58 protein-coding genes (1 of these 58 cut by a window edge) are annotated in these 55,924 nt (G+C 59.9%); 26 read left to right on the top strand and 32 right to left on the bottom strand.

Features of this window, described 5'->3' with window-relative positions:
- Window positions 1–221, bottom strand: the beginning of a protein-coding gene (locus BM225_RS05590) for a lytic murein transglycosylase (protein WP_072708465.1). 1,111 nt of this gene lie to the left of the window's left edge; only the first 221 of its 1,332 coding nucleotides appear in the window; its start codon is at window positions 219–221; its stop codon lies beyond the left edge, outside the window.
- A gap of 211 nt (window positions 222–432) precedes the next feature.
- Here BM225_RS05590 and BM225_RS05585 point away from each other — a divergent pair, with 211 nt between their 5' ends.
- Complete coding sequence (locus tag BM225_RS05585) at window positions 433–1,137, top strand: glutathione S-transferase family protein (protein ID WP_072708467.1); 705 nt, start codon at window positions 433–435, stop codon at window positions 1,135–1,137.
- On the opposite strand, the gene rnr is transcribed toward BM225_RS05585, so the two are convergent.
- The 7 genes from rnr to dapD all read right to left on the bottom strand — a co-directional run bounded on the left by rnr (window position 1,118) and on the right by dapD (window position 7,772).
- Window positions 1,118–3,373, bottom strand: a complete 2,256-nt coding sequence (gene rnr / locus BM225_RS05580) for a ribonuclease R (RefSeq protein WP_072708468.1) — start codon at window positions 3,371–3,373, stop codon at window positions 1,118–1,120. The two genes, BM225_RS05585 and rnr, sit on opposite strands and share 20 nt — an antisense overlap.
- A 53-nt stretch (window positions 3,374–3,426) precedes the next feature.
- Window positions 3,427–3,852, bottom strand: a complete 426-nt coding sequence (locus BM225_RS05575) for a GNAT family N-acetyltransferase (RefSeq protein ID WP_072708470.1) — start codon at window positions 3,850–3,852, stop codon at window positions 3,427–3,429.
- Complete coding sequence (gene dapE / locus BM225_RS05570) at window positions 3,849–4,994, bottom strand: succinyl-diaminopimelate desuccinylase (RefSeq protein WP_072708472.1); 1,146 nt, start codon at window positions 4,992–4,994, stop codon at window positions 3,849–3,851. Before dapE ends, BM225_RS05575 begins: the two co-directional genes overlap by 4 nt.
- A gap of 57 nt (window positions 4,995–5,051) precedes the next feature.
- Window positions 5,052–5,387 (bottom strand): hypothetical protein, encoded by a 336-nt coding sequence (locus tag BM225_RS05565; protein ID WP_072708474.1) that lies wholly within the window; start codon window positions 5,385–5,387, stop codon window positions 5,052–5,054.
- A 60-nt stretch (window positions 5,388–5,447) separates the two neighbouring features.
- Window positions 5,448–6,479, bottom strand: a complete 1,032-nt coding sequence (locus BM225_RS05560; protein WP_072708476.1) for a sodium:calcium antiporter — start codon at window positions 6,477–6,479, stop codon at window positions 5,448–5,450.
- A gap of 78 nt (window positions 6,480–6,557) precedes the next feature.
- Complete coding sequence (locus BM225_RS05555; protein WP_072708478.1) at window positions 6,558–6,812, bottom strand: GlsB/YeaQ/YmgE family stress response membrane protein; 255 nt, start codon at window positions 6,810–6,812, stop codon at window positions 6,558–6,560.
- 132 nt (window positions 6,813–6,944) lie between these two features.
- Window positions 6,945–7,772: a 2,3,4,5-tetrahydropyridine-2,6-dicarboxylate N-succinyltransferase gene (dapD, locus tag BM225_RS05550; RefSeq protein ID WP_072708480.1), complete on the bottom strand. Its 828-nt coding sequence runs from the start codon at window positions 7,770–7,772 to the stop codon at window positions 6,945–6,947.
- 162 nt (window positions 7,773–7,934) lie between these two features.
- On the opposite strand from dapD, the gene BM225_RS05545 reads away from it, so the two are divergent.
- Window positions 7,935–8,747 carry an LOG family protein gene (locus BM225_RS05545; RefSeq protein ID WP_072708482.1) on the top strand — a complete coding sequence of 271 codons (813 nt, stop codon included), beginning with the start codon at window positions 7,935–7,937 and terminating at the stop codon, window positions 8,745–8,747.
- 31 nt (window positions 8,748–8,778) lie between these two features.
- Here the strand turns inward: BM225_RS05545 and lpxK are convergent, their stop codons facing one another.
- The 5 genes from lpxK to BM225_RS05520 form a co-directional block, all read right to left on the bottom strand.
- Complete coding sequence (lpxK, locus tag BM225_RS05540; protein ID WP_072708484.1) at window positions 8,779–9,780, bottom strand: tetraacyldisaccharide 4'-kinase; 1,002 nt, start codon at window positions 9,778–9,780, stop codon at window positions 8,779–8,781.
- Window positions 9,781–9,783: 3 nt separating this feature from the next.
- Window positions 9,784–10,998, bottom strand: a complete 1,215-nt coding sequence (locus tag BM225_RS05535; RefSeq protein WP_072708486.1) for a 3-deoxy-D-manno-octulosonic acid transferase — start codon at window positions 10,996–10,998, stop codon at window positions 9,784–9,786.
- Window positions 10,999–11,105: 107 nt separating this feature from the next.
- Window positions 11,106–11,882: a 3'(2'),5'-bisphosphate nucleotidase CysQ gene (locus tag BM225_RS05530; protein ID WP_072708488.1), complete on the bottom strand. Its 777-nt coding sequence runs from the start codon at window positions 11,880–11,882 to the stop codon at window positions 11,106–11,108.
- Window positions 11,869–13,215, bottom strand: coding sequence for a TldD/PmbA family protein (locus tag BM225_RS05525; protein WP_072708490.1), 1,347 nt, complete (start codon window positions 13,213–13,215; stop codon window positions 11,869–11,871). Before BM225_RS05525 ends, BM225_RS05530 begins: the two co-directional genes overlap by 14 nt.
- Before the next feature lie 100 nt (window positions 13,216–13,315).
- A complete protein-coding gene (locus BM225_RS05520) occupies window positions 13,316–14,818 on the bottom strand; it encodes a hypothetical protein (protein ID WP_072708492.1) in 1,503 nt (500 codons plus the stop codon).
- 127 nt (window positions 14,819–14,945) lie between these two features.
- Between BM225_RS05520 and BM225_RS05515 the strand changes: the two genes are divergently transcribed.
- Together BM225_RS05515 and BM225_RS05510 are read left to right on the top strand one after the other, a co-directional pair.
- A complete protein-coding gene (locus BM225_RS05515) occupies window positions 14,946–15,698 on the top strand; it encodes an SDR family oxidoreductase (RefSeq protein ID WP_072708494.1) in 753 nt (250 codons plus the stop codon).
- Window positions 15,695–16,306 carry an enoyl-CoA hydratase/isomerase family protein gene (locus tag BM225_RS05510; RefSeq protein WP_072708495.1) on the top strand — a complete coding sequence of 204 codons (612 nt, stop codon included), beginning with the start codon at window positions 15,695–15,697 and terminating at the stop codon, window positions 16,304–16,306. The genes BM225_RS05515 and BM225_RS05510 overlap by 4 nt, the downstream gene beginning before the upstream one ends.
- Window positions 16,307–16,376: 70 nt before the next feature.
- Here BM225_RS05510 and hemN read toward each other — a convergent pair whose 3' ends face one another.
- Window positions 16,377–17,732, bottom strand: a complete 1,356-nt coding sequence (gene hemN, locus BM225_RS05505) for an oxygen-independent coproporphyrinogen III oxidase (protein WP_072708496.1) — start codon at window positions 17,730–17,732, stop codon at window positions 16,377–16,379.
- Window positions 17,733–17,793: 61 nt separating this feature from the next.
- Between hemN and fnrL the strand changes: the two genes are divergently transcribed.
- Window positions 17,794–18,540 carry a transcriptional regulator FnrL gene (gene fnrL, locus BM225_RS05500; protein ID WP_072708500.1) on the top strand — a complete coding sequence of 249 codons (747 nt, stop codon included), beginning with the start codon at window positions 17,794–17,796 and terminating at the stop codon, window positions 18,538–18,540.
- A gap of 58 nt (window positions 18,541–18,598) precedes the next feature.
- Here the strand turns inward: fnrL and BM225_RS05495 are convergent, their stop codons facing one another.
- Window positions 18,599–19,438 (bottom strand): universal stress protein, encoded by an 840-nt coding sequence (locus tag BM225_RS05495; RefSeq protein ID WP_072708502.1) that lies wholly within the window; start codon window positions 19,436–19,438, stop codon window positions 18,599–18,601.
- Between the two features lie 210 nt (window positions 19,439–19,648).
- Between BM225_RS05495 and ccoN the strand changes: the two genes are divergently transcribed.
- From ccoN to BM225_RS05435, 11 genes are all read left to right on the top strand, one after another.
- Window positions 19,649–21,253, top strand: coding sequence for a cytochrome-c oxidase, cbb3-type subunit I (gene ccoN, locus BM225_RS05490; protein WP_072708504.1), 1,605 nt, complete (start codon window positions 19,649–19,651; stop codon window positions 21,251–21,253).
- A gap of 13 nt (window positions 21,254–21,266) precedes the next feature.
- Entirely contained in the window at window positions 21,267–21,992 is a 726-nt protein-coding gene (gene ccoO, locus BM225_RS05485) for a cytochrome-c oxidase, cbb3-type subunit II (RefSeq protein WP_072708506.1), read from the top strand.
- An 11-nt stretch (window positions 21,993–22,003) separates the two neighbouring features.
- Entirely contained in the window at window positions 22,004–22,192 is a 189-nt protein-coding gene (locus tag BM225_RS05480; protein ID WP_072708508.1) for a cbb3-type cytochrome c oxidase subunit 3, read from the top strand.
- Window positions 22,189–23,052 (top strand): cytochrome-c oxidase, cbb3-type subunit III, encoded by an 864-nt coding sequence (ccoP, locus tag BM225_RS05475; protein WP_072708510.1) that lies wholly within the window; start codon window positions 22,189–22,191, stop codon window positions 23,050–23,052. Before BM225_RS05480 ends, ccoP begins: the two co-directional genes overlap by 4 nt.
- Window positions 23,053–23,513: 461 nt before the next feature.
- Complete coding sequence (locus BM225_RS05470; protein WP_177218574.1) at window positions 23,514–24,374, top strand: LysR family transcriptional regulator; 861 nt, start codon at window positions 23,514–23,516, stop codon at window positions 24,372–24,374.
- A gap of 101 nt (window positions 24,375–24,475) precedes the next feature.
- Window positions 24,476–25,909, top strand: coding sequence for a cytochrome c oxidase accessory protein CcoG (gene ccoG, locus BM225_RS05465; RefSeq protein ID WP_245780428.1), 1,434 nt, complete (start codon window positions 24,476–24,478; stop codon window positions 25,907–25,909).
- Window positions 25,909–26,382: a FixH family protein gene (locus BM225_RS05460; RefSeq protein ID WP_072708517.1), complete on the top strand. Its 474-nt coding sequence runs from the start codon at window positions 25,909–25,911 to the stop codon at window positions 26,380–26,382. The genes ccoG and BM225_RS05460 overlap by 1 nt, the downstream gene beginning before the upstream one ends.
- Window positions 26,383–26,386: 4 nt before the next feature.
- Window positions 26,387–28,579, top strand: a complete 2,193-nt coding sequence (locus tag BM225_RS05455) for a heavy metal translocating P-type ATPase (RefSeq protein ID WP_072708519.1) — start codon at window positions 26,387–26,389, stop codon at window positions 28,577–28,579.
- Between the two features lie 3 nt (window positions 28,580–28,582).
- Window positions 28,583–28,741: a cbb3-type cytochrome oxidase assembly protein CcoS gene (gene ccoS / locus BM225_RS05450; RefSeq protein ID WP_072708521.1), complete on the top strand. Its 159-nt coding sequence runs from the start codon at window positions 28,583–28,585 to the stop codon at window positions 28,739–28,741.
- A 164-nt stretch (window positions 28,742–28,905) separates the two neighbouring features.
- A complete protein-coding gene (locus tag BM225_RS22085; protein ID WP_245780427.1) occupies window positions 28,906–30,477 on the top strand; it encodes a class I SAM-dependent methyltransferase in 1,572 nt (523 codons plus the stop codon).
- Between the two features lie 12 nt (window positions 30,478–30,489).
- A complete protein-coding gene (locus BM225_RS05435; RefSeq protein ID WP_072708523.1) occupies window positions 30,490–31,386 on the top strand; it encodes a hypothetical protein in 897 nt (298 codons plus the stop codon).
- Here the strand turns inward: BM225_RS05435 and BM225_RS22080 are convergent.
- The 3 genes from BM225_RS22080 to BM225_RS05420 form a co-directional block, all read right to left on the bottom strand.
- Window positions 31,383–33,620 (bottom strand): glycosyltransferase family 2 protein, encoded by a 2,238-nt coding sequence (locus BM225_RS22080; RefSeq protein ID WP_072708525.1) that lies wholly within the window; start codon window positions 33,618–33,620, stop codon window positions 31,383–31,385. The two genes, BM225_RS05435 and BM225_RS22080, sit on opposite strands and share 4 nt — an antisense overlap.
- Window positions 33,621–33,739: 119 nt before the next feature.
- Window positions 33,740–35,185, bottom strand: coding sequence for a D-alanyl-D-alanine carboxypeptidase family protein (locus BM225_RS05425; protein WP_072708526.1), 1,446 nt, complete (start codon window positions 35,183–35,185; stop codon window positions 33,740–33,742).
- A gap of 209 nt (window positions 35,186–35,394) precedes the next feature.
- Window positions 35,395–36,096, bottom strand: a complete 702-nt coding sequence (locus BM225_RS05420; protein ID WP_177218573.1) for an HAD family hydrolase — start codon at window positions 36,094–36,096, stop codon at window positions 35,395–35,397.
- 88 nt (window positions 36,097–36,184) lie between these two features.
- Between BM225_RS05420 and clpS the strand changes: the two genes are divergently transcribed.
- The 3 genes from clpS to BM225_RS05405 are packed head-to-tail and all read left to right on the top strand — an operon-like array spanning window position 36,185 to window position 38,366.
- Window positions 36,185–36,523, top strand: a complete 339-nt coding sequence (gene clpS / locus BM225_RS05415) for an ATP-dependent Clp protease adapter ClpS (RefSeq protein WP_072708530.1) — start codon at window positions 36,185–36,187, stop codon at window positions 36,521–36,523.
- Window positions 36,524–36,542: 19 nt separating this feature from the next.
- Window positions 36,543–37,526, top strand: coding sequence for a class I SAM-dependent methyltransferase (locus tag BM225_RS05410; RefSeq protein ID WP_072708532.1), 984 nt, complete (start codon window positions 36,543–36,545; stop codon window positions 37,524–37,526).
- A 30-nt stretch (window positions 37,527–37,556) separates the two neighbouring features.
- On the top strand, window positions 37,557–38,366 hold the full coding sequence (locus BM225_RS05405; RefSeq protein ID WP_072708534.1) for an SDR family NAD(P)-dependent oxidoreductase: 810 nt from the start codon (window positions 37,557–37,559) through the stop codon (window positions 38,364–38,366).
- A 7-nt stretch (window positions 38,367–38,373) separates the two neighbouring features.
- Here BM225_RS05405 and BM225_RS05400 read toward each other — a convergent pair whose 3' ends face one another.
- The 3 genes from BM225_RS05400 to BM225_RS05390 all read right to left on the bottom strand — a co-directional run bounded on the left by BM225_RS05400 (window position 38,374) and on the right by BM225_RS05390 (window position 39,854).
- Window positions 38,374–38,742 carry a hypothetical protein gene (locus BM225_RS05400; RefSeq protein WP_072708536.1) on the bottom strand — a complete coding sequence of 123 codons (369 nt, stop codon included), beginning with the start codon at window positions 38,740–38,742 and terminating at the stop codon, window positions 38,374–38,376.
- Between the two features lie 63 nt (window positions 38,743–38,805).
- Entirely contained in the window at window positions 38,806–39,039 is a 234-nt protein-coding gene (locus BM225_RS05395; protein ID WP_072708538.1) for a DUF2798 domain-containing protein, read from the bottom strand.
- 188 nt (window positions 39,040–39,227) lie between these two features.
- Window positions 39,228–39,854: a DUF3047 domain-containing protein gene (locus BM225_RS05390; protein WP_245780426.1), complete on the bottom strand. Its 627-nt coding sequence runs from the start codon at window positions 39,852–39,854 to the stop codon at window positions 39,228–39,230.
- 171 nt (window positions 39,855–40,025) lie between these two features.
- Here BM225_RS05390 and hemF point away from each other — a divergent pair, with 171 nt between their 5' ends.
- The gene (hemF, locus tag BM225_RS05385) at window positions 40,026–40,919 is read left to right on the top strand and encodes an oxygen-dependent coproporphyrinogen oxidase (protein WP_072708542.1); all 894 of its coding nucleotides are present in this window, start codon (window positions 40,026–40,028) and stop codon (window positions 40,917–40,919) included.
- Window positions 40,920–40,997: 78 nt separating this feature from the next.
- Here the strand turns inward: hemF and nagA are convergent, their stop codons facing one another.
- The 3 genes from nagA to hemE are packed head-to-tail and all read right to left on the bottom strand — an operon-like array spanning window position 40,998 to window position 43,982.
- Window positions 40,998–42,107, bottom strand: coding sequence for an N-acetylglucosamine-6-phosphate deacetylase (gene nagA / locus BM225_RS05380; RefSeq protein ID WP_072708544.1), 1,110 nt, complete (start codon window positions 42,105–42,107; stop codon window positions 40,998–41,000).
- Window positions 42,104–42,943 carry a glucosamine kinase nucleotide-binding domain-containing protein gene (locus tag BM225_RS05375; RefSeq protein ID WP_083595752.1) on the bottom strand — a complete coding sequence of 280 codons (840 nt, stop codon included), beginning with the start codon at window positions 42,941–42,943 and terminating at the stop codon, window positions 42,104–42,106. Before BM225_RS05375 ends, nagA begins: the two co-directional genes overlap by 4 nt.
- A gap of 4 nt (window positions 42,944–42,947) precedes the next feature.
- Window positions 42,948–43,982, bottom strand: coding sequence for a uroporphyrinogen decarboxylase (hemE, locus tag BM225_RS05370; RefSeq protein ID WP_092463978.1), 1,035 nt, complete (start codon window positions 43,980–43,982; stop codon window positions 42,948–42,950).
- A gap of 122 nt (window positions 43,983–44,104) precedes the next feature.
- Between hemE and hemC the strand changes: the two genes are divergently transcribed.
- Complete coding sequence (gene hemC / locus BM225_RS05365; protein ID WP_092463975.1) at window positions 44,105–45,064, top strand: hydroxymethylbilane synthase; 960 nt, start codon at window positions 44,105–44,107, stop codon at window positions 45,062–45,064.
- Window positions 45,065–45,080: 16 nt separating this feature from the next.
- Here hemC and BM225_RS05360 read toward each other — a convergent pair whose 3' ends face one another.
- The 3 genes from BM225_RS05360 to BM225_RS05350 are packed head-to-tail and all read right to left on the bottom strand — an operon-like array spanning window position 45,081 to window position 47,409.
- Window positions 45,081–46,196, bottom strand: a complete 1,116-nt coding sequence (locus tag BM225_RS05360) for a CaiB/BaiF CoA transferase family protein (RefSeq protein ID WP_092463972.1) — start codon at window positions 46,194–46,196, stop codon at window positions 45,081–45,083.
- Window positions 46,193–46,888, bottom strand: a complete 696-nt coding sequence (locus BM225_RS05355; RefSeq protein WP_092463969.1) for a DsbA family protein — start codon at window positions 46,886–46,888, stop codon at window positions 46,193–46,195. The genes BM225_RS05360 and BM225_RS05355 overlap by 4 nt, the downstream gene beginning before the upstream one ends.
- A complete protein-coding gene (locus BM225_RS05350) occupies window positions 46,885–47,409 on the bottom strand; it encodes a DUF721 domain-containing protein (RefSeq protein WP_092463966.1) in 525 nt (174 codons plus the stop codon). Before BM225_RS05350 ends, BM225_RS05355 begins: the two co-directional genes overlap by 4 nt.
- Before the next feature lie 82 nt (window positions 47,410–47,491).
- On the opposite strand from BM225_RS05350, the gene mutY reads away from it, so the two are divergent.
- On the top strand, window positions 47,492–48,562 hold the full coding sequence (gene mutY, locus BM225_RS05345) for an A/G-specific adenine glycosylase (protein WP_092463963.1): 1,071 nt from the start codon (window positions 47,492–47,494) through the stop codon (window positions 48,560–48,562).
- A 56-nt stretch (window positions 48,563–48,618) separates the two neighbouring features.
- Complete coding sequence (locus BM225_RS05340) at window positions 48,619–49,752, top strand: alkane 1-monooxygenase (protein ID WP_092463960.1); 1,134 nt, start codon at window positions 48,619–48,621, stop codon at window positions 49,750–49,752.
- Here BM225_RS05340 and BM225_RS05335 read toward each other — a convergent pair.
- The 4 genes from BM225_RS05335 to BM225_RS05320 all read right to left on the bottom strand — a co-directional run bounded on the left by BM225_RS05335 (window position 49,749) and on the right by BM225_RS05320 (window position 52,702).
- Complete coding sequence (locus BM225_RS05335) at window positions 49,749–50,078, bottom strand: potassium channel family protein (protein ID WP_072708560.1); 330 nt, start codon at window positions 50,076–50,078, stop codon at window positions 49,749–49,751. The genes BM225_RS05340 and BM225_RS05335 overlap by 4 nt on opposite strands.
- Before the next feature lie 111 nt (window positions 50,079–50,189).
- A complete protein-coding gene (locus BM225_RS05330) occupies window positions 50,190–51,305 on the bottom strand; it encodes a site-specific DNA-methyltransferase (protein ID WP_072708562.1) in 1,116 nt (371 codons plus the stop codon).
- A gap of 91 nt (window positions 51,306–51,396) precedes the next feature.
- On the bottom strand, window positions 51,397–52,038 hold the full coding sequence (locus BM225_RS05325; protein ID WP_092463957.1) for a ribonuclease HII: 642 nt from the start codon (window positions 52,036–52,038) through the stop codon (window positions 51,397–51,399).
- 94 nt (window positions 52,039–52,132) lie between these two features.
- Window positions 52,133–52,702, bottom strand: a complete 570-nt coding sequence (locus BM225_RS05320) for a hypothetical protein (protein WP_092463954.1) — start codon at window positions 52,700–52,702, stop codon at window positions 52,133–52,135.
- A gap of 115 nt (window positions 52,703–52,817) precedes the next feature.
- On the opposite strand from BM225_RS05320, the gene BM225_RS05315 reads away from it, so the two are divergent.
- Window positions 52,818–53,138 carry a hypothetical protein gene (locus BM225_RS05315; RefSeq protein WP_420809848.1) on the top strand — a complete coding sequence of 107 codons (321 nt, stop codon included), beginning with the start codon at window positions 52,818–52,820 and terminating at the stop codon, window positions 53,136–53,138.
- Complete coding sequence (locus BM225_RS05310; RefSeq protein WP_245780425.1) at window positions 53,116–53,802, top strand: winged helix-turn-helix domain-containing protein; 687 nt, start codon at window positions 53,116–53,118, stop codon at window positions 53,800–53,802. Before BM225_RS05315 ends, BM225_RS05310 begins: the two co-directional genes overlap by 23 nt.
- A 45-nt stretch (window positions 53,803–53,847) precedes the next feature.
- Here BM225_RS05310 and BM225_RS05305 read toward each other — a convergent pair whose 3' ends face one another.
- Window positions 53,848–55,068 carry an acyl-CoA dehydrogenase gene (locus BM225_RS05305; RefSeq protein WP_092463951.1) on the bottom strand — a complete coding sequence of 407 codons (1,221 nt, stop codon included), beginning with the start codon at window positions 55,066–55,068 and terminating at the stop codon, window positions 53,848–53,850.
- A 265-nt stretch (window positions 55,069–55,333) separates the two neighbouring features.
- Between BM225_RS05305 and BM225_RS05300 the strand changes: the two genes are divergently transcribed.
- A complete protein-coding gene (locus BM225_RS05300; protein WP_092463948.1) occupies window positions 55,334–55,864 on the top strand; it encodes a hypothetical protein in 531 nt (176 codons plus the stop codon).
- Window positions 55,865–55,924: the final 60 nt, after the last annotated feature.

The following is a 55,924-nucleotide window of genomic DNA, read 5'->3' as shown; positions in this document are numbered from 1 at the left end:
CCTGGATTTGCGGATATCTCGGTCACAGGCGGCACCTCTGCAGTTCGGGCCAGCGCAGGGCGCGCTTGGGGGCGTATTACGTCTGCAGAATAACCAGCGCTTTGCGAAAGTGCCACCGGCGTTGCGGGCCGCACCACAGGACGCAACGCCAGATCTGTTGCCGCCACCTGCGTCGCAAAGAGCGCCAAAACTCCTGTCGAAACTCTCAACCAGAGGGACATTTTCGATACCTGCTCTTATTATTCAAGCGTGAAAGGCTAACGCACACACGGCAACTGGCAAACGGACCGCCCTGAATTCCCAAGGAAATGGCAGTGTTTTGCGCATTGCAAGGAAATAGCGCAGCAATCCGCCCACATACCCGACCGCGCACAACGGGATTTTCCAAACCCATGCTAGGCTGGCGCAACTCCGATTTTACCAACATTGCGCATGATCACCTTACTGACGTTCCCAGCGGGTCTGCACGAACCTTCGCTCAGTCCCTTTTGCTCGAAAACGATCCATCTTCTGAACATGTCGGGGCAACCTTGGCAGCGCAAAGACGTGTCCAACCCGTCCCGCATGCCCCATGGCAAACTGCCCGTCTTGCAATGGAACAACGAAACCATCGCCGACAGTCACCTGATCCAAGCCGCTCTCGAGCGGGCCGGCACAGATTTCTACGCGACCTGCGCCTTTGAAGATCGCGCAAAAGGTCAGGCAATCATGCGGTTGATCGAAGATTGGCCCTACCACGCGCTAGTCCACGACCGCTGGGTCCACGATGACGGATGGGCGATTTTCAGAGCGGCCTTTTTCGGGGAGATGCCCGCAGTGATGCGGGCGCCCGTGGGCGAAATGATCCGCAAAAGCGTGCGGCGCGGTCTGGAACGACACGGAATTGCCCGCTGCACCGAGGCCGAGCGCCTGGCTCTGGTCGAACGCGACCTGTCGGCGCTGGCCGAATTTCTGGGGGATCGGCCCTATGTACTGGGGGATACCCCCACCGCAGCTGACGCAGCCTGTCTGGCAGTCCTAGGGGCGATCCGCAATTTACCGATGGAAACGCCCCTGCGCCACCGCATCCGGTCCGACAAACGAATCATGCTCTATCTGGACCGGTGCGGTCAGGCGTTTACTTCCGCTTACGCTTGACCTTGCGCTCGATCCGGTCGCGCTTGCGCTTTTCCTTGACCATCTTGCGCTTGGCCGGACCCCTTGCAGGGCGCTGCTTGCCGCGGGGCAAGGCTTTGCCTTCGATCTCCAAGAGTTCCAGCGTCAGACCACCGGTCACGGCAACCGCTTCGGCAATGCGAACTGTCACGCGCTGCCCCAAGCCGATCAGAAGGCCGGTTTCCGAGCCCATCAGGGTCTGACTCTCTGCGTCGTGGTGGAAGAATTCACGCCCCAGCGTACGGATCGGCAAGAGCCCGTCTGCACCGGTTTCGTCCAGCTTCACAAAGGCCCCGAACCGCGCAATCCCGCTGATCCGGCCGGTCATCTCTGCACCCACCCGTTCTGACAGATAGGCCGCCAGATAGCGGTCAGTCGTGTCCCGCTCGGCCATCATGGACCGGCGCTCGGTGTCCGAGATATGCTTGGCTGTGGTTTCCAGACGCTCGATATCCTCGGGCGACAGGCCATCATCCCCCCACTTGTGCGCCGAGATCAGGCCGCGGTGCACGATCAGGTCCGCATAACGGCGAATGGGCGAGGTAAAGTGCGCGTATCGCATCAACGCCAAACCAAAATGCCCGAAGTTATCCGCGCAATAATACGCCTGTGTCATCGCACGCAGAGTGGAGAGGTTAATCAGTTCAGCCTCGTCACTACCCGCCGCATCGTTCAGCAGTTTATTCAGGTGACGAGTCTGCAGCACCTGCCCTTTGGCCAACGTGTAACCTGACTCGCTCGCGACCTCGCGCAGAGACTCCAGTTTGTCTGCCGGCGGCTCTTCGTGAACGCGGTACAGCAGCGGCGTGCGCTTCTTTTCCAGCGTTTCGGCGGCGCAGACGTTGGCCAGCACCATCATCTCTTCGATCAGCTTGTGAGCATCCAGACGCTCTTTCATCGTGATCGAGGCGACTTTGCCATCTTCCCCCAGCTCCACTCGACGCTCTGGCAGGTCCAGCTCCAACGGCTGACGATCCTTGCGAGCCTCGACCAGCGCGGCATAGGCATCAAACAAGGGATGAATCACATCATCCATCAACGGCGCGGTCTTGTCGTCCGGATTGCCATCGCGGCCAGCCTGCGCCTGCTCATATGTGAGAGAGGCCGCCGACTGCATCATCCCCCGTACGAAGCGATGACCGATCTTCTTGCCGTGGGCATCGATACGAATTTCGCAGGCAATCACAGCGCGCGGCACCCCTTCGTGCAGCGAACACAGGTCACCCGACAGACGGTCTGGTAGCATTGGCACCACGCGATCGGGGAAGTAGCTGGAATTGCCACGCTTGCGCGCTTCGTTATCCAGATAAGACCCGGGCTGCACGTAATGGGACACATCCGCAATCGCGACCCAAAGGACGAAACCGCCCTCGTTATTTGGGTCTTCGTCACGGTACGCCCAAACGGCGTCATCGTGGTCGCGTGCATCCGCAGGGTCGATCGTGACCAAGGGCATGTCGCGCATGTCCTCGCGACCCTTCATGCCAGCGGGCTTCATCGCGTCAGCTTCGGCGATCACCTTGTCAGGAAAGGCGTCGGGAATCCCGTGATGGTGGATCGCGATCAGGGACACGGCGCGCGGCGCGCTTGGGTCGCCAAGGCGTTCTACAATCCGCGCTTTGGGCAAGCCCATCCGGTGCTTGGGTCCAGCGGTTTCCGCCTCGACCAACTCGCCGTCTTTGGCGCCGCCAGTCAGACCTGCTGGCACGATCCATTCCTTGTCCGACCCCTTGTCGATCGGCACGATCCGGCCACCTTCGGAGCCCTCGCGGTAGACCCCTAGCATCCGCTGCGGGTTTGCACCAATCTTGCGGATCAGGCGCGCCTCATACTGGTAGTCCTGATCCTTGACAGCCTGCAGCTTGCCCAGAATGCGATCCCCTTCGCCAAGCGCCGGATCGGTCTGACGTTTGATATACAGGATGCGCGGCTCCACCCCTTCGCCATGCCATTCCAAAGGCTTGGCAAACTGATCACCATCAATATCGGGCGCGTGCATCATCAACACGCTGACGGGCGGCAGGGTGTCAGGGTCACGATAAGATTTCTTGCGCTTTTCCAGATGCCCCTCGTCCTCAAGTTCTCGCAAGAGAAGCTTTAATTCAATGCGCGCAGCCCCTTTGATGCCAAAGGCTTTGGCAATGTCACGCTTGTTGGCTTGGGTCGGGTTCGCTTCGATCCAGTTCAGGATGTCAGCTTTTGTGGGCAACTGCTTCATACCTTCGCCCCTATCACAGGCAAAAGGCGCCGTCATTCACAAAGCGAGAGCCCTTATCGAAGGGGCCTGCGCATCAAGAGGTGCGGAATTCCTGCGTCCTCGAATTCATCGCCTTCGGCAACATAGCCCAGTTTTTCGTAGAACCCGAGCGCACTGGTCTGCGCGGTCAGGATGGTTTCCTTGACCTCGGGCAGCTTCTTCATTTCCTTCTCGCATGCCCGAACAAGCGCCGCGCCAAGGCCTTTGCCCCGAGCCTCTTTCAGCACTGCAACACGCCCGATTTTACCCGCGCTCCCCTGCATAACGATACGCGCAGTGCCGACGGGACGGCCGTTCTTGGTCGCCAGAAGGTGCCGCGCGACCATGTCATAATCGTCATGCTCAATCTCGGCGGGGACGCCCTGTTCGTCAACGAACACGGTGAACCGGATAGCCATGCAGGCATCCAGATCATCGGTCGGGGTAATCTTGTAACTCATGCAAAATAGTCCGTCAGGATACGGGTGTAGATGTCCTTGAGCTGGCGGATTTGCTCGACCACAACGTATTCATCCACTTGGTGCATCGAGGTGCCCACCAGCCCGCATTCCACCACAGGGCAGTGGTTTTTGACAAACCGCGCGTCCGATGTTCCGCCAGAGGTCGACAGCTCCGGTGTTTTGCCTGTTACGGCCTGCACCGCGCTGACGATCATCTGGCTGAACGCACCGGGCTCAGTGACAAAGCTGTCGCCCGAGATGTTGGTGGTCATTTGGACCTCGACCCCAAATTCCTTGGCAACTTTGTCCGCTTCGGCGCGCATCCATGCAATCAGACTGTCGCCTGTGTGTGCGTCGTTAAAGCGGATGTTGACCGTGGATTTCACCTGATTTGGGATCACGTTCGTCGCAGCATTGCCCGTGTCGATCGTCGTGATCTGCAGGGTCGAAGGATCGAAGTGATCGGTCCCCTCGTCCAGCGTGTGACTGGCAAGGCGATCCATCAGACGCACCATAGGCGCCATCGGCGTTTTCGCGCGGTGGGGATAGGCGACGTGCCCCTGCTGGCCAATGATGGTGAACTTGGCGGTCAGCGACCCACGGCGACCGATCTTGATCATCTCGCCCATTTCATTCGGGCAAGTCGGCTCGCCTACCAGACAGTCGGTCATGCGTTCGCCCTGCGCATCCATCCAGTCCAGCAAGGCGACGGTGCCGTCCCGCGCCGGACCTTCTTCGTCTCCGGTGATTGTCAGGATCACTGCGCCGTCGGGCTTTTGCGTCTGAACGAAATCCACTGCAGCAGCGGCAAAGGCCGCCACGCCCGATTTCATGTCGCAAGCGCCGCGGCCGTACATGTTCGGGCCTTTGATTTCGGCACCAAAAGGATCGACGGTCCAGTCGGCCACATCGCCCACGGGCACCACATCCGTGTGCCCGTTGAACCCCAGCGACTTCGCCGCGCCTTTGGCCCCCCAACGGGCAAAGAGGTTCGGCGTACCGTTCCGGTCCACCCGCGTGCACTCAAAGCCCGCATCTCCCAGAACACCAGCCAGCAGTTCCAGCGCACCACCTTCTTCTGGGGTAACCGAGGGGCAGCGGATCAGGTTGGCGGTGAGATCGACAGGGCAGGTGTCAGTCATGGGTGGCTCCTTTGCTTCGGGGCCACTTTTATCGAAATCCGGACGGGATGACAGGGGTCAGTCGTAATAGGGGTCCATCTGCGCGATGATCACAGAGTTCTCTGCCAACGCGCGTTCCATCAACTCGCGCTCTTCGTCGCCAATCTCGTGGCCCTGCTTCTCTCGCTCTTCCAGCGTGCCGTATCCCGTCACATCCAGCGGGGCCATATCGGCCTGCTTCAGGATGGCAACGGTTTCACGAACCGCCTCAGCCTCGTCTACGCCGCTGGCATAGCACATAAGGCCCGCGCCGGTGGCGTTCTTGGGCAGGCCGTCGCCCTTCTTGCGGCCAAGCTCGATCACCAGCGTGTAGACCTGCTGTTTCTTGCGGGGTTTTTCGCTTTTCTCGGACATATTGGCCTCTGGATAACTGGACGGCCTGTCGATGGGGCGCAGCGGGCGCGAAGTCAAGCCTTAGCGGGCTGTGACCTCGACCGCGACGGCGGTGGCGTAGACCGCCATCATGAGCACACTCTCGATCCCGATCTTGGCGGGACCCTTGCGCTGACGCAGGATCAGCCCCCCGAGCAGAACCGCAGTCATCAGCATGCCTGTGGCCAACCAGTACAGATCGCTCATCCCCACCGCGTGGTAAAGCGAACCGTCGCGATAGGCCACGTCGGAGAACACAAGGAACAGCGTATCGAATGTGTTGCCGCCGATGATCCCACCCACCGCAAGCTGGAGCGCCCCGCGGCGCACGGCGACCAACGTCGTCACAAATTCGGGCAGAGACGTCACGACTGCCGTCACAAGTGAACCAACCAAGGATGACGACAGGCCAAAGCGTTCGATGAATTCACCGCCCACCTGCGAAATCACGAAGCCGCACGCGCCCATGATCGCCACCAGCACAACGAATACAGCGATGGGTTTAGATGCGGACTTGCCTGCCTCGTGGTCATCTTCAGGCTCGTCATGGCGGGTCTCGCGGGTTTCTACAGGTTTCCACATCGGGTTGTCGCTGACATCCCCTGCGATACGGACACCCCACACATACGCTAGGAACAGCGCGATAGAAGCCGGATGCACGCCGAAATAAGCGATGTCCGGTCCCGACATGGCCGCGATGGGCAGGGACAGCAGGATCAGAAGCAGCACAGCTTGGAACAGGTTCGCGGGCTCTGCGGCAGCGTGCTCTAGATTGGCGCGCTTGTGTAGTAGGTCCGCGATCGCCAAGAAGAGCGTCTGCGCCGCGATTCCCCCAACCGCGTTCGAAAACGCGAAACTGGCATCCCCGCTATAAGCCCCTGTTACGGAAACAACGACTCCCGATAGGGACGTCGCCCCGCCAAGGATCAGCGCACCTACCATCGCCTCGCCCAAGGCGGTGCGGTCGGCAATAATATCGGCCAATTCGGTGGCTTTGATCGAGACGACCACAACGACAAACGCAGCAATCGCAAAGACAGTAAACAATAGCGGGGTGGACAGGTCTGCGAACATGGATCCTCAACGCAAGCAAAAGGCCGGCAGTTCCACGTGGAACAACCGGCCCTTGGTTATCCGGTAAAAGGTCCAGAATTATGCAGGTTTACGAACCGCACGAGCGATGGCGATTAGAATACACGCACCAATAATACCAACGATCAGCTGACCGATCACACCACCCAGAGTGCCACCGAACACAACCATCAGAACCGCGTTCAGAACGATCGCACCTAGAATACCCAGAACAATATTCAGCAACAAACCCATGCGTGCGTGCATCAGCTTTTCAGCAATCCAACCCGCTAGGGCACCAACGATAATAGCAAGAAGCCAACCAAGACCGGCCATAATTATTCTCCTCAAAGACGAAACAGTTACTGTCCACTCAAGTCCGAACGTCCGAGGATTGTTCCCAATAAAAAAGGGCGCCCCGCGATGGGACGCCCACAATCCGTTCACAAAACTGAACAGAATTCCTGATCAGTCACGCAGCAGTTCGTTGATGCCGGTCTTGCTGCGGGTCTTTTCGTCCACACGCTTCACGATGACCGCGCAGTACAGGTTGATGCCGTTCTTCGAAGGCATCGAACCCGAAACGACGACCGAGTACGGGGGAACTTCGCCGTACATGACTTCGCCTGTTTCGCGGTCAACGATCTTGGTCGATTTGCCGATGTAGACGCCCATACCCAGAACCGAACCTTCGCGGATGATGCAGCCTTCGACGACCTCGGAACGCGCGCCGATAAAGCAGTTGTCCTCAATGATGGTCGGGCCAGCCTGCATGGGCTCCAGCACGCCGCCGATGCCGACGCCGCCGGACAGGTGCACGCCCTTGCCGATCTGAGCACAAGACCCGACGGTCGCCCAAGTGTCGACCATGGTGCCTTCGTCAACATAGGCGCCAAGGTTCACAAACGACGGCATCAGAACAACGCCGGGCGCGATGTAGGCCGACTTGCGCACGACGCAGTTGGGCACGGCGCGGAAGCCAGCGGCCTTCCACTGGTTCTCGCCCCAGCCTTTGAACTTGCTGTCGACTTTGTCCCACCAGCCACTGTCCTGCGGACCACCGGTCTGGATTTCCATGTCCTTGATGCGGAAGCCAAGCAGAACGGCCTTTTTCGCCCACTGGTTCACGTGCCAATCGCCGCTCTCCAGCTTTTCGGCGACGCGCAAGCTACCGCTGTCCAGAGCGTTCAGCGTGTCTTCGATCGCTTCGCGGGTCTCGCCAGTGGTGGCGGGGGTGATCTGGTCGCGGTTTTCCCACGCTGCCTCGATGGCGGCTTCCAGCTGCGCGTTGGACATTGGCAGGCTCCTTAGCAAGTGTTTGGCTGTTTCAAAACTTGCGGGCTTTTAGCCTGATAATCGGTCACTGTGAACGGGAAATACACATGTTTGATACGCCCGACTGGCAAAGCTGTTGGGAAACACTTAGCTCTTAAAGAACAGATCCCTATCGGAGCCATTATGAAAGACCATCGACAGAACCCGCTACCCGACGCCGAACGCGACATTCGCCTGGCCGAAGGCGTGCCCCGCACACCGCAAACTCTGTCCCCCTCGTACCAGTTGGCCTTCCACGATCTGGACTTCCTGAAGCAGGACGAACTGCGCCCCGTGCGGTTGCAGCTGGAATTGCTGAAGCCCGAGCTGATCCTGAATGAACAGAACGTGCAGTCGACCGTCGTGATGTTCGGCGGCGCACGCATTCCCAGCCCAGAGCGCCGCGATATGGCCCGCAGCCCTGCCATGGCAGAGCTGTCGCACTACTACGACGAGGCACGTGAATTTGCCCGCCTGATGACCGAAGAGTCGCTAAAGACCGGCGGCACCGAGAACGTCGTTGCCACAGGTGGCGGCCCCGGTGTGATGGAGGCAGGCAACCTAGGTGCCATTGATGCGGGTGGCCGGTCCATCGGCTTCAACATCGTCCTACCCCACGAGCAGGCGCCTAACCCCTATGTGACGCCCGAGCTCAGCTTCAACTTCCACTACTTTGCCATCCGCAAGATGCATTTCCTGATGCGCGCCCGCGCGATCACGATCTTCCCCGGTGGGTTTGGCACATTGGACGAATTGTTCGAGACCTTGACCCTGATCCAGACCAAGCGGATGAACCCAGTGCCAATCCTGCTCTTTGGTCGCGAGTTCTGGGAAACCATCGTGAACTGGGACGCCCTGAAGAACGCGGGCACCATCGCGCCCGAAGATCTGGACCTGTTCCATTATGTCGAAACCGCGCAAGAGGCGATCGACTTGATCAAAGCTTCCGAAGCCTAAGACCTCTGGGGGCGTGCATAGCGCCCCCGTTTCACAAGATCGGCAGCCCGATTTCTGCCAGCTTCGCATCCAAGGGCGACCAATCCGCAATTTCCAGCCGCACGGGCAGCGTCAGCACTTTGCGGCGGAAGCTATCGGGCAAGCGCACGGCATCCTTTTCCGTTGTCACCAACTGCGCCCCTGCCCCGCGCGCATCGGACTCGAGCCGCTGCATTAGGGCGGGCGTCAGCTCTTGGTGATCCGACAGGGCTTCGGCACGGACCAAAGGCGCACCCAGACTGCGCAGCGTGGCGAAAAACTTCTCGGGGTGACCGATCCCCGCAAAGGCCAGCAAAGGCATCATCGACCAGTCCATGCCCGTCCGAAGAGGCTTGAGCTGCCCCGTCATATACGGCGTGGTGACGGCATCGCCCCATTGGGCCGCGAACCGTTCTTGCGCCTCGGGCAGGCCGATCGACAGGGTGATATCCGCGCGCGCTTGCCCGACGCTCACAGGTTCGCGCAAGGGCCCCGCAGGCAGACAGCGCCCGTTCCCGAACCCTTTGTCCGCGTCGACAACAACGATAGCGATGTCCTTGTGGAGGGCGGGGTTCTGAAAGCCATCATCCAGCAGGATCACATCCGCACCTTCGGCAATTGCCAAGGCCGCGCCCGCCGCACGATCCTTCGCCACATGCACAGGCATGAAGGCAGCCAGCAGCAGCGGCTCATCCCCGACCTGTTGGGCCGTGTGCACCTGCTCTTTGACCGTCGTCGGTTCCGTAACAGCCCCACCATATCCACGGCTGACGGCGTGCGGTTTGTACCCAGCCTCAATCAGCCGCTGCGCAATTGCGATGGTGGTCGGCGTTTTGCCCGTGCCGCCCGCGTTGATGTTGCCAATGCAGATCACAGGGACACCCGGTTTTTCCCACGCGCCTTTGGCCAGCCGCCGCGCGGTCGCCGCCGCGTACAGCGCACCAACAGGGGCCAGAAGTCGGGCCCGCCAGTTCGGACGCTCCGGCGTAGTGTACCAGAAAGACGGTGCTTGCATGGATCAGAAAGCCTTTTCGTCGAGCTGCTCTTGCAGAATTTCGAGCACTCTATCAGTCACTTCAGCCCCGCGCGAGGCCACTTCCCACGCAGCATGGGCCTGCGCAGCCGCCTTGTCCGGCGCGAGCAGCAGTTGCAGCCCCTGCGCCAAGGAACTGGCATCCTTGACAATCCGCGCACCGCCCGCGTTCACCAAACGGCTGTAGCTGTCCAGGTAATTGCCCACGTTGGGCCCATAAAGTAACGCGGACCCGAGCGCAGCAGGGGCAAAGGGGTCTTGCCCACCGAAGCCAGGCACAAGCGAACTGCCGACAAACGTGATCGGCGCAAGTCGGTACCACAGCCCCAACTCCCCGCAGACATCCACAACGACAACCTGCACATCCTCGGTGATGGGGTCGTCTTTGCTACGAAGAGCCACGTGCCAGCCTTGGGCGCGCAGTGTTTCGGCCAAACCTATGCCTCTGCTCGGATCATCGGGCGCAATCACGCTCAGGAGCCTGTGGGAGAAGCGTGTCATCTGCCGTTGGGCCTCGGCCACCATCGGCTCTTCGCCGGGGCGGGTTTCAGCCGCCAGCCAGACGGGGCGGCCAGCCAGCGCGGGGCGCAAGGCCTCTAGCTTGATCGGGTCGGCGGATGGCGCAACACTGCCTTCCTCCAACCGGCCTAGCGGGATGGCCGGCGCTTTGGCCCCTCGCAGCTTGTTAATCCGGCGCGCCGCCAAATCGTCCTTGCAAATGATATGGTCAAAGCACTGGGCCAAGGCCTGCTGCGCCGCGCGGTCAAACCGAAATCCCGGCGGGTCCAGCTCTGACGCGCTGGCGTTCGTCAGGGTCAACGGCACCTTTTGACGTTCCATCGCCCACAGCAGCGTCTGCCGCAGCGGCGCGCCGCAATACAGCCCCATGTCCGGTTTGAAATGCTGCACAAAGGCCGTGGTCTGCGCCAGCGTATCCTGCGGCGGATGTTCGACCATTACATGATCAGGCAATGCACCGGGGCAGCCCAACCCCTCTTGCATGGTGAGCAAGACCGACGGAATCGGCTCGAGAGTTTCGAGCCGTGGGATCAAATGCAGCAATGCCGCCAAGTCGGGCGCACTGGCGGCATGGAGCCACACCAACATACCTTCGGGGCGCGGTGCCCAGAGGGCGTCTGCGTCCACACGGCGACCGGGTTTCAGGCCGACAGCAATAGAAAGGGCAAGTTGGCGATACATGAGCGGATGTTAAGAAAGCCGAAATGGCGCAAAAAGCCTGCGCAGCCTACGGGTCTGGTCCAATCGGTCAAGCAAGTGTTGATCAGAGCAGCGTTTCGCAGCCAGTTCTAGCGCAAAGCAGCGTAGATTTCCTGATGAAGCGCCGGATTCGCAGCGATCACGCCCTCGCTTGCGGGGTCAGGGCGGTTAAAGATCAGTGGCACATTCTTACGATCCGTCACGCTCACGCCAGCCTCGGCCGCAATCAACGTGCCAGCAGCAATGTCCCACTCCCACGCATCGCGCAGGGTCAGCATAGCATCGAACCGTCCCTCAGCCACCAGACACAAGCGATAAGCCAGCGACGGGCGATGATGCCGCGTGATCTGGGGCAAGGATCGCCAGTTCTGCGCCTCCATGTTTGGGCGCGTGGCCAGAATGTCTGCACCGGCGAGCGTGTCGCGCTGCGCTGCCTGCAGGGTCGCACCGTTGCAGGTCGCACCCTGGCCAAGGGCTGCGGTGTAGTGCAAATCCTTGACCGGCAGATAGACGTGACCCGCAGTGATCTGTCCCTTGTCCGCAATAGCCAAGGAATGGGACCAACTGTTCTCGCCTTGGATAAAGGACCGCGTGCCATCAATCGGATCAACGATAAACACGCGATCCGTGTCCAAACGGGCAGCGTCATCCTCTGTCTCTTCGGACAACCAACCGTAATCTGGGCGCGCCTGCGTCAGGAACCCGCGCAAGAAGGCATCAACCTCTAGATCAGCTTCGGTGACGGGGCCCGCGTCCCCTGGTTTATTCCAGACCTGCGGCGCATTTCGAAAATGGCGCAAGGCGATTTCACCGGCCTTCTGCGCCGCTTCTGCCAACAAGGCCCGATCTGCATCAAGCTCCGGCAATGGTGAGCCCTTCGACAAGCAAAGACGGCACAACGCGGCTCAGGTAGTCGCGGGCGTCGTTTGCGGGGGTGATCTGCATCAGCATATCGCGCAGATTTCCGGCAAGCGTACATTCGTTGACCGGATACGCGATCTCGCCATTTTCGACCCAGAAGCCCGAGGCACCGCGCGAATAGTCGCCCGTGGTCGGGTTGATGCTGCTGCCAATCAGCGATGTGACCAATAGGCCAGTGCCCATCTCGCGCAGCAACTCATCGCGAGTCTTGTCCCCTTGGGTAAGAGCAACGTTTGAAACAACCGGCGACGGCGACGATCCCGTGCTGCGGCCTGCGTTCGCTGTAGACGGCATGCGCAGCTTGCGGCCCGTCGACAGATCCAGCGTCCAGCCCATCAGAACACCGTCTTGCACAATGGTGCGCGGCGCGGTGGGCAGACCTTCGGCGTCAAAGGGACGCGAGCCGGTTTGGCGCAGACGGTGGGGGTTCTCCAAGATCGACAGAGCCTTGGGCAGCACCTGACGCCCCAAGTCTTCGCGCAGGAAGCTGGAGCCTCGTGCCACCATCGCGCCGTTCACGGCAGACAGCAGATGCCCGATCAATCCGGACGAAATACGCTCGTCATACATCACTGGATAGGCGCCGGTCGGGGGCTTGCGCGCGCCTTGACGCTCCACCGCCCGCTGGCCAGCCGTTGCGCCAATCTCTTCGGCGCTGCGCAGGTCCTCTTGGAAGGTGCGGGAGTCGCCGTCGTAGTCACGCTCCATCTTCAGGCCTTCGCCCGCGATAGCAACGCAAGACAGACTGCGTCCAGTGCGCCCGTACCCACCCGAAAACCCATTGGTGGTTGCGATCCAGATTTCGCGTGCGCCATAGCTCGCGCCAGCGGATTGCACTTGAGTTACACCCTCTTGGGCAAGCGCTGCAGCCTCGGCGCGGCGCGCGTCCTCTTGAAGCTCTGCCGCCGAAGGTTCCGCCGAAGAATCAGCGAGTTCCAGCGCCTCTGCATCGTAGTCAGTCGCGAACTGACCTGCTTCTGCCAGACACAGATAGGGGTCTTCGGGGGCTTCTTTGGCCATCGCGACAGCGCGCGCAGCCAGTGTTTCGATGGTCGCGCTGCTGGTGTCAGAGGCCGAAACGTTGGCCTGGCGCTGGCCAACCATGACACGCAAGCCAATATCGACCCCTTCGGAGCGCTCCGCCTGTTCCAGCTGCCCCTGACGCACATCGATTTCCACCGAAGTGCCGTGCATCGCCATCGCGTCGGCGCTGTCTGCGCCCGCGCGCTTGGCGGCCTCGAGCAATTGCTGGGTGAGGGTTTGTAGCCGTTCCGTCATGCGGTACCTCCGATCTTAGGGTCCTGAGGTAGCCTTTGAGAGGCCCGCTTGCAAGGTTGGCCCCAACCGCAAAGGGACCAACCAATCTCTGTACGCACAATTAGCGGATGCGCTGGCCGTTGGCCTTGATCTGGCCACCGCTCAGGAACTCGATGGTCGAGGTCAGGGTATCTTGGGCCTCAACCACGGTGAACATCGACAGCATCATGCGCGGGCCCATCAACTGTTCGGCAGGCAGGATGCCCATCTGGCCCAGATTATCAAGCAGACCGTTCAGACCGACCGCGCGCAGGCTGACTTCGCCCTCGGGACGGGGGAAGCCGTTAAAGGTCTCCAGATCCTCGTTATCAAAGGTCAGATCGCCGGTGCCGGTGATCATCGCGCCAGCGGCCGTAACTTCCAGTTCGCTCAGGCGCAGATTATCCAGCGTGACGGGCGGATTGCCCTCTTCGAACATTTCGGCGATTTTCTCGGACTGTGCAGGATCAAACAGCGCCTCGCGGATGATCGCATCCCCTTCGAGGCCCAGCGCGATGGTGGCCGGAATGCGGGGCAGGATTTTCGCGGGATCAAAAATATCCCACAGCGCATCCGACATGGTGAAATCACGCAGCGCAACGCCGATCGCCGCAGGCGCAGGCTCTTCAGACGGCAGAACTGGGATCGTCGCGTTGGTGCCATATTCGGCGATCGCAAGCTCGATCGGCTGCGGGAAGGCATTTACTTCGATGGTGGCCGTGACGTCTTTGGTCAGCGAGTCATAGACAAGCCCCGCGTCGCTCAGACCTGACGAAACCGATCCGGCACCAGATGCGAGTGCGACCGCAAAGGGGCTGCCCTCTGCCACGCCGCTTACCGTGATGTCAGTGCCAGCAATGCCGCCGTCGAACGAGAAGGTGCCGCCTTCGCTTGCCATCTGGTGCAGGTCGGCCATCGCCGCCATGTTGCCCTCAGATTTCGAGGTAACCTCAACCGCATTCAGCAGAGCATCCAGCTTGACGGTGTCGTCGGTGTCGGGGTTCTTCATCGATACATCCATGTGGATGTTTTCGACCTGATAGGCTTGTTCCGTCGACGTCTCCTGCAGGTTTGACGTCCCCGACATGCCGTTCAGGGTGATATCGACCAGAGCATTCGGGATGGTTTGGCCGTCGGCCTTCAACTCATCCAGTCCAACCGACACAGACTCAGCGCTGTAAGTAGAAGTTAGGTCTTCGGGCGACCCGCTGACGATCATCGACGCACCGATCTGGCGGACATACAGATCCATATCCATGGTCTGGCCGTCTTCTTCGATGCTGACCATGCCGTCATACTCATTCGCGGTGGTCACGGTCACAGTCCCGTCGCCGTTATCCTTCAGCTCGATGCTGGGAACGGTGAAAGACATTGTACCTTCGGGAAAATCTGTCGAAACCTTCAGGTCCGTGATGACGAGCGTGTCGCCATTCATTTCTTCGCTGGCAGCCGTGTAGCCGCCATAGATGCTTTCCATCGCGGTCTGCCAACCGGCCCACACCTCTTCGGGGGTGACATCAGCGGCCGCTGCCGTGGCCAGTGCGCCCCACGCGACAGAGGCGCCTAGTAATAAACGGGTCGTCATAACGTACCTTTCAGAAAATAGCATTTGGCCAGACCTTCGGCGTTTCCTCGCAAAATCGTCAAGGCTGAATTTCTGGACCTCAACTTAGGGGTTTATTACGAATGTGCAAAGATCACAGGAGGACCAGATGGCAGACTTCGCGGGAAAATGTGTATTTGTGACCGGTGCGAGCCGCGGGATCGGTGCCGCCGCAGCACGGGAATTTGCGGCCGCCGGTGCCAACGTGGTTCTGGCCGCCCGCAAGGGAGACGAGATCGCAGAGTTGGCAGGTGAAATCGGGGCGCAGGCCTTGGCTGTTCCCTGCGACGTCAGCCGCTATTGGGAGGTTGAGGCCGCCATTCAGGCCGCGGTCGGGACGTTTGGCAGCCTTGATGTTTTGGTAGGCAATGCAGGGGTCATCGACCCCATTGGCCACCTACAGGACAACGATCCCGACGCGTGGGGCCACCTGATCGACATCAATGTCAAAGGTGTCTTTCACGGCATGCGCGCAGCCCTCCCCGTCATGAAGGCCCAAGGCGGCGGGTCTATCCTGACCATCAGCTCCGGCGCAGCCTCGCGCCCCGTCGAGGGGTGGAGCGCATACTGCGCGTCCAAAGCTGCAGCCCAGATGCTGACCCGTTCGCTCGATCTTGAGGAGCGCGCCAACGGCATCCGCGCCATTGGCCTGTCACCGGGAACTGTGGCCACTGATATGCAGCGCGACATCAAGGCCAGTGGTATTAACGAAGTCAGTCAGCTTGATTGGTCCGAGCATATTCCCGCCGAGTGGCCCGCGAAGGCGCTGGTCTGGATGTGCAGCGCCGAAGCCGATGACTGGCTCGGCGGGGAAATCTCTCTGCGGGATGAGGACATCCGGCGCAAGGTAGGACTGATATGATCGACGTAACCCGCGATGGGGACCTTTGGACCATCCGCATCAACCGCCCTGACAAAGCGAACTCTTTGACCAAAGAGATGCTGACGACGCTGGCCGATACCTTTGAGGCCGCCAAAGACGCCCGCGCCGTTATCCTCACGGGCGAGGGCAAAGTGTTCAGTGCTGGTGCCGATCTCGAAGAGGCACGCGCGGGACTCGCCGTTGATACGGTGTGGGAACGTCTGTCCTCTGCGGTGGCGGCAGTTCAGGGTCTAACTGTCGCGGCGCTGAACGGCACACTTGCGGGCGGTGCGATGGGTATGGCGCTGGCTTGCGACCTGCGGATCGCGGTGCCGACAGCAAAATTCTTTTATCCAGTGATGAAGCTGGGATTCATGCCCCAGCCCAGCGATCCCGTCCGCATGGCCAAACTGATCGGTCCGTCGCGGACGAAGCTCATCCTCATGGGCGGGCAAAAAATCACCGCAGACGAGGCCTTTGCCTTTGGCCTTGTGGACCGGCTGATCGCACCCGAGGCCCTGATGGACGAAGCTAGCGCCATCGTTCAGGACACTTTGGCAGCGAAACCCGAGATCGCCATGGGCATCAAGGAATTATGCCGCCGCTGAGCGCGCCAAAGACGAACGCCCGAAGGATGTCTCCTTCGGGCGCTTTTTATATGTGGGCTTTGCTGCGATGTCAGATCGCGGAACTGTGGCCAGCTTTACTCAGGTCATAGGCGTCGAAATCACGCGCAATAATGCGGGTCATCGCGCGGGCCTCGGGTTTGATCGTCAACTGCGTCCCCACAACCTCGATCATGCCTTCGTATTTCGTGGCGACCTCTTCGTAGTATGCCCGCAGCGTCGCGGTGCCCAACCCATAGTCGCGCTGGAGCTCATCCCCGTCTATCCCGAAGGTGCACATCAGCATCTCGATGATCCGGCCGCGCATCAGGTCCCCACCCTTGAAGGTGTGCCCGCGCGCTGTCGCGAACTGCCCCGCGCGCACAGCCGAGGTGTAGGCCGAAGTCGAGGACGCATTCTGCGCGTAGCCCTGCGGGAACCGCGAAATCGACGATGCCCCCAGACCGATCAGCACATCTGCCGTGTCATCGGTGTAGCCTTGGAAGTTCCGGCGCAGTTTGCCCGTGCGCAACGCAACATCCAGACCGTCGCCTTTCAGCGCAAAGTGGTCGATGCCGATCTCGGTGTATCCGTCCCACATGAACAGCTGGCGGGCGGTTTCGAACAGATCCAGCCGCTCTTCGGGCGTTGGCAGAGCGTCCGACGGGATCATCTGCTGACGCTTCGCCATCCACGGCACATGCGCGTAGCCATACAGAGCCACCCGATCCGGCGACAAAGACAGCAGCTTTTGCACCGACTCATTAATCCGCTCTTTGGACTGGTGCGGCAGGCCGTACAGAATGTCCGCATTCAGGGACTGGATGCCCCGTTCGCGGATCATGTCGACCGCCTTCTTGGTCACATCAAAGCTTTGGATGCGGCCGATCGTCTCTTGAATCTCGTCGTCGAAATCCTGAACCCCGATCGACGCGCGGTTCATCCCCGCTGCGGCCAACGCATCAAGACGTGCCTCGTCAATCTCGTTGGGATCAATCTCGACCGAGAATTCATAATCCTCGGCGAAGGGCGCAATCGCAGCGATAGACTGCGCCAGATCGGTCATCATGGGTGCCGACAGCAAAGTCGGCGTGCCGCCGCCCCAATGCAGACGCGACAGAGTGACGCCCTTGGGCAGAATTTGACCAAGCGATGCAATTTCTGCCTTGAGTGTCTGTAGATATACCCGTACCGGATCATCGCTCTGCGTGCCCTGTGTGCGGCATGCGCAAAACCAGCAGAGCCTACGACAGAAGGGCACATGGATATACAGCGAGATACTGTTCCCGGCCGGAATAGCCTTCACCCACCCTTCGAAATCTGTCGGCGAGACGTCGTTCGAAAAGTGCGGTGCGGTGGGGTAGCTGGTGTAACGCGGCACTTTTGCGTCAAACAGACCCAATTTGGCGAATTGTGTTTTCGTGTCCATACGCCTAACGTTAAAGGTGACTCTTCGGGTCATCCTTGACCCAGATCAAGCGCGAACGATCATGTTGAACGATACTTTGAAATTTGATGCCCATAATTGCGATGGGTGCCCGATCCGGCATCGTGCCGTCTGTGCGCGATGCGAGACAGACGAGCTAGAGCTGCTCGAATCGATCAAGTACTATCGCAGCTTCGAAGCGGGCCAGACCGTGATCTGGTCCGGTGACCAGATGGATTTTGTGGGCTCTGTCGTTTCTGGCATCTCGACCCTGACCCAAACCATGGAAGACGGCCGCACCCAGATGGTCGGTCTGCTGCTGCCCAGTGACTTTGTCGGTCGGCCTGGTCGCGATCGTGCGGCCTATGATGTGGTTGCGATCACTGACATGGTCATGTGCTGCTTCCGCCGCAAACCGTTTGAACAGATGATGGCTAAGACGCCCCACATCGCCGAACGCCTGCTGGAAATGACGCTGGACGAACTGGATGCCGCCCGCGAATGGATGCTGGTTCTGGGTCGCAAGACTGCTCGGGAAAAGATTGCGTCCCTTTTGGCGATCATCGCCCGCCGCGACGCCACGCTCAAGATGCAAGCGACCCAAGGGCGTCTGGTCTTTGACCTGCCCCTGACCCGCGAGGCTATGGCCGACTATTTGGGCCTGACGCTGGAAACCGTGAGCCGCCAGATCAGTGCCCTGAAGCGCGAAGGGGTGATCGAGCTGGAAGGCAAACGCCACGTGACGATTCCCGACATGGGGCGCCTGCTGGAAGAGGCCGGGGATGACTCAGACGGCGGGATGCTCGCCTGACACCGGAAGATAGAAAAGGCGCGGACCCCCACGCCTTTTGTCATTCTAGCGTCCTGTTTTAGTGAGACAGGAACACGGGCAGCTTGGCGTTCTCTAGAATGCCGCGGGTTGCTCCACCCAGAATCGCCTCGCGGAATCGGGAATGACCGTAGCCCCCCATCACCACCAGATCGGCGCCGCTGTCTTCGGCGTGGCGCGCCAGAACGTCGGAAATCCGCGGCATGGTTTTCGCCAGAACCGAGATTTCCACGTGTACGCCATGACGCGACAGGAATTCCGACAAACGGCCGCCGGGATCAGACCGTTCGGGCCCATGCGTCGGAGGATTGATGATCGCGATCGAGACGAACTCTGCCGCCTTGAGCAGCGGCAGTGCGCGGCGCACGGCATTCAGCGCCTCGGCGCTCTCGTTCCAGCCAATCACAATGCGTTTGAAGGCGGTCGGCCCGTCATAACCCGTGGGCACCATGAGCACCGAAGTGTCCCCATCAAAGAGTGCAGCCTCCAGCACAGGCTCCAGCTCAACGCCGGTCGAATCCCCATAAGGTTGGGCCATCACAGCAAGGTCAGAGAATCGCGCGCGTGCGGCCACGTGGCGGCCCAGATCGGCGATCGCGGCGACCGCTGTTTCCACGTTCCAGCGCAGATCTTCGGGTTCCAGCTTGGCGCGAATCTGCGCCTCTAGATCGTTTGCTTCGGCTTGGGCGCGTTGCAGAGTTTCCTGCAAAACCATCGCATTGGCACCGGCATAGTAATAACCGGTCTGCGTGCGGTCGATGCCCATGGTCAGCACATCCAGATGCGCATCCCAAGTCCGGCACAGCGCCTTGGCCACATTGAGCGGGGCCTCGGCCGCCGCAGGATCAGTCACAGTAGTGAATAGTGTTTTGTAAGCCATCTCGTCCTCCTGAGTTGGACATCTGAGAGAGACTCTACCTTCGGACAAAACGCTCCACTTTGAGATGCATCAACAATTCGGATGCGACCTTGGTGACGCGATTGACTCAGATCAAAGAATTGTGAGCCTCAGACACGCCATATGACCCCAGTCAATGGAGCCCGTGTGTCCATTTCACTTCGGATTCGCGGGAAGACAAAGGGACGTGGTATGATAAACTATCTTAAGCTAGCCGCGCTGGGGGTGATTACGCTGTTCGCAGCCATCGCCGCCAACTACGCGCGCGACCTGGCCTACATGGTACACGCCATTATTATTATGGTTGTGGCCGGTGGCCTTTTTCTCTGGACCCTGCGCAACACCGATGAACCCGTCAAAAAAGTCGCCGTAGAAACCGGCTACATGGACGGTGTTGTTCGCTATGGCGTCGTCGCCACCGCCTTCTGGGGCGTTGTCGGCTTTCTCGCCGGGACCTTTATTGCATTTCAGCTGGCCTTTCCGGCACTGAACTTTGAATGGGCAGAAGGCTACGCCAACTTTGGCCGTCTGCGTCCCTTGCACACCAGCGCGGTGATTTTCGCATTCGGCGGCAACGCCCTGATCGCGACATCGTTCTATGTGGTACAGCGTACCTCGGCGGCGCGCCTTTTTGGCGGCAACGCTGCATGGTTTGTGTTCTGGGGCTATAACCTGTTCATCGTTCTAGCGGCGACCGGCTACCTTCTGGGCGCAACCCAGTCCAAGGAATACGCCGAGCCCGAGTGGTACGTTGACTGGTGGCTGACCATCGTTTGGGTCGTCTATCTGGTCGTCTTCATGGGCACCATCTTCAAACGCAAAGAGAAGCACATCTACGTGGCGAACTGGTTCTTCCTGAGCTTCATCGTCACCGTTGCTATGCTGCACATCGTGAACAACCTGTCGGTGCCCGTCAGCATCTGGGGTTCGAAGTCGGTGCAGGTCTTCTCTGGCGTGCAGGATGCGATGACCCAGTGGTGGTACGGCCACAACGCGGTGGGCTTCTTCCTGACTGCGGGCTTCTTGGGCATGATGTACTACTTCATCCCCAAGCAGGCCGAGCGTCCCGTCTACAGCTATAAACTGTCGATCATCCACTTCTGGGCCCTGATTTTCATCTACATCTGGGCGGGTCCCCACCACCTGCACTACACCGCGCTGCCTGACTGGGCCTCGACCCTTGGCATGGTGTTCTCGATCGTCCTCTGGATGCCTTCTTGGGGTGGTATGATCAACGGTCTGATGACCCTGTCGGGAGCATGGGACAAGCTGCGCACAGACCCTGTAATCCGCATGATGGTGATCTCGGTTGGCTTCTACGGCATGTCGACCTTCGAAGGCCCGATGATGTCGATCCGAGCTGTGAACTCGCTGTCGCACTACACTGACTGGACCATCGGACACGTACACTCTGGCGCCCTTGGCTGGAACGGCATGATCACCTTCGGTGCTCTGTACTACCTCGTTCCCAAGCTCTGGAACAAAGAGCGTCTGTACAGCCTGAGCCTTGTGAGCTGGCACTTCTGGCTCGCGACCATCGGCATCATCCTTTACGCGGCATCCATGTGGGTGACCGGTATCATGGAAGGCCTGATGTGGCGTGAAGTGGACGCAAACGGCTTCCTCGTGAACAGCTTTGCCGACACCGTTGCTGCGAAGTTCCCGATGTACGTTGCCCGTGGCCTTGGTGGTGTGATGTTCCTCAGCGGTTCGATCATCATGTGCTATAACCTCTGGATGACTGTGGCCAAAGCGCCGGCGAAAGCCGAAGCCAGTGCCGCTGTCCCGGCTGAATAAGGAGTGCCGGAGCATGTCTATTCTCGATAAGCACAAAATCCTCGAGACCAACGGCTCGCTGCTGTTCGTGTTCGCCTTCCTCGTTGTCACCATCGGTGGCATCGTGGAGATCGCCCCGCTGTTCTGGCTGGAAAACACCATCGAAGAAGTAGAGGGCGTCCGCCCCTACTCTCCGCTGGAGCTCGAAGGCCGCAACATCTACATCCGCGAAGGTTGCTACGTCTGCCACAGCCAGATGATCCGCCCGATGCGCGACGAGGTCGAGCGCTACGGTCACTACAGCCTGGCGGCAGAGTCGATGTACGACCACCCGTTCCAGTGGGGCTCCAAGCGCACAGGTCCCGACCTGGCGCGTGTGGGTGGCCGCTACTCGGACGAATGGCACGTAGATCACCTGCGCAACCCGCAGTCGGTCGTTCCTGAATCGGTGATGCCGAAATACGGCTTCCTCGAGGACACCCTGATCGAAGCGGAGCATGTCCGCGACCTGATGGAAACCAACGCCTTTGTTGGTGTCCCCTACACCGAAGAAATGCTGGAAAACGCTGTGGCAGACTTCAACGTCCAGATCGACCCTTGGGGCGACTACGACGGTCTGCTGGAACGCTACCCCGGCGCGCAGGTGCGTAACTTTGACGGTCAGCCCGGCATTTCCGAAATGGATGCTCTGATCGCATATCTCCAGATGCTGGGTACGCTGGTCGACTTCTCGACCTTCAACCCGGATGCCAGCCGCTAAGAGGTGATGTGATGGATATGTACACCATTACCCGCCAGTTTGCGGACAGCTGGATGTTGTTGTTCCTCTTCGGGTTCTTCGTCTCCGCGATTGTTTGGGTGTTCCGTCCCGGTTCGACCAAAGAATACCGGAAGCCAGCGGAAAGCATCTTCCGCAACGAAGATCGCCCGGCAAATGACCACGAGGAGGCTCGGACATGAGCAAGAAACCTGAAAAGAAAGAGGTCGAAACCACCGGTCACAGCTGGGACGGTATCGAAGAGTATAACAACCCTCTTCCCCGCTGGTGGCTGTGGACCTTCTACGCCTGTATTGTTTGGGCCGTTCTCTACACCATCGCCTATCCGGCATGGCCTCTGCTGAACGGCGCAACCCCGGGTATTCTGGGCTTCTCGACCCGCCAGAACGTTGCAGAAGAAATCGCATCTGTCGAAGAAGCGAACGCAGCGATCAACGACCGTCTGGCAAGTGCCGAGCTGACCCAGATCAGCGCGGACGCTGACCTGCAGAGCTACGCCAACAACGCTGGCGCTGCTGTGTTCCGCACTTGGTGCGCACAGTGTCACGGTTCGGGCGCAGCGGGGGCCACTGGTTACCCCAACCTGCTGGACGACGACTGGCTCTGGGGTGGTTCGATCGAAGAGATCCACACCACCATCAGCCACGGCATCCGCAACGAAACCGATCCGGATGCTCGCTACAGCCAGATGCCGTCCTTTGGCACTGACGAACTTCTCTCAAAAGCAGAGATCCGTCAGGTCGTGAACTACGTCATGTCCCTGAGCACAGAGCCTAATGATCCGGCTGTGGTCGAAGACGGCGCTGTCGTATTCGCAGACAACTGCGCCAGCTGCCACGCTGACGACGGCACAGGCGATCGCACCCAAGGTGCGCCCAACCTGACCGACGCCATCTGGCTCTATGGTGGGGATTACGACACCCTGATCACCAGTGTCTCTGAGGCCCGCTTTGGCGTCATGCCTAACTGGAACGAGCGTCTCTCCGATGCGGAAATCGCTGCAGTTGCAACTTATGTCCACGGTCTGGGTGGCGGTGAATAACCGCCCCTAACCACAGAATACCCCGTTTTTTCCTGCGGGGTTGCGCCGACGTTCTGTCCTGTTCGCGCGTTTCCTAGAACGTCGGCGCTTTTTTCTCAGACCGAAATTTACCAACGGGTCTGCTTTTAGAAACGCCCCAATATCCCCCCAAAAGCCTCAAGTGTAAGCGTTGATCCCCGGTGATCGTGCGCAAACTGGACAAAATTTGGCCTTAATTAGACAATTAGGGTCGCTTGGTTCACCTTATACGTGTATACCCGTTAAGAGCACTGATGAGTTCTCTATGTTTTTGCAACCTCTTAACGATCATTATTATACTTCAGCGTAGGAAAAATAGAAATTTCAACTGTTTTGCTGCTTGAGTAAGTATGTAATGGTCATATTAACTTTGTATGAGTGTGTTTTTTCCACGCTGCTTTTTTAAAAATGTTAGTCGAGATTAATAAATGGATTGGCTTCGCATGCCTTCTTTGCCCGCGCTGCGGGCATTCGCTGCCCTAGCGCAGTCGGGGAGTGTCTCTCGCGCAGGGGCACTTTTAAACGTAACGCACGCTGCAATCAGCCAGCAGATCCGGCAGCTCGAGGGGCATTTGGGGACGCCTCTCGTCGCACGTCAGGGTCGCGGTGTCATGCTGACACCAGAAGGCACGCAGCTGGCTCAGGTTCTGCTTCCAGCGCTTGAGACGATCTACCAGAAGGTCGAAGAAATGACCGATGGGGATGAGACCCGACCACTGCAGGTTGCAGCGGCGCCTCTATTCACCATCAACTGGCTCATGCCCCGTCTGGACGCGTTCCGCCAACTGCATCCCGAGGTCGAGGTCCTACTCAACCCGACATCCGAGATCGTTGACCTGCGTCCCGCTGGCATCGACATGGCAGTGCGCTACGGCGCCGGCGTCTGGCCTGCACTCGAGGCCACCCTACTGCTGCCCTCAGATCTGGTTCTTGTTGGCAGCCCTGAACTGGTTGGGGACCGAGAAATCTCTGGCCCCGCTGATCTGATGGATCAGAAGTGGCTGCAGGAAACCGGCTCGAACGAAACCGGTGTCTGGCTCGAAGCGCATGGTATTACCGCAGCCAAGGGTCCGCAGGTCACTCCCCTGTCGAACGCACAGCTGATGGACGCCCTGCTGGATGGCGAGGGCATCGCTCTGGTCAGCCGCGCCATGGTCCGCCGCCCACTCAAGGACGGATCACTCAAGGTTCTGTTCGAATCGCCGAACGAAGCACTTGGCTATTACTTCGTGACCCGTCCCGGTGTTCAGAGGAAATCTTTGTCGACATTTGCCGAATGGCTGAAGGGCCAATTGTCGCAATAGCTATGGCACAGACTCGGGTTTGACCTGCATCAAAGCCCGAGATCGGCGCTCCTGCAAAAAGGGCAACAGCTAATGCCCTTTTTTCATACCGGAGCGATTCCGTGAACCAAGCCGATCAGCAAGAAGACCAACTTTACGCCGCACGCGAACCTATATTTCCCAGACGCGTCAGCGGTAAATTCCGGAACCTGAAGTGGGTGATCATGGCGATCACTCTGGGCATCTACTACATCACGCCCTGGATCCGCTGGGATCGCGGCCCCAACCTACCCGACCAGGCCGTTCTGGTCGATCTGGCGAACCGCCGCTTCTTTTTCTTCTTTATCGAGATTTGGCCACACGAATTCTACTTCATCGCGGGCCTTCTCATTATGGCGGGCCTTGGCCTGTTCCTGTTCACATCGGCGCTCGGGCGTGTCTGGTGCGGCTATACCTGCCCACAGACGGTCTGGACCGACCTCTTTATTCTGGTCGAACGCTGGGTCGAGGGCGACCGCAACGCGCGTTTGCGCCTGCACCGACAGAAGAAGATGGACCTGCGCAAAGCGCGACTCAGGGCAACCAAATGGGCGTTGTGGTTCCTGATCGGCCTCGCGACCGGTGGCGCATGGGTGTTCTATTTCACCGACGCGCCGACCCTGCTCAATGATCTGCTGCATTTCCGGGCGCACCCCGTCGCCTACACCACGATGGGCGTTCTGACCCTGACCACCTTTGTGTTCGGTGGCTTTATGCGCGAACAGATCTGCATCTACGCTTGCCCTTGGCCCCGTATTCAGGCGGCCATGATGGACGAAGACACCATTACCGTGGGCTACCGCGAATGGCGCGGTGAACCCCGCGGCAAGCATCGTAAGGCCGAAGGCGCCGAGAACCTAGGCGATTGCATCGACTGCATGGCCTGCGTGAACGTGTGCCCCGTGGGCATCGACATCCGTAACGGCCAGCAGTTGGAATGCATCACCTGTGCACTCTGCATCGACGCTTGCGACGACATTATGGCCAAGGTGGGCAAGCCCCGCGGCCTGATCGACTACATCGCGCTCTCGGACGAGAAGCTCGAACGCGAGGGCAACGCCCCCCGCCCGATCATGAAACATATCTTCCGCCCACGCGTCCTGCTCTACACTGCACTGTGGTCGCTGGTCGGCGTTGGGCTGATCATCGCGCTTCTCAGCCGTCAGGATATCGACATGACCGTCGCGCCTGTCCGCAACCCGACTTTTGTGACCTTGTCCGATGGCTCGATCCGCAACACCTATGACGTACGCCTGCGGAACAAACATGGCGAGGATCGCGGATTTGTCGTGACCGTCGCGCCGTCGGATGTGTTCGAACTGAAGCTTGAAGGCTATGATGAGAACGTGACCGACGTTCCGGCAGACAGCACCAAGCTGCAGCGCGTCTATATCGTCGCCGCACCAGACACCGACGCTGCCCAAGCGGAACGGACCGAAATGACCATCACGGTCACCGATCCGGTCGCCGAAGAGCAAGTGAGCAAAGACACCGTCTTTAACGGAAGGGATAATTGATGGCCCAAGCAGCGAAACAGGAATTCCGCCTCAAGGGATGGCACGTGTTTGCCGGATTTGTCGCGGCCTTCGGTGTGATCATCACTGTAAACCTTGTGATGGCGTACAACGCCATCCACACCTTTCCCGGGCTGGAGACCAAGAACTCTTATGTCGCCAGCCAGAAGTTCAACGAAGCTCAAAAGGCGCAGCTTGCCTTGGGCTGGGATGCCCAAATCCGGCTAGAGCGTGGCAATCTGATCCTGTCGATCCGCGATGAAAACGGCCGCCCCGTAAACCCCGTGATCGAAGAAGCAATTCTGGGCCGCGCGACCGAAGCGCGGGACGACACCACACCCGTTTTTGCGTGGACCGGCAGCGACCTGTCGGCCCCCGTCACTCTGGGCCGTGGCAACTGGAACCTGCGCCTCAAGGCGCGGTCCGAAGACGGAACTCTGTTCCAGCAGCGCCTTGTGCTGCACGTGAAAGGCTAATCCAATGACAGTCGCGATCAGTCGTCAGGCCCCTTCGGCGTGTCCGGCCTGTGTTGCTGCCCCCTCGGCCGAGGCGATCGCCGCCCGCGCCGAGGCGCTCAAAGACACACGGATCGCGCTGTCTTTGCCCACAATTCACTGCTCGGCCTGCATCAGCGCGGTCGAGTCTGCCCTCAACGCCTATCCGGGCGTCAAGGATGCGCGGGTCAACCTGACCCTGAAGCGCGCCAATGTAGACGCCGAGATGTCCGTCGATCCTGCCGATCTGGTGAACCTGCTCGAAGGGATCGGCTACGAGGCGCATGAACTCGACGTTGCCACGATCCAGTCCACCGCCACGGACAAGGCGGGCCGCGATCTGCTGATGCGCCTGGCGGTCGCGGGCTTTGCTTCGATGAACGTGATGCTGCTGTCGGTGTCGGTCTGGGCCGGTGCCGCCGACGCCACCCGTGACATGTTCCACTGGATTTCAGCGGCGATCACCCTGCCCGCCATCGGGTTCTCGGGCCAACCCTTCTTCCGCAACGCGTGGAAGGCTTTGTCCGCTGGCCGCCTGAACATGGATGTGCCGATCACGCTGGCGATCCTGCTCGCCGTGGTGATGTCGGTCTGGGAAACCGCCCTGTCCGGCCACCATGCCTATTTCGACGCCGCGCTCACCCTGACCTTCTTCCTGCTGGCTGGCCGCTATCTGGATCATCGCACCCGCGCCGTGGCCCGCTCTGCCGCCGAAGAACTCGCGGCATTGGAAGTCCCCCGCGCCATCCGCCTCACCGACGGAACAGAGCAAACCGTCGCCGCCGCAGACCTGCGCATCGGGGACATAGTTCTTGTCCGCCCCGGCTCGCGCTGCCCCGTGGACGGCGAGATTGTCACCGGCACCTCGGAACTGGACCGTTCGCTCCTGACCGGGGAAACCGTGCCCGTGGCCGCCGCACCGGGCCAAGCGATCAGCGCAGGCGAGGTTAATTTGACCGGCCCCCTGACCATCCGCGCCAATGCAGTGGGCCAAGACACCTCCTTGCACCGTATGGCTGATCTGGTCGCCATCGCGGAATCTGGCCGCTCGCGCTATACCTCGCTGGCAGACCGCGCCGCGAAACTCTATGCGCCCGGCGTGCACATCCTGTCGGCGCTCAGCTTTGTCGGCTGGTTCATCTATTCGCAGGACCTGCGCACCTCTCTGAACATCGCGGCAGCTGTTTTGATCATCACTTGCCCCTGTGCTCTGGGTCTAGCGGTTCCGGCAGTGACCACCGCCGCCTCTGGTCGCCTGTTCCGCAAAGGGATGCTGATCAAGCACGAAACCGCGCTAGAGCGTCTGGCCACCGTGGACACCGTCGTATTCGACAAAACCGGCACCCTGACCGAAGGCACCCCCGTGCTGTCCAACCTTGGCGATCACAGCACCGCCGATCTGGAAATCGCGCTGGCGCTGGCCGAAGGGTCCAGCCACCCCCTGTCCCGCGCCATTACCACCGCCGCTCGCGCCGCTGGCATCAAGCCCGCGCAGATCACCGACATCACCGAACGCCCCGGCCAAGGCACCGAGGCCACATGGCGCGGTCAGACCGTCCGCTTGGGCCGTAACGACTGGATCGGGGCAGAGGCAGGCGACGTGACCTCGGCGTGGCTGCGCGTGGGCAACAACGCGCCCGTGCAGTTCCGCTTTGCCGACGACCTGCGCGCTGGCGCGGCAGAGACGATCACCGCACTGAAAGCCGCTGGCAAAGGAGTGATCCTGCTGTCCGGCGACAGTGACGTCCCGGTCACAGACCTCGCCAACCGCCTTGGCATCGACGAATTCCAAGCGAACTGCCTACCCCAAACCAAGCTCGCCACCATCGAATCCCTGTCCGCCAGCGGCGCGCATGTGCTGATGGTCGGCGACGGCCTGAACGATACCGCTGCGCTCGCTGCCGCCGATGTCTCGATCAGCCCCGCCACAGCTCTGGACGCGGCCCGCGTGGCGTCGGATATCGTGCTCTTGGGCCGCGACTTGTCCCCCGTGGCGGACTCGCTCGTGACCGCCCGAAAAGCCACCAGCCGTATCAAAGAAAACTTCCGCATCGCGACCGCCTATAACGTGATCGCCGTTCCCCTCGCGATTATCGGTCTGGCGACTCCCCTGATTGCCGCGCTGGCCATGTCTTCCAGCTCGATCATTGTGTCGCTCAATGCGCTCCGCCTGAGGTAAATCATGCAAGTCCTGACTCTGTTGATCCCGATCTCTCTGATACTTGGCGGCCTCGGCCTTGTCGGGTTCGTCTACACCCTGCGCTCCAGTCAGTACGAGGACCCTGATGGTGATAGCCAGCGTATCCTAAGCGACCAGTGGGACGATCACCCCAAACCGTAAATATCAAAGGCGTAAAATAACTAAGGATTGTTTCCGCTTCGCACACGACACAACCCAAATTTTTCAACGTTTTGCACCAAGAAGTACTGGAAAAAGTCCGGCCACCCCAAGTAACCTGCACCCATGCATGCACCTTGTAGCACGAAGGTAGAGACAGGTTTCCGATGGCTAAACAAAAGTACACGATCGCGGCTTTGTGGATGGAAGGCCCGCTAAGCTATCTGGAACAGCTCTGCATGAAATCCTTTGTGGATGCGGGGCACCACACCGTTCTCTACCATTACGGCCCGCTGGCCAATGTCCCCGACGGGATCGAGCTAGCAGATGCCAATGAAATCCTGCCGCAGACTAATTTCCTGCAGCACGAACGCACCGGCAGCCCCGCGCTGCACTCGGACCTCTTCCGCTACAAGATGCTGAAGAAGATGCGCAATACCATCTGGGCCGATACGGATGCCTACTGCATGAAGCCGTTCGAAACCCCGAACGGGCACTTCTATGGCTGGGAGTCGTCCAAACATATTAACGGCGGCGTTTTGGGGCTGCCCCATGACAGCGACACTCTGAATGCGCTTTTGGACTTCACCAGCGACGAATTCGCGATCCCTAGCTACTATGGCCCAGAATACGAGGCCGAGTTGATCGCCAAACGCGATGCAGGCGATCCGGTCCACGCCAGCGAACAGCCTTGGGGCGTCTGGGGCCCCCATGCGGTCACGCACTTCTTGCTGGAAACAGGCGAGTCGCGCTTTGCCCTCCCCCAAGAGGGGCTCTATCCCTTCACGTTCAAAGACCGCCGTTTCATGCTGAAGCGCAACTTTGACACCACGCCCTACATCACCGAAAACACCTTTTCGGTGCACCTCTATGGTCGACGCATGCGCGCCCGCTTGGGCGAGGCGGGTGAACCTCCGCACCCCAAGAGCCTGATCGGCAAGCTTCTGACCAAGCACGGCATCGATCCGGCCAAGGCCCCGATCCCCCGCAAACCCAAGAAGGCAGAGGATGGCACGATCATCACGCCGGTAACGGCTGTGCGCCCCGCGGACAAAGTCGGGCGCGGCAAGCTGAACCTGACCGATCTGGCCGACAAGTACGGCACCGACAAGGGCGGCAACAAATTCCGGTATTCCGAAGCCTACCAGATGATCATGCAGCCCCACCGGAACCGCGCGATCAGCCTGCTGGAACTGGGCTTGCAGGACGGCGGACCAGAGCGCGGCGCAGAACCCGATCGCGAAACCACCGACGCACCGTCCATCCGCATGTGGCTCGACTACTTTCAAAAGGGCGAAATCACCGGCATCGACGTATCCGATTTCAGCTGGTTCAAAGAGGACCGCTTTACCTTCCACCAGTGTGATCTGGCGGACGAAGCCGCGCTGGACAAAACCGTCGATCAGTTGGGCGAGTTTGATTTCATTATCGATGATGCCAGCCACGCCTCGCCGCACCAGCAGATGGCGTTCCTCAAGCTGTTTCCCAAGGTGAAATCCGGCGGTTTTTACATCATCGAGGGCCTGCGCGGGCAGCCCCGCCGCTTTGAACCGGCCAAGTTCACCAAAACCGCCGATCTGTTCGAAAGCTACCTCAAGGATGGCATCTTCCGCCATGCGGACACCAAGATCAGCGATCAGTTCAACGATCTGCGGCTGGATATCTCGGGGGTCATGCTGCTGCCCGCCTTCTTCATGAAGGTGAAGCAGACCAACCTGATGATCCTGCAAAAACGCTAAGGGGCCGCAATTTTGGCCAGCTTTGACTTTTCCTTGATGCAAAGCCTCGCTGCCGAGGAAAAGGGCGAGTACCACGAAACGCCCAAGCATGTGGTCGTCCACATTCCGGGCAAGGACCGCCTGCTGGTTGGCTTCGATAACCTGTCTTGGAACCGCGAAGAAGGGCCGCGCAAGCCGTGGGCCTTTGACGTCGCACGGAAAAACGGCTGGGGCGTCGTGGGCGTGATGTGCAAAAAATCCGACTGGTTCCGCGATCTGGCCCTGTTCCGCATCCTAGAGGGGATGCGCGATTGCGGGGTCTTTTCGTCCTATCCTGCCGTGAGCATGTATGGCTCCAGCATGGGGGCCTACGGGGCCTGTGCTTTTGCCGATCTCGCGCCCGGGTGTACCGTCGTCGCCTTCAGTCCCCAGTCCACACTGGCCAAGGACCTTGCCCCCTTTGAGAACCGCTACGACCGCGCGGCAAACCGCGCCGACTGGAGCCAAGGCCCCTATCGCGACGCTGCCACTGGTCTGGCCGCTGCGGGCAAGGCATATCTGGTCTACGATCCCCTCGTGCCAGAAGATCAGGCCCATATCGACCGCCTGACCCAACCCAACTGCGAAGTTCTGGGCTGGAACCATCTGACGCACAAGGTCCCGCCCAGCCTCAAACGGATGGAAATCCTGAAACCCGTTTCGACAGAGATGCTCGACGGCTCCATGACGCGCCAGCGGTTCTACGAACTGCTCCGCAACCGCCGGAACGCCATCCCCTATACCCTGCGTTTGCTGGAACAAGCGGCCGCAAAGGGACACATGAAGCTGGCCCTATCGGCCACCGCCTATGCCCGCAGCCAGAAGGACAACTGGAAACTGCGCCAATTCCAGAAACACCTGAAAGCGCAGGCCAAAGAGCGGGGGCTCTAGAACTCCTGCTCGCCTTCCATTTCTTCGACAGTGAAAAAGAAATCCGCAGGCTGGTCTTTGAACACCACCTCGTCGGGCACGCAGTCAGGGCCGGTGTGGAACACCGCTGATCCGAAATGCAGGTGCATCCGGCTCAGCCGCTCCATCCGTTCGCCCGTGATATCACCGTAGAATTTGCGGTAGTTCTCGGTCGCCATCAGGCGATCGATATGCGCGCGGTGTTCAGCGATGCAATGCTCATGGGCCGCCCGAATCTCCGGATCTTCGAGCAAGCGCGCCATCTCGGCCTCAACCCGTGGGATCATCCGCATGATGCTGCGGTTTTCCTCGTAATTGTTGTTCATCCGGAACCAATACGCCAACCCCTGATCGCGATCCACGTGGTTCACACGCCCACGGTCCCGCTTCACGAGGAAGCTCTCGGCCGAGCGCACCGCATAGTGGTTCAGCGACACCATATCGTAGCCCACAGTTGACGCGGTCGATCGCCACGCCGTCCGGTATTCCTTTTCCGGCATCGGCTTGCCAGAGCCATTCACCCAGTTGATCTGGTCCACCAGCTGAGGCTTCAGCCCCTTGGGTCGGTGCACACCCATTTTCTTGAACAGGCCAATGTTGCGGAACAGCGTCTTGAAGCCCCACGCCTGATGCGGCTTGCGCGCCATCTCGGGCGCGCAGCGGTCAAACTGGCCAATGATCGGGCTCGGATCGAATTCATGCACATCCGCATTGCCATAGAGCCGCCACGTCAGGCTGATCATGTTCGCATCGGGCAGCGCTTTGAACAGCGCGCCCAGCGTGCCGTCGCCCACATGGACGTTGATGTATTCATCCACGTCCATACAGATGCACCATGCCGCGTTCTTCATGATCGGCTCTTTTTCCGCCGCGGCCAGCGCCGCGTGCTGCGGCTTCAGATCCATCTCGCGGAAGGGGTTCTCGCGGTGCTCCACGATCCCCTTGCGCTGCAGCAGGTCAAAGAACGTGTCCGTCCCGTCCGTGCAATCGTTGGTAAAGACCAAAAACTTCTCGACCCCGATGACGCGGTGATAGGCCAGCCACTCCAGAATAAAGGGGCCTTCGTTTTTCATCGTGGTGACGATAGCCACATCATTGCGGCGCTGGTTGTCCTTGCGGGTCTGCGCATCAGGCAAACGGCGCGGCTTGTGACCCGCCGCTTCGGCAATGTTCAGCAGGAAATCACTCTCGACCAAGCTGGACTTGGGCACCAACCGCGACACTTGCTGGCCGCCGCCAGTCTCTTCGCCATAGCGCAGGGCCATGCAGCGATAGAACCGGATCAAGTCCTGACGCGCGGGCACGCCGACCACACGGCGCCACCGCCACACCGCAGCCTGATCCGGCTGGGGCGCATAGCACCACCGGCCATGCCCTGCCCCTTCGTCAAAGCGCAGGCAAATATGGTCCGCAAACTCGGGCAGCGCATTCGGGCGGATTGCCCAAGGATAGGCCCGATGCCCGACCAGTTGCACATAGGTGCCCGGCTGCGCCTCTGCGGCGTCAAAAACATTCGGGTGCCGACCATCCGGCGCAGGCAGCAAATCCAGCGGGTCCAAGGCCAGCACACACCGCGCCCGCTCCAAATACATCTGGCGGGCAAACTCGTAGAACGATCCAAACAGGATGGGCGAATGCCACGGGTCCGCCTCGGGGTGATCCATCCGGTCTTTGCCCGGCGCATCCGGCGCATTCATCGGGTGCGCCTCGTGGCCCAACTCGGGATGCCCCAAGGGCACATCCGCCGACAGCATCATGACCTTCAGATCGCGCAACCTCTTTGAACCTGCGATCTCGGCTTCGATCTGCAAGGAATCCCTGTCCGCCTTGGCCGGCTCTGCCCGATCCAGAATCAGCGCCGCCTCAAGCCCATGGTGCTGCACCAAGTGCTCCAGCCACTCGCGCAGGATCGCGGGCCGTTCGTCGTTGCGGATCGCTACGACGCAGCGCTTGCCCGCAAAGAACTCTGTCTCGGGCGCATCGCCCACCACCCCATCGACGGCGGGGCACTGAATGGTCATGCTGTCCTTGAACCCGCCGACCTGCACCGGCACCTTGAACATTGCCTGCGGATCACGGCCACGCAGCAATTCGGGCCGCAAGTAAGCCGTCATCTGGTCGCCATCTATCAGACAGCACAAGGCATCGGGGGCGTCGGGGGTGGCCAGAACCTCTGGCAAAGAGGCGGCCTGTAGGCGTCGGCGTTCGAATTGCACAAGCAACTCCGTCTAGGTTCAAACAGCTTAACTCAATAAAACAATATGCTGCGATGGCAGCACTTTATACACGTATTGTGTCCAGTGTTTGCCCAATACCCCGAAAAAGGAAAGGGCCCTTACGAGGGCCCCACCATGAAACAGTTCATATTGCGCGCTTGCAGGCGTCTGCAGGCCAAATCTGCCGTGTCTCGCGTCAGCCCCATAAAGTTGGCGTCGTATCCGGTGGACCGGACCGCCACTTGGCGCTCTGCCCCTTGTAGGGTCTCGATCTCCTTGAGCGCGGTGGTCACCAGCGCCCGCTCAGCCAGATGTCGGTTTCCAAACCGTCCCACATTGATACCCCACAGCTTGTCGTCGCTCAGGTTGCGCGACACAACACGTGGTTCTTTGGGTTTGACCGGCGCGACCGCCGCCAGACTCGCCGCGACCGCAGGACTGGTGTCCACCGCCTCGAGCAGTGGACGAGCCCGCGGGGTCAGCGGGCTCATATCGATGGTCGGCTCTTCGGTGTCCCCTTCGGCCAACGGCCCTTCTTGGGCGGCGAGGGCGAGCGCCGTCGCGATATCGTTGTTCAGACCCGCCAACTGGATCGGGTCCTGAGGCAGGGGCCGCAGCACGGGCCGCAAACTCTTGGTCATGCTGGTGCTGGCGTAGTTCTGACCGCCGCTGATGCCCGCATTCCCTTGGTATGGCGGACGCGAGGTCCGGCGCACAGCCACGCGGCTCGGTGCCTTTTTGAAGCCCAGATCCATCAGGGCGGCGACCTTCTTGTTACGGGCAGCGGTGGATGTTCCGCCAAATACCGTAACAATGATCCGTTCTTTACCGCGCAAAGCGGACGCTGTCAGGTTGAAACCCGCCGCCGAAGTGTAGCCGGTCTTGATCCCGTCCGCGCCCGCATAGTCCCGCAGGAACCGGCGGTTGGTGTGATACAGGGTCCGCCCCCCCACATCCACGGTGGTCCGTTTGAACAGCGAATAGTAGGCGGGGTAATCATACAGCAAGTGACGGCCCAGAATGCTCATGTCGCGCGCGGTGCTCAGGTGGCCCTTGGCCGTCAAACCGTGTGCGTTCTGGAAGGTGGTGCGCGTCATGCCCAGCGCTTTGGCCGTGCGGTTCATCCGCGCCGCAAAGGCCTTTTCCGATCCCGAAATCGCCTCGCCAATCGCGGTGGCGGCGTCGTTCGCCGACTTCACCGCTGCGGCGCGGATCAGGTAACGTAGGCGGATCTTCTGTCCCGCGCGCATCCCAAGTTTCGAGGGGGGTTCCTTCGCAGCGTTGGCCGAGATGGTGACCAGATCGTCTACGCCGATCTCGCCATGCTCAATCGCCTCAAAGGCAATGTACAGCGTCATCATCTTGGTCAGCGATGCGGGGTGCAATCGCGCGTCAGCGTTGTCGGTATGCAGGACTTCACCTGTTCGCGCATCCATCACAAGCGCCGCATAGGGCGCCGCAACTGCTGTAAGGGGAAGGACTACCAACAACCATATAAGTGCAACAAGCACGAGCCCAAACCGGGCCCACTGCACTGACGGGGGTGCCTTAACTGCTCTAGCCATGTTCTGCCTCAAACCGCCGAATTTTTTCGATCAGTCATTTTTGTTTTATTGGGAAAAAGCTAACACAGCGTAAGCGTGTAATAAAGTCAGACTCTCGAAACGTGATCGTAGAATTGATCGTATCTGGGCACACTTTCGCCCACTACATCTAGTTCCTGTGGATAAGTTTTGACCCTTTCGGAGAGTCCCGATCCGAGAATCCTTGGGAATCAGGTCAGGGATTCCAGCAAATCCGGTAGTGCATGAAGCGATGATATTTCTCGGAATTTTGCGGATTCTTTGGGCGCCTCGGCATGTTCCAGCGCCCAAGTGATCTCGCTCGGGACATAAACGCCCCACGCACCGGCCTCGATTGCGGGAATCACGTCCGATTTCATCGAGTTCCCGATCATCATCGCGCCGTTCGATCCGTTAGACCATTTAACGAATATCTGCTCATAAATCGCCGCCGTTTTGTCACTGACAATTTCGACACCATCGAACATCTCGCCCAGCCCCGACTGCGCCAGCTTGCGCTCTTGGTCCAAAAGGTCGCCCTTGGTGATCACGATCAGCTTGTAGCGGCCCGCCATCTGCTCGACCACCTCGCCCGCGCCGGGCATCAACTCGATCGGATAGCTCAGCAATTCCTGCCCGCTGGCGATCAATTCCTTGATGACGCTGGCCGGAACACGCTCGTCCGTGACCTCGATCGCGGTCTCGATCATCGACAGGACGAACCCTTTGACCCCGAACCCGTAGTGACCCACGTTTTTCTTTTCCGCAGCCAGCAGCCGTTCGGCCAAATGGTCAGGGTCGGCATAGTCCTTTAGCAGGTCTGCAAAGCGTTCCTCGCTCATGCGGAAGTGCCGTTCATTGTGCCAAAGGGTATCATCGGCATCAAATGCCAGCGTTGTAACCGTATGTGCCATGCGCAAATCGACCTTAAGGGGCTTTAATCTCTATCTATAACAGCTATATAAGGCGGTCAGAGGCCACGGAAGGGATGAATTCATCTCCATGACCCAGTTCCCTTGGACGATGTCAGACGAAAACGAAAACGAAGGCGACGGTTCTGTTGTTCTTCAAACCCGTCGCAAGACGCAGAGACCACCGATGTACAAGGTGCTGCTGCTGAATGACGACTACACGCCGATGGAGTTCGTGGTTCACGTGCTCGAGCGGTTCTTTGGCTTGAACCACTCACAGGCCTTCGAAATTATGCTTACCGTGCACAAAAAGGGTGTCGCCGTTGTCGGCGTCTTCAGCCACGAGGTGGCCGAAACCAAGGTGGCGCAGGTGATGGACTTTGCCCGCCGCCACGAACACCCTCTCCAGTGCACTATGGAAAAGGAGTAGGGCCGCGGCCCTGCCAATCATGGAAAACATCCGACTCTCTCTTGCGCTCGAGGCAGGTCTGACCCTGCCCGAGGATGGCGCTATTGCTGTCTTCCGTCCGCGCGGCGACACACCGCTTGATCCCCTGCCCCGCGACCGGGTCGAGGCGATCCAGAGCTTTGCCCCCGATCATGCCATGCTGACCGCGCGCGGCTACCGCGCCGTGACTGCGGAAACAGGTCCCTACGCGCTGTCCATCGTCTGCCTGCCCCGCGCCAAGGACGAGGCCCGCGACCTGATTGCCCGTGCCATGGCCGCCACATCCGGTGGCACCGTGGTGATCGACGGCGGCAAAACCGACGGCATCGAATCCGTGCTCAAGGATGTGCGCAAACGCGCTGATGTCCACGGCCCGATCTCCAAGGCCCATGGCAAGATTTTCTGGTGCGCCGCGTCCGATGCCTTTGCCGACTGGCGCAAAGCGCCGTCCAAAAACGCAGATGGTTACCTGACCGCGCCTGGCGTGTTCTCGGCGGACAAGGTGGACCGCGCCTCGCAACTCTTGGTGAACACCCTGCCCAAGAAACTGGGCCGCCGCGTGACCGACCTCGGTGCAGGTTGGGGCTACATCTCGGCCAACATTCTGGACCGCGAAGGGCTGGAAAGCCTGCATCTGGTCGAAGCCGAAGCCACCGCGCTGGACTGCGCCCGCGAAACGATCAAGGACGACCGCGTGCGGTTCCACTGGGCCGACGCGACCCGCTGGCACCACCCCGAAAACATGGACGCTGTTGTGATGAACCCGCCGTTCCACACCAGCCGCGATGCTGATCCGGCCATCGGTCAGGCGTTTATTCGGGCAGCCCACGGGATGCTGGCGCAGAACGGCAAACTATGGGTAGTCGCAAACCGCCATCTCCCCTATGAATCAACCTTGGGCGAGTTCTTTGCCGAGGTGTCAGAGATCGCCGGTGACAGGTCTTTCAAGGTGCTCGAGGCTGTGCGCCCGCGCCGCAGCCGCTGACGCAGCGGATTTACCAAGAGGTTTCGAGGTATGGGTTTTTCCATCCAAGGCAAGACGGCAATCGTCACAGGGTCGGCCAACGGCATCGGCTTGGCCATTGGCCGCCACTTTGCCAACAAGGGTGCGAACGTCATGTTCGCCGACATGGACGAAGCGCAGCTCAAGGCCGAAGTCGGCGACATGGCCAAGAAAGAGGACAACGTCCAATTCTTTGCCGGTGATCTGCGCGAACGTCTGACCCAAGCGAACCTGCTGTCGGCCACCATCGACGCATTTGATCGCGTCGACATCTTGGTAAACGCATCGCGTCAGGTTCTGACCTCGGACCCTCTGAACTCCGAAGATGACGCGGTCGAGCAGCTGCTCCAGCAGAACATGCTGACCAGTCTGCGCATGACCCAGATGGTCGCCAAGCGCATGATCAAGCAGGCCGAAAAAGAGGGCAACGACAGCAACTCTGCCGGTGCCATCGTCAACCTGTCCTCGATCCTCGCGACCCGCACGCACCCCGATCTTCTGGCGTTTTCGGTCAGCGCCGCCGCGCTCGACCAGATGACCCGCTCAATGGCGGTCGCGCTGGCCCCCAACCATATCCGCGTGAACGCCTTGGCCTTTGGAAGCGTCATGAGCTGCTCGCTCAAGGACACGCTCAAGGACAACCGCGACTTCCGCAACGACATCGAAAGCCACACACCCATGGGCCGCATCGCCAGCCCCACCGAAGTGGCAGAGGCTGTGCATTTCCTCGTGTCCGACGCGGCCAGCTTCATGACCGGTCAGATCGTCACCGTCGATGGCGGCCGGACCCTGCTGGATACCGTCGCCGCCCCCGCGCACTAATTCCCGATCACGCGGGCGGGCAGAACGCCTGCGCCTGCGCCGTCTGGCTGACCAGAGCATCCCTGCGCGACAGCAGTTGATCCAGCTTGCGCTGTTCGGTCGGGATATCTACGGCCACAGGCCGCTCGACCGTCCGCAGATTGCGTCCGTTGCACAGCCGGATCGACACATTCCCCCCAGTTCCCGCACAGAACTGCACGCGGCTGCGGCTTTCCAGCGTCTGATCCATGCGGAAGCCCCTGTTCACCACCACCCGCTGCTCGGCAATCAGCCCATCCAGAATCCGCAGATCCTCGGACGCATCAGACAAGCATTTCTCGCGGGGCGTGGCGCACGCGGCCAGCACCAGCAATAGCGGCAGAGTGTATCGGAACATCACGGGTCTCCTGTGGATTGCACCCCTTATACGCAGCCAGCGGCACAAGGGGCAAATCACAGATCAGACGATGACCTCGACGCGCAACACCCTGCGCGCTAGGGCAAAGCCGATCGGCCCCACCACCATGCTCGCGACAAAGGCAATCGGCCACGCGGTCAGAAAATTCGGCCCCCACTGGGCCAGCCACGCGGCGCTAAAGCCCATGTGGATCACGCTCATCACACCGGACATGAACAGCGCCATCATCCCAGAGATGAACAGTTGCGCGACAATAATGACTTTCTTGGGTTCCATCGGATCCTCTTTCATTCAAGAGGGGGCGCAGGCGCATCACGCAGGCATCCCCCCATAGGTTTGGGTTGGATGCCGCGGGTTCAGAGCATGCCCTGACTAAATCCTGCACCATGGCGCAAGGGACCGGGATAACCGAACCGGCCCAACATTTTTCGGCTCTTTGTATTTAGCTGCGGCGCAGCACCGCGTCAATTCGACGGGCCAATCAGCGCCAGATCCGACAGAGTCGCCCGCACATGGGTGTCCGTGTCATCGCTGTCCGCCGAAATCGCCAGCCCCACCAGCGCGCCCGCATCCCCGCCAAAGGCACGGGCATAATCCGACCGCAGATTTACCTCTTCCGTATAGCGGCCTGTGCCTGCAGGGCGTTTGATGAACATGGCACCTTGGTTGTTCATATAAGGCGAGGCGGCAATCAGCCCCGTGTCCCCATCACGACCGCCCCACGTGTACAGCAGCACACGCACAGACGATTGCTTTAAAATCCAGCGAATGCCGCGCTCTTCGGCCTCGGCCACCAGATCACTGGGCAAAAAGACAAAATAGAGTGACAGATTGCGGTCGTCGCCGCCCTTCTGAGTGAGATCAGTGGGGGGCACGGATTCCGTCACCTCCCACGTCCAGCGGGCCTGTATAGCGTCTCGATCATAGGACGGCACCCGCTGCCATAGCAGCGAAACGGTGCCGTCTGATGCGACATCAACCGCATGACCACGTTGCAAATATTCGTTGGAGGCGAACAGAGAAAAGCGCTGTTCCTTCCAGTCCCCATCAAAGGGAACAGAAGCGCCCGCGATTGTTGCGGCCAACGACAATGGAAATATCAAAAATGCATAAAAGAATCGGTTCATATTGCCAATATAAGTTGGGAATTTGCGCTGTCGCGGTCCTTTTTATCACAAATGCGTAACGCGCCGCATCGCGTCCCTCTGGTCAGTCTCCCGTCCACCTGCTAGCCATTTCCCAACGAACGAACGGAGGGGCCAATGACCGAAGAACTCGTCACCGAACGCGAACGTGCATCTGCATGGTTCAAAGAACTGCGCGACCAGATCGTCGCCGCGTTCGAAGGGCTCGAGGACAGTCATACGGGCCCTCTTTCGGACAGCATGCCCGCAGGCCGGTTCGAAGTGACCCGGACCTCGCGCACCGCTGACGATGGTTCTGACGCCGGTGGCGGCCTGATGTCTGTCATGCGCGGGGGCCGCGTTTTTGAAAAGGTCGGCGTAAACATCTCGACCGTCTACGGCACCTTGGGCGAACGGGCGCAGATGGCCATGGCCGCGCGCAAGGGCATCCCCGGCATGAAAGAGGACCCGCGCTTCTGGGCCTCGGGCATTTCTCTGGTCGCGCATATGCAGAACCCGCACGCCCCTGCGGTTCACATGAACACCCGCATGTTCTGGACACCCCACGCGTGGTGGTTCGGGGGCGGGTCCGACCTGAACCCCTGCATCGAATACGCCGAGGACACCCAGCATTTCCACGACACGCAAAAGGCGCACCTCGACCCTCACGGGACCGACTGGTACCCCAAGCTCAAGGCATGGGCGGATGAATATTTCTACGTCCCCCACCGCAAGCGCGCGCGCGGCGTTGGCGGAATCTTTATGGATGACCAGTGCAGCGGTGATTGGGAATCGGATTTCACCCTGACCCAAGACATCGGCAAAGCCTTCCTGCCCGCCTACCTGCCGCTGGTGGAAAAGCGCCGCGACACCGAATGGACCGACGCGGACAAGGACACCCAGCTGGTGCACCGCGGGCTCTATGCGGAATACAATCTGGTCTACGATCGCGGGACGAAATTCGGCCTTGAAACCGGCCACGATGCGAACGCCGTTTTGATGAGCCTGCCGCCTCTGGCCAAGTGGGTCTAGTGGATCGCGTCATGCGCTGACGTATGTACGTCAGCCATACGTCAGCCATACGCGAACCAGACCCTGTTTTTGGTGGGGTCAGAGGACCCTTTGCCCGCCTCGCCAGACCGCCTGCACATTCAGATCGTCGTCCAGATGAACCAGATCGGCGGGGCTCCCAAGCTCGATCCGGCCCAAGTCATCGCGCCCGATCACATCCGCCGGAACGCGCGTCGCCATGGCCAGCGACTCTTCCAGTGGCACACCAGCGTTAACCATGTTTTTCACGGCCGTGCTCAGGTCCAGATCGGCCCCCGCCAGCGTTCCGTCCTCAAGGGTCAGGCGCCCGCCAGATCGCATAACCCGTCGATTATTCAGGGTAAATTCTGTCATCTCGGTGCCCGCAACCGCCATCGCGTCGCTCACCAGAAACAGCCGGTCCACCCCCGCTTTGGCCCGCCAAACCGTCGCCAGAAGCCCCTCGTGCACGTGCATGCCATCCGCAATCAGGCCCGCCGAAAGCCGCGGGTCCGTCAACGCCGCGCCGACACAGCCCGGCGCGCGATGTTTCAGCCCCGTCATGGCGTTAAACAGGTGGGTCACAACGCTCGCCCCTGCCTGCGACGCGGCCCGACAGCGGTCATAATCCGCCTCGGTGTGGCCCAGCGAAACGATCACGCCGCACTGCACCAAGCTATTGATATGGTTGTCAGAAACCAGTTCAGGCGCGACCGTGATTTTCAGGCATCCCAGCACCCGCGCCGCATGGCAATACAGCTTCACATCCACATCTGTCATAGGCCGCAGCAGTTCTGGGTCATGGGCCCCAGCACGGGTCAGGTGCGGCCCCTCCAGATGCAAACCGACCAAACCCTGCACGCCCTCTTGGCGCGCTTCGACCACCGCATTCACAGCGTCCTGAAACACCTCAAGCGGTGCCGTGATCAGGGTCGGCAAAATCGACGTAGCCCCCAATTTTGCATGGGCTTCGGACATCAGACGCAGGGTCTGGGCCGTCGGCGCTTCGTTCAGCATCGCGCCGCCGCCGCCGTTCACTTGGATGTCCACAAAGCCCGGACACAGGATGCCACCGCCCAGATCGTCCCCCTCGAGCGGGCCGGTCGCCAGAACGCGGCCCTCCTCTAGCGCGACGCCCATACCGTCGTGAAGTTTCACCCCATCAAAGACCCGCGCACCGGATAAGATCATGGCATTTCAGCAGCATAGGCAAAGGCCCCATCTAGGGCGCTGCCCTCCTGCTCCTTCAGGTTGGCCCGCATGTCCGCAGGCAAATAAGGTTTATACACGGGCCCCAAACTGCCCGTCAGGACCAAGGGCATCCCGTCTGTCCAGCCAATCCGCCGCAGCGTATCCGACAGATACGCCGCCCCACGATTCAGCAGGTCCATCGCTACCTTATCACCCGTTACCGAAGCGTTAACCACGAGCGGAGCAATTTGCCCAAACCACGTCGGATCAGCCAGAGCCGCGTCGCGCATAATCCGAGCGGGCCCGCCCTTCAAGAGCTCTGCGACAAGCGTGCTCTGCAGTCCGGCCCCTTCGAGCACCATCAATGCGGCGCGCAACGCCTCTCGCCCCAGCCAAGCACCGCTGGCCTCGTCCCCCAAAGCCAGCCCCCAGCCGCCTGCAAACTGCACGGCTCCATCTCTTAGGCAGGCCACATATGAGCCTGTGCCAATACCCGCCAAGGCCCCGACGCCAGACGACATAAACGCGCCGCGCACCGCGATCGCGCGGTCGTCCAAGACCTTGAGATGTGGAAATTTCAGGGCATTGAGGACCCGTGCTGCGTCTTCCTCGTCCAAGACGCCTGCAAGCCCCATGCAGATGCGCGCATCCTGCAATTCGCCCGCAGAAAGCCCTAGATTTCCAAGGCCCAAACGCAGGTTCGCCAGCGCGCCGTCAAAGTCACTAGAGACATTCGCGGGGCCGGCAGTCGCCTCGGAATAGTCCGCGCCACGCCGCATGGCATAGCGCGAACCTGTGCCGCCGCCGTCCACTGCAATCAGGATCGGCGCGGTCAAAGCTTTAGCCTTCGCGGACGGTGTCGATCATCAGCTGGACGTTGTCGGGGTTCGCATCCGGCGTAATCCCGTGGCCCAGATTGAAGATGTGCGGCCCGTTCTTGAAAGTCTGCACGATGTGGCGGGTTTCATCCACCAGCGCCTGACCACCGGTCACCATGTGCGAGGACGCCAGGTTGCCCTGAACGCAGCCATCGACCTGCACGTTCGCTGCCGCCCACTCGGGGCTAACCGAGTTGTCCAGCGCCACACAGTTCGCTCCAGTTTCTTTGGCAAAACCGATGTACTTGTCGCCCGCTTCACGCGGGAAGGCGATCACGGGCACACCGGGGTGGCGATCCTTGATTTCGCTGATAATTTTCTTGGCGGGGGCCAAGGCGTATTTGTCGAACGCCTCGCCTTTCAGCGATCCGGCCCAGCTGTCGAAGAGCTTTACGCACTCGGCGCCCGCACGGATCTGCGCAGACAGGTATTCGATGGTCGAGTCGGTCAGACGGTCAATCAACGCCTCGAACAGAGGGGTGTTTTCCTGCATCAAAGCGTGCGCCGGACCTTGGTCCTTGGTGCCGCGGCCCGCGATCATGTAAGTCGCCACGGTCCAAGGCGCGCCGGCAAAGCCAATCAGCGCGACCTCTTTGGGCAGAGCAGAGGACAAGTTGCTGACGGTCTGGTAGATCGGGGCCAGATGGTCGTGGATGTCGTCCGCGCTTTTAAGCTTTGCGAAATCTTCTTCGGTTGTGATTGTGGACAGACGCGGACCTTCGCCGGTCACGAACCACAGATCGGCCCCCAGCGCATCGGGGATCAGCAAAATGTCGGCGAACAGGATCGCAGCGTCGAAACCGTAGCGGCGGATGGGCTGCAAGGTCACTTCGGTCGCCAGATCGCTGTTGTAGCACAGGGACAGGAAATCGCCTGCTTCGGCGCGGGTGGCGCGGTATTCGGGCAGATAGCGGCCTGCCTGACGCATCATCCAGATCGGCGGTGTGGGCAGGGTCTCGCCCGACAGGGCACGCAGCAGCGGTTTGGTTTCGGCCATGATGTCCTCTGTTCTCTTTGAACGGTTGGTCCCTTGTCTGCGACCCTGTGTCAAGGTCTTGGCGGTGTGGCGCAACGTATCGCGCTTGCGTTGGGCATCAAGGGCAAGCTATCGATTGCGCCATGACACAGATGCTTCCGACCCCCGATCAGCCGCTCAAAATCGGCACCCGAGGCAGCCCGCTCGCGCTGGCGCAAGCCGTAGAAACCCGCGCCCGTCTGATGGCCGCGTTCGATCTGCCCGAGGCAGCGTTCGAGATCGTGGTGATCAAGACGACCGGTGACAACCGCGCCATGATCGACGCGGACCGCCCGCTGAAAGAGATCGGCAACAAGGGTCTATTCACCAAAGAGATCGAAGAAGCGATGCTGTCCGGCGGCATCGACATCGCCGTCCACTCGACCAAGGACATGCCGGTGCTGCAGCCCGAGGGGCTGATTGTGGACTGCTTCCTGCCCCGCGAGGATCATCGCGACGCGTTCATTTCATCGAACGTGGACAGCATCGCTGACCTGCCCTCTGGCGCCGTTCTCGGGACATCCAGCCTGCGCCGCCGCGCGCAGCTCTTGAACAAGCGCCCTGATCTGACCGTCGTGGAATTCCGTGGCAACGTGCAGACCCGCCTGAAAAAGCTGGCGGATGGCGTGGCAGATTGCACCTTCCTTGCGATGGCGGGCCTGAACCGTCTGGGGATGGACAGCGTCGCAACCTCGCCTATCTCCGAAGAGGACATGCTGCCCGCAATCGCCCAAGGCACCATCTGCATCGAGCGCCGTTCGAGCGACGACATGGCGGGCCAGATGCTGGCCGCGATCCACCATGCGGACACTGCGATCATGATGGCGGCAGAACGAACCTTGTTGGCGGGTCTGGATGGATCGTGCGAGACTCCGATTGCGGGTCTGGCCGAACTGAAGGACGGCATGGTCCGTCTGCGCGCCGAAATCCTGCGCCCCGATGGATCGGAAAGCCTGACCGACGAGGCGAGCGCGCCTTATGCCGACGCTGCCCAGATGGGCGCTGACATGGCTGCGCGCCTGCTAGAGCGCGCTGGCGAAGGCTTCTTTGACTTCAAAGGCTGAACGGATGGGACAGCCTCTATTGGCTGTCCTCACCCAGTTTCGGGGCGGCTTTGTCCAGTGACAACTCTGCCTCGGAAAAGCGGATCGGCGTCCGCACACCGGGCACCCCATCCGGCGCGATCTGCATCTGACGCGCGATGATCTGCGGATCGGCAAAGACTTCGGACATATCATTGATCGGGCCAGCGGGAACGCCCTGCGCCTCGCACGCTGTCAGCAGATCAGCCTTGGTCCACCCTGCAATCACGGGGGTCAGTGCCTGATCCAAAGCGGCCTGATTGGCGACCCGCGCAGGATTGGTCGCGTAGTCCGGAGCGGCTGCCAAAGCAGGCATACCCAGCAATTCGCAGAAACGCGCAAACTGCCCGTCATTCCCGACAGCGATGATCAGGTGCCCATCGCTACACGCAAAAACCTGATAGGGCGCAAGATTCGGATGGGCATTCCCCAGCCGCTGGGGCGCATCCCCCGTGGCCAGATAGTTCATCGCCTGATTGGCCATCACCCCGACCGCCACGTCGTAGAGCGCCAGATCGACCTGTTGCCCCCTGCCCGTCCGATCGCGCTGATACAGCGCCGCCAGAATCGCGTTGCTGGCATAGAGGCCCGTAAAAATATCGGTGACTGCGACACCCACCTTCATGGGCTGCCCTGCGGGCGATCCGGTCACGGACATCAGGCCGGACATACCTTGGATGATGTAGTCATAGCCTGCCCGAGCGGCGTAGGGTCCGTCCTGCCCGAAACCCGTGATCGAGCAATAGACCAAGCGCGGGTTCACCTCGCGGAGGCTCTCGTAGTCCAAGCCGTACTTCTTCAGCCCATCAACCTTGAAGTTCTCGATCAGGACATCCGCTTCGGCGACCAGTTTGCGCACAGCCTCTTGGCCTTCGGGAGTTCGAAAATCGGCGATGACCGAGCGCTTTCCACGGTTACAGCAGTGGAAATAGGCAGCACTCCGGTCGCCCTTTCGCTCGATAAAGGGCGGGCCCCAGCGGCGGGTGTCGTCGCCCTCGGGGCTTTCGACCTTGGTGACCTCGGCCCCCAAATCGGACAGCAGTTGACCGGCCCAAGGGCCGGCCAGAATACGCGCCAGTTCGACGACTTTTACACCTGCAAGAGGCGCGGTCATTCGGCCTCGGCGAGCGCCTCGTCGAGGGCAGCAGAGAAGTCAGCGTAGTTCATGTTCTGCTTCTTTTCGCCATTGATAAAGAAGCTTGGCGTGCCGGTGATGTTATCCTTGGCGTCGTTGGCTTGATACCAGTCAACCAGCGCCTGCGCTTTGTCCGCGTCGCTCAGGCAGGCATCCAGCTGCGCATCGTCCAGACCTGCAATCTTGGCATAGCGGCGCAGATGGCCAACCATGTCTGCCGCAGATTCGGCACGCGCCCATTCGCTCTGATTTTCAAAGATCAGGTCAGAGATACCAAAGTAACGCAGCGGACCGCCGCAACGCGCCACCATCGAGGCCCACAGACCGGGGCGGTCGAAATACGCCTCGCGGAAGACGAACTTCACCTTGCCAGTATCGATGTAGTTTTTCTTGATCTCCTTCAGCGGACCATCATGAAAGTTTTTGCAGTGCGGGCAGGTGAACGACGCGTATTCCACGACAGTCACAGGTGCGTCCTCTGCCCCCATGACCATCTCGGTCACGGTCGCTTCGGCGGGGGCCTCGTCTGTGGCAGCGTCCGCAGTGGCGTCTTGCGCATAGGCTGCGGCGGGCAGCAGCGACGAAGAGGTTTCAGGCGTGCTGGTCAGCCAGAACGCGCCACCAAGGGCGGCGCCTGCGATCAGGACGGATGCGAACAACTTACGGGTCATTTAGGCCTCACGTTTTGGGTCTTGTTCTTCAGGTATACGTTCTGCGCCAGCCGTTCCAGCGCAGCGCGAAGGTCATTGTCCCCCACGTCAGCGGCCGTCTGTGCAGCAGCAGCGCGAATTTCAGGGGTGGGCTGGGGCTTCGATTTTTTCGGTGCGTGGCCGAACTGCGCCTGCCCTTCGGCAAAGCCGGTCGGCGCAGTTTGCGTGATGTAGACCCGCGCGATCGCATTGTAGCCGTAGCAGGAATTGACGCGGTTGCGGATCATATCCTTTTGCATTTCCAGCATCGGAGCGTTCGCGCCGGTGGTCAGCAGGGTCAACGTAGCTCCCATGCCTTGGCGTCCATAGCCGACCTTCACGGGGCGGGCGATAGCGGCGATATCCTCGCCCACGACCTCGGACCAATGGGTCAGCAGACGCGCCACGGCAAAGCCACGCTTTTCGCCGACTTGGCGAATCTGCGTCGTCAGCAGATTGCTGGTGCGGGCAAAGCCGCGCGTGGATGGCTTGCGTGGGGCCATAGGTCTTGCATCCTTCTGTCTGGCACTATTCTAGTGACACGCGCCCCGAGGGCCAGAGCCCTATTGGCACAAAGGATAAAGAATGCGTGACACTTCGGCGATCCCGGTTCCAAAATCTGAAACATTGCTGGACTGGTACGATGGCCACGCCCGCAAGATGCCTTGGCGTGTCGGCCCTGCCGAGCGCAAGGCCGGCGTGCGCCCCGATCCCTATCGCATCTGGATGTCAGAGGTCATGTTGCAGCAAACCACGGTGGCTGCGGTCAAAGACTACTTCCTCAAGTTCACCGGAAAATGGCCCACAGTCAGCGACTTGGCCGCAGCCGAGGACGCGGACGTCATGGCGAATTGGGCTGGTCTTGGATACTACGCCCGTGCCCGGAACTTGCTGAAATGCGCCCGCGCAGTGGCGGATGAACATGGCGGCGTGTTTCCACAGACCTATGCGGAGCTGCTGAAATTGCCGGGCATTGGTCCCTACACGGCGGCGGCTGTCGCCTCGATCGCGTTTGATGAGCCTGCGGTGGTGGTCGATGGCAACGTCGAACGCGTCATGTCCCGTATTTTTAACGTGCAAACGCCGCTGCCCGACGCCAAGCCTGAACTGACCGAATGGGCCGCGACCCTGACCCCAACCGACCGCCCCGGCGACTACGCTCAGGCTGTCATGGATCTGGGGGCGACCATTTGCACCCCGCGCAATCCGGCCTGCGGGCTGTGCCCTTGGCGCGACAACTGCCGCGCGCGGCTCGAAGGTACGCCCACCGACCTGCCTCGCAAGAAGCCCAAGAAAGCCAAGCCCAAACGTCGCGGCATTGCCTATATCGCGCGCCGTGTGGACGGCGCCTATTTGCTGGAAACGCGGCCCGAAAGCGGTCTGCTCGGCGGTATGCTGGGATGGCCTGGCTCTGACTGGGCCGAAACCGATCCCGTGCCTGCCCCTCCGATCCGCGCCGAGTGGAAGACCCTGAACGAAGAGGCAAAGCACACCTTTACCCACTTCCACCTAAGCCTGACGGTCCTGACCGCGCTGGTCCCAATGGAACGGCAGCCCGAGCGCGGCGAGTTCATTGAGGCAGACGCATTCGATCCTGCCTCTCTGCCCACGGTGATGCGCAAGGCATTTGCCCTGACAGATCGCGGCAAAACGTGAATTTGACGCGGTTGGCAAAGGGCTTAGGCTGCGCGCAATGATCATTGGAGCCTGACATGATTCCCGCTGTACAAGTGTCCCGTTTTTCGCGCGCCCTGCCGTTCTGGCTACCGGTCCTGCTGTTGCCATTGGCGTGGTTCTGCGCGGTCACAGGAGGATTGGCGATTCTGCTGATGCCGATCGTGACGTGGTACATGTTCAGCGTGTTGGACGCCGTTGGCGGCTTGGAAACCGAGAACGCCGACCCCGAAACGCCCGAATCGGATTTGTTCTGGTACCGCGCGATCACCGTCATGTGGCCACCTCTGCAATTCGCGACTTTGTTCGGGATGATCTTATACGTGACCCGCGCCGAACACCTGAACACGCTGGAGAGCATCCTGATGTTTTTTGGCGTCGGGGTGATCACGGGTACCATCGGCATCACCTATTCCCACGAGTTGATGCATCAGAAAAACGCCAAGGAACGGTGGCTCGGGGATATCCTATTGGCGATGGTGATGTACTCGCATTTCCGCAGCGAACACCTGCGCGTCCACCACATCTATGTCGGAACGCCCAAAGATCCGGTGACCGCCCGCTATAACGAAGGCTTCCACCGGTTCTTCCCCCGCGTGCTGCGCGAATCTCTGGTGTCCTCGTTCAAAGCAGAAAAGGCGATGCTGGCCCGCCGTGGCCTGCCATGGACCCACAAATCCAACCCCTTCTGGCGGTATTGGGCGCTGCAAGCGGCGATGCTGCTGCTGGCGTTTGGGGTCGGCGGATGGGCGGGGCTTGGCCTGTTCCTGTATCAGGCCTTCATCGCGATCTGGCAGCTAGAAATCGTGAACTATGTCGAACATTATGGCCTGACCCGCAAACATTTGGGGGAGGGCAAGTACGAGCACGTCAAACCGCACCACAGCTGGAATGCCTCGCACAAGGGGACCAACTGGCTGCTGATCAACCTACAACGCCATTCGGACCACCATTATAAGCCCGACCGGCGCTTCCCCCTGCTGCAAAACTATTCCGAGGATGAGGCCCCGCAACTGCCCCACGGTTATCCGCTTATGACGATGGGTGCGATGATCCCCAGTTACTGGCGGCGGGTGATGAACCCCAAAGTGCGGGAATGGCGGGCCAAGTATTACCCCGAGATCGAGGACTGGAAGCCCTATAACAAAGGGCAGAATCCCCTGCCCCGTTAACGGTGCTCGCGGATATATTTAATGACGTCTTCGGCGAACGCGCCAACGGCGAGGAAAAAGAACCCCGCGCCGATAAAGATGTAGCCGGATGTGAATAGCTTGCCCGCAGGCGTGATGGGCACCAGATCACCGTAACCAACGGTCGAGATCGTGATGACCGAGAAGTAGAGAGCTTGGACGAATCCCCAGCCTTCGATGTGCATGTAGATGACAGAGGCAATCGACACCAAAAGCAGGTTCACTGAAAACAGAGCCAGAACCAATTGGTGCGTAAACGCTTCGTAGATGGCCCGAAGCAGGCGGATGTAGGCCGTCAGTAGCTGCATCATCGCCTCGAAAAAGCGCCCCGCCGCGAATGGGATTACCAGCGGGGCGAAGTTGAGACCGCGTATGACAAAGAAACGCGGTCGCAGGCAACTGGAGTTGCTTGTTAGGGTTTAGTTGGTCCGGCCTTCCATTTCGGCGCGGATTTGCTGGCGCAGCACGTCGATCGGAATGATTTGGCCATCACGCTTGAAGTGCCAGTAGGTCCAGCCGTTGCAGCTGGGGGCACCTTCGTAATGTGCGCCGACCTGATGGATCGATCCCTTGAAGTCCTTGCCGACCAGAGTGCCATCCGCACGGACAATCGCCTTGTAGCGGTTGCCGGTGGAGTAAAGCTCATCGCCGGGCTGGAGCATGCCACGCTCGACCAACTGGCCAAAGGGGACACGGGGGGCTGCACGCTTCGACGTCGACACCTCGAGGGCAGTCTTGTCGTAGGGTTTGACTTGGGCAATGCGCTCTTCGGCGATGGCGCGATAGCTTTCTTCGCGCTCAATCCCGATGAAGTCGCGGCCCAGCATCTTGGCCACAGCGCCGGTGGTGCCTGTGCCAAAGAAGGGGTCCAGAACCACGTCGCCCGGGTTCGTGCTGCCAACGATGACACGGTGCAGCAGGCTCTGGGGCTTCTGGGTCGGGTGGGCTTTGTTGCCCTCCTCGTCTTTCAGGCGTTCGTGGCCGGTGCAAATGGGCAGGACCCAGTCGCTGCGCATCTGGACACCTTCGTTCAGGGCTTTCAGAGCCTCATAGTTAAAGGTGTACTTCGCGCCTTCTGACTTGGACGCCCAAATCATGGTTTCGTGAGCGTTGGTCAGACGCTTGCCGCGGAAGTTGGGCATGGGGTTGGACTTGCGCCAAACCACGTCGTTCAGGATCCAGTAACCAGTGTTCTGGAGCGCCGCACCAACGCGGAAAATGTTGTGATAGCTGCCAATGACCCAGATGGCGCCATTCGGCTTCAGCAGACGGCGGGCCGCAGCCAGCCAACCACGGGTGAATTCGTCATAAGCCGCAAAGCTGTCGAATTGATCCCAGTGATCATCCACAGCGTCGACCTTGGAATTATCCGGACGGTTCAACTCGCCGCGCAATTGCAAATTGTACGGGGGATCCGCAAAGATCAGGTCAACGCTGTTTTCAGGAAGCGAGTTCATCAACTCGATGCAGTCACCGCCCAAAATAGCGTTCCTTGGGAGCGCGCACTGCGCGTCCTGCTTGGAATTCTTTGTCATTTTTTGTCTGCCTCTAACACCGGCGCTTGGTGCGCTCTAGTTGTGGATAAAAATGTGGGAAACCCGGCAGAAGGTCAATTTCTTTTTTGAATCAGGAAGTTAAGTTTTTGCCTTGATACAAGATGTTGTGGATAGGTTTGAAGGTACGCCTATGGTGCTCTGTTGCGCCCAAAAGCGTAAGTGCATCCATGTGGGCCTTGGATCCGTAGCCTGCATTCTTCTCCCAGCCATAGCCCGGGAACTGCTCTGCAAGGTCGCGCATAATGCCGTCACGATGCTCTTTTGCGATAATAGAGGCCGCCGCGATGGACACCGACTTGCTGTCTCCTTTGACGATACATTCCGAGAAGCCGTTGAGTTCAGGAGGTATTTTATTGCCATCTATCAACAGGTGCGCAGGCCGAACGGGCAAAGCTTCGACCGCGCGGCGCATCGCAAGGAAGCTGGCCTGCAAGATGTTGATCTGATCGATCTCTTCGACCGAGGCGATTCCGATCCCGTACTGCGCCTTTTCCAGAATCACCTCGAGAATCGCGGCGCGGCGCTTCGCGGTCAGCTTTTTAGAATCGTTCAGGCCCTCGGGAATGTCGTCGGGGTTCAGAATCACAGCAGCGGCAACCACGGGTCCGGCCAAGGGGCCACGGCCCACTTCGTCCACACCCGCCACTGGGGATAAACCGCGCGCCATCGCGGCGCGCTCGAAAGAATCGTCGGGGGAAGTTTTTTCTGTCATGGCTGCATGTGGCCCCTGCCCCGCGAATCCCGCAACCACAAAAAAGGCGGACCCGAAGGTCCGCCAGTTGCGGTATCACGTGGCTAGAGGGGACTTAGCGACGCGACAGCGCGACCCCACGATTACCAAGGCAACGGGGATCGTATCCCTGAACATCTCGGCGCTGTTCGGTGCGAATCTGGCGCAGACACTCATTCGGCAATTTGCGGATGCGGATCTTTTCAGAGACGAGGCAGCCCATCTCGTACATCGCAACATCACGGCCCTGACGGGTGTCGTATGTCCGCAAGCAGCGGCGCGGCATCACCTGAGTGGAAGTCGGCGCGGGCTTCGTCACAGGAGGCTGGATGTGATTCCAATGGTTCGACGACCCGTGGCCGTAACTCGGGCGGTTAGTGCCATAGTACGGATTATGAGTCGGCACATAGGTGTGGCGATCACGCTCGTCTTTGTACCGGTCCTTGTAGTGTTCAGCGCGCTGCTCCGCTTCGTTTGCGCGGTTGGCGTTGTTTACCGCAAGCGCGATCCCCGCCAGCGCCGCGATTCCCGCCAAAGCACGCAGCGCGTCGTTGTTTTCAGCCGCATGGACGGGCTGCGCGGCACCGCCCACAAACAAGGCGGTCGCGAGGGTCAAAGTCGTCAGGGTTTTGCTGATCTTTTTCATTTTCGGGTCTCCATGTGGGCCAGCGGGTGTATCTAATGCAGCCACCGTCGCCAGAAACCTGAAAGTCGAGCAATATCATAGGATTGCTATGAGATAACCAGCCAAAGACCCACGAATGTTATTGCATATCACAGCGGGGATCGCGCATTTTTGGCGCATGAAACACATCATCTTTGCCCTAGGGCTAGTGGCATTGGCAGTCCCTGCTCAGGCGGCCTGCTACGCCGACTACAAAGCGAAAAAAGACGATCCGCTGCGTCTTGCCTACGGGGTCACGCAGGTCACTGGTGATTGCACCAAAAAGAGCGCGGCCAACGGTCTGCGCCCGAAATTGGCAGCAGATGGCTGGACCTTGCTGAATATCGTAGGCACCTTCGACGAATCTGGACTGGAACAACGCAAAGGCGCCGCGGGTGACTTCTTCCTTCGCTACTAAGGGAAACCGGATTGTCTGGATCGGGTTCGCGGTTGTGATCGCGATCCTCGGCGTGGCAGCCGCGTTCCTCATCCTGAGCCTGCCCGACGCGAACGCTTTTAACGCACAGGTCGAGCGGATTTTCATAGAGAATGACACCCTGACGGGCCGCGCCGACCTGAAACTATTGGAAATTCTGGCGCAGTCCGGCACCGCCTTTTCCGACACGCTAGCAAGCTATCGGATGGTGATCTTTGTGCTGTTGGTTTTTTCCTGCGCGATGCTGCTGTCCGCGCTGGTGTTCCTGCTGCTGCTGACGACACTGGGCCGCCGCATGGCCCAGATCGAGCGGTCGGGCATTCAGGTGCGATCGCTCGTGATCCAACGGAACGAGAACATGGTTTACCTGAACGACATGGGCTTCAAACTGACCCCCGCCGCGATTGAAACCCTGTCCGTTCTGGCCGAAGCGCGGATGGATGATGACATCCTATCCGGCTCTGAAATCGAAGGCATGATCAGCGGAAAGGCCTCGGCCGACTGCGAAGAGGCCGCAGGCGCCACCAGAATCAAACGCCTCCGCGACGCCTTGGGCAACCAGATGGTCAGCGAACTGCTCGTCAGGAGCATTGCGCGGCGCGGCTATATGCTGTCGGTGGCGAAGGACGCGATTGACGTTCGGTGAGTGTGAGAGGGTCGCATCCGAGGCTTGACACGACACAAAGTTCCCTCAGAAAAACGCCTGAAGCCCCGTTTGCGCGCGTCCCAGGATCAGCGCGTGTACGTCGTGGGTGCCTTCGTAGGTGTTCACCGTTTCGAGGTTGATCATGTGGCGGATCACTTGGAATTCGCCGCTGATCCCGTTGCCGCCATGCATGTCGCGGGCGTGACGGGCGATGTCCAAGGCTTTGCCGCAGTTGTTGCGTTTGATCAGGCTGATCATCTCGGGTGCGGCCTCGGCTGCGTCCATCAAGCGCCCGACTTGCAATGCCGCCTGCAGGCCCAAGGTGATCTCAGTCTGCATATCTGCCAGCTTCTTCTGAAACAGTTGGGTCTGCGCGATGGGACGGCTGAACTGCTTCCGGTCTAGACCGTACTGGCGCGCGGCATGCCAGCAGAACTCTGCCGACCCCATGACACCCCAAGCAATGCCGTAGCGCGCGCGGTTCAGACAACCGAACGGCCCTTTGAGTCCCTCTACGTTCGGCAGCAAGGCATCTTCGCCAACCTCGACCCCTTCCATCACGATCTCGCCGGTGACACTGGCGCGCAAAGAAAGCTTGCTCCCGATTTTCGGGGCAGACAAGCCAGCCATCCCCTTTTCCAGAACAAAGCCTTTGATCTTGCCCCCATGCGCATCGGATTTCGCCCACACCACAAAGACATCCGCGATCGGGCTGTTGGAAATCCACATCTTGGAACCGGTCAAACGGTAGCCGTTGTCTGTTTTTTCAGCACGGGTTTTCATCCCTGCAGGATCGCTGCCCGCATCGGGTTCGGTCAGGCCAAAGCATCCGATCAGTTCACCAGAGCACAGGCCTGGCAGATATTTCTGTCGCTGCGCCTCGGTGCCGTAGGCATAGATCGGGTAAATCACGAGTGACGACTGAACGCTCATCATACTGCGATAGCCCGAGTCCACGCGCTCTACTTCACGCGCAATCAGACCGTAGGACACGTAGGAGGCACCAAGCCCGCCATATTCCTCGGGCACAGTTGCACCCAACAGGCCCGCATCCCCCATTTCCTTGAAGATTTCTGGCTCGACGCGCTCTTCCTCAAACGCTGCAACGACACGTGGCTGAAGCTTATCTTGAGCGAACGCATGGGCGCCATCCCGCAGCATGCGCTCCTCTTCGGACAACTGTGCAGACAAGAGCAAAGGATCAGCCCAGTCAAAGGAGCCCAGATCGGGGCGGTCTTTTTGCTTTAGCTTTGGGGTCTCGAGCATGGTCTGTCCTCCGGCAGAATTGAACGAACGTTCGTATTGGGAACATAGGCGAAACGCGCTGTCCAGAGGTCAAGGAGTCACAAAGTTCTCTGACCGTATCTCCGTCTGATAGACAAAGTTTTGAGCTAAGCATAATGTCGCGACGATTTTGTTTCCAAGATGTACGTGCGCTTACCAACAGGTCAATTCCACGACCTGCCGTTGCAGGCCTTAATGCAATCGTGATCGGTAACCCTTCGCGTCGCCCTCAGAGGAGAGGTCCTTGATGATTAAAGAACTTATTGTACACCTTGGTGATACCAAAACAGGGTCCACCTCGATCCAGAAGGTTTTGAAACAGAAGACTTACAAGACTGCAGGCGAAGAGCTTTGCTACCCTACTCAGAACCATCATAATGCATTAGTCAGGACACTGACCAGGAAGCGTCACCTCCCTCAACGAGAAGTTCGTTTTGGAAGTGTCTATAATCGGTTCAGTAAAAGCAACGCTGCCCTTGGTATTGTTTCAGCTGAACACTTTCAATTTGCCGATCCCATACTCTTCGAAAAAACGGCGCGTCAGTACTGGCCTGATCTATGCGAAAACATGCGACTCATTGCGTATATTCGCCCGCATCACGAAAAACTGCTCTCTTCATACTCGGAGCGTGTCAAATTGGGCATCGTCTCGGGCAGCTTTGACAATTTTGTAGAAGAAGTTTTCGAGAGCAAACTACTTGACTATATGCCTCGCTTAAAAGCTTGGCGCGATGTCTTTGGTGGTACGCCTTCGGCGAGGGCCGTCTTAGCGCATTGAGGAATTAGGCTTAAGGCATGGCTTATGTCATGTTTAAGCAACTTCCCCACCGTCGAGGTT

The sequence above is a fragment of the Donghicola eburneus genome (assembly GCF_900115865.1).
Classification (GTDB): Bacteria; Pseudomonadota; Alphaproteobacteria; order Rhodobacterales; family Rhodobacteraceae; genus Donghicola; species Donghicola eburneus.
Note: the sequence above shows the minus strand (reverse complement) of the source record. Positions and strands in the feature narration are given on the sequence as shown.

Excerpts from the sequence above, each read along its gene's own strand:
- BM225_RS05585 (WP_072708467.1), top strand. The coding sequence starts at position 433 with ATGATCACCTTACTGACGTTCCCAGCGGGTCTGCACGAACCTTCGCTC.
- rnr (WP_072708468.1), bottom strand. The coding sequence starts at position 3,373 with ATGAAGCAGTTGCCCACAAAAGCTGACATCCTGAACTGGATCGAAGCG.
- BM225_RS05575 (WP_072708470.1), bottom strand. The coding sequence starts at position 3,852 with ATGAGTTACAAGATTACCCCGACCGATGATCTGGATGCCTGCATGGCT.
- dapE (WP_072708472.1), bottom strand. The coding sequence starts at position 4,994 with ATGACTGACACCTGCCCTGTCGATCTCACCGCCAACCTGATCCGCTGC.
- BM225_RS05565 (WP_072708474.1), bottom strand. The coding sequence starts at position 5,387 with ATGTCCGAGAAAAGCGAAAAACCCCGCAAGAAACAGCAGGTCTACACG.
- BM225_RS05560 (WP_072708476.1), bottom strand. The coding sequence starts at position 6,479 with ATGTTCGCAGACCTGTCCACCCCGCTATTGTTTACTGTCTTTGCGATT.
- BM225_RS05555 (WP_072708478.1), bottom strand. The coding sequence starts at position 6,812 with ATGGCCGGTCTTGGTTGGCTTCTTGCTATTATCGTTGGTGCCCTAGCG.
- dapD (WP_072708480.1), bottom strand. The coding sequence starts at position 7,772 with ATGTCCAACGCGCAGCTGGAAGCCGCCATCGAGGCAGCGTGGGAAAAC.
- BM225_RS05545 (WP_072708482.1), top strand. The coding sequence starts at position 7,935 with ATGAAAGACCATCGACAGAACCCGCTACCCGACGCCGAACGCGACATT.
- lpxK (WP_072708484.1), bottom strand. The coding sequence starts at position 9,780 with ATGCAAGCACCGTCTTTCTGGTACACTACGCCGGAGCGTCCGAACTGG.
- BM225_RS05535 (WP_072708486.1), bottom strand. The coding sequence starts at position 10,998 with ATGTATCGCCAACTTGCCCTTTCTATTGCTGTCGGCCTGAAACCCGGT.
- BM225_RS05525 (WP_072708490.1), bottom strand. The coding sequence starts at position 13,215 with ATGACGGAACGGCTACAAACCCTCACCCAGCAATTGCTCGAGGCCGCC.
- BM225_RS05520 (WP_072708492.1), bottom strand. The coding sequence starts at position 14,818 with ATGACGACCCGTTTATTACTAGGCGCCTCTGTCGCGTGGGGCGCACTG.
- BM225_RS05515 (WP_072708494.1), top strand. The coding sequence starts at position 14,946 with ATGGCAGACTTCGCGGGAAAATGTGTATTTGTGACCGGTGCGAGCCGC.
- BM225_RS05510 (WP_072708495.1), top strand. The coding sequence starts at position 15,695 with ATGATCGACGTAACCCGCGATGGGGACCTTTGGACCATCCGCATCAAC.
- hemN (WP_072708496.1), bottom strand. The coding sequence starts at position 17,732 with ATGGACACGAAAACACAATTCGCCAAATTGGGTCTGTTTGACGCAAAA.
- fnrL (WP_072708500.1), top strand. The coding sequence starts at position 17,794 with ATGTTGAACGATACTTTGAAATTTGATGCCCATAATTGCGATGGGTGC.
- BM225_RS05495 (WP_072708502.1), bottom strand. The coding sequence starts at position 19,438 with ATGGCTTACAAAACACTATTCACTACTGTGACTGATCCTGCGGCGGCC.
- ccoN (WP_072708504.1), top strand. The coding sequence starts at position 19,649 with ATGATAAACTATCTTAAGCTAGCCGCGCTGGGGGTGATTACGCTGTTC.
- ccoO (WP_072708506.1), top strand. The coding sequence starts at position 21,267 with ATGTCTATTCTCGATAAGCACAAAATCCTCGAGACCAACGGCTCGCTG.
- BM225_RS05480 (WP_072708508.1), top strand. The coding sequence starts at position 22,004 with ATGGATATGTACACCATTACCCGCCAGTTTGCGGACAGCTGGATGTTG.
- ccoP (WP_072708510.1), top strand. The coding sequence starts at position 22,189 with ATGAGCAAGAAACCTGAAAAGAAAGAGGTCGAAACCACCGGTCACAGC.
- BM225_RS05470 (WP_177218574.1), top strand. The coding sequence starts at position 23,514 with ATGCCTTCTTTGCCCGCGCTGCGGGCATTCGCTGCCCTAGCGCAGTCG.
- BM225_RS05460 (WP_072708517.1), top strand. The coding sequence starts at position 25,909 with ATGGCCCAAGCAGCGAAACAGGAATTCCGCCTCAAGGGATGGCACGTG.
- BM225_RS05455 (WP_072708519.1), top strand. The coding sequence starts at position 26,387 with ATGACAGTCGCGATCAGTCGTCAGGCCCCTTCGGCGTGTCCGGCCTGT.
- ccoS (WP_072708521.1), top strand. The coding sequence starts at position 28,583 with ATGCAAGTCCTGACTCTGTTGATCCCGATCTCTCTGATACTTGGCGGC.
- BM225_RS22085 (WP_245780427.1), top strand. The coding sequence starts at position 28,906 with ATGGCTAAACAAAAGTACACGATCGCGGCTTTGTGGATGGAAGGCCCG.
- BM225_RS05425 (WP_072708526.1), bottom strand. The coding sequence starts at position 35,185 with ATGGCTAGAGCAGTTAAGGCACCCCCGTCAGTGCAGTGGGCCCGGTTT.
- BM225_RS05420 (WP_177218573.1), bottom strand. The coding sequence starts at position 36,096 with ATGGCACATACGGTTACAACGCTGGCATTTGATGCCGATGATACCCTT.
- clpS (WP_072708530.1), top strand. The coding sequence starts at position 36,185 with ATGACCCAGTTCCCTTGGACGATGTCAGACGAAAACGAAAACGAAGGC.
- BM225_RS05410 (WP_072708532.1), top strand. The coding sequence starts at position 36,543 with ATGGAAAACATCCGACTCTCTCTTGCGCTCGAGGCAGGTCTGACCCTG.
- BM225_RS05405 (WP_072708534.1), top strand. The coding sequence starts at position 37,557 with ATGGGTTTTTCCATCCAAGGCAAGACGGCAATCGTCACAGGGTCGGCC.
- BM225_RS05400 (WP_072708536.1), bottom strand. The coding sequence starts at position 38,742 with ATGTTCCGATACACTCTGCCGCTATTGCTGGTGCTGGCCGCGTGCGCC.
- BM225_RS05395 (WP_072708538.1), bottom strand. The coding sequence starts at position 39,039 with ATGGAACCCAAGAAAGTCATTATTGTCGCGCAACTGTTCATCTCTGGG.
- hemF (WP_072708542.1), top strand. The coding sequence starts at position 40,026 with ATGACCGAAGAACTCGTCACCGAACGCGAACGTGCATCTGCATGGTTC.
- nagA (WP_072708544.1), bottom strand. The coding sequence starts at position 42,107 with ATGATCTTATCCGGTGCGCGGGTCTTTGATGGGGTGAAACTTCACGAC.
- hemE (WP_092463978.1), bottom strand. The coding sequence starts at position 43,982 with ATGGCCGAAACCAAACCGCTGCTGCGTGCCCTGTCGGGCGAGACCCTG.
- hemC (WP_092463975.1), top strand. The coding sequence starts at position 44,105 with ATGACACAGATGCTTCCGACCCCCGATCAGCCGCTCAAAATCGGCACC.
- BM225_RS05360 (WP_092463972.1), bottom strand. The coding sequence starts at position 46,196 with ATGACCGCGCCTCTTGCAGGTGTAAAAGTCGTCGAACTGGCGCGTATT.
- BM225_RS05355 (WP_092463969.1), bottom strand. The coding sequence starts at position 46,888 with ATGACCCGTAAGTTGTTCGCATCCGTCCTGATCGCAGGCGCCGCCCTT.
- BM225_RS05350 (WP_092463966.1), bottom strand. The coding sequence starts at position 47,409 with ATGGCCCCACGCAAGCCATCCACGCGCGGCTTTGCCCGCACCAGCAAT.
- mutY (WP_092463963.1), top strand. The coding sequence starts at position 47,492 with ATGCGTGACACTTCGGCGATCCCGGTTCCAAAATCTGAAACATTGCTG.
- BM225_RS05340 (WP_092463960.1), top strand. The coding sequence starts at position 48,619 with ATGATTCCCGCTGTACAAGTGTCCCGTTTTTCGCGCGCCCTGCCGTTC.
- BM225_RS05335 (WP_072708560.1), bottom strand. The coding sequence starts at position 50,078 with ATGCAGCTACTGACGGCCTACATCCGCCTGCTTCGGGCCATCTACGAA.
- BM225_RS05330 (WP_072708562.1), bottom strand. The coding sequence starts at position 51,305 with ATGACAAAGAATTCCAAGCAGGACGCGCAGTGCGCGCTCCCAAGGAAC.
- BM225_RS05325 (WP_092463957.1), bottom strand. The coding sequence starts at position 52,038 with ATGACAGAAAAAACTTCCCCCGACGATTCTTTCGAGCGCGCCGCGATG.
- BM225_RS05320 (WP_092463954.1), bottom strand. The coding sequence starts at position 52,702 with ATGAAAAAGATCAGCAAAACCCTGACGACTTTGACCCTCGCGACCGCC.
- BM225_RS05315 (WP_420809848.1), top strand. The coding sequence starts at position 52,818 with ATGTTATTGCATATCACAGCGGGGATCGCGCATTTTTGGCGCATGAAA.
- BM225_RS05305 (WP_092463951.1), bottom strand. The coding sequence starts at position 55,068 with ATGCTCGAGACCCCAAAGCTAAAGCAAAAAGACCGCCCCGATCTGGGC.
- BM225_RS05300 (WP_092463948.1), top strand. The coding sequence starts at position 55,334 with ATGATTAAAGAACTTATTGTACACCTTGGTGATACCAAAACAGGGTCC.